A 54,062-nucleotide genomic window follows, 5' to 3' on the forward strand; every position below is an offset into this window, starting at 1 on the left:
ATCCAGGCAAATCGTCGAGGCCCATGGCGGCACGCTCACCGCCGAGAACATCCCCGGCACCAAACCCGGCGAGATCAAGGGCGCACGCTTTGTGGTGACATTGCCGGCCGAAGGCTGAGAGCATGAATCCCAACCACGCCTGGTCCAGCCGTGCAGCCTGAAAACATTCACGCGACAATGGTTTTGATCGGCGAGCGCGGCATTCTCGTCACCGGAGCCTCCGGTTCGGGCAAGACGACGCTGGCGCTGGCGCTCATCGACCATTGTCGCCATCGCGGCCTGTTCTCGCGGCTCGTCGGCGACGATCAGCTCTTCGTCGAGGCGCATGCCGGGCGGCTGCTGTGCCGCGCTCCCGCCGCCATAGAAGGCCTCGCCGAGGTGCCGGGGCTCGGGCCGCGAGCGGTGCCGTTCGAGCCCGCCGCCATCGTCGATTTGCATGTCCGCCTGACGCCGGCCGGTGAAACGGCACGCTTTCAGGAGGATGCCGACACCAGCATCGCCGGCTGTCGGGTGCCGCGTATCGATGCGGTCGAACGCAACGTCGCTGCCGCCTTGCCGGTCGTGATGGCGCGGCTGTCGATCGCGCCTTTTCTATGATCCGTTCCGGGTTTTTTGCTGCAATGCGTCAAAATGGCATGTGCCTGCGCAATTTTGGGCTTGTCAACGGGCCGTGCGTCGACAAGATAGCGCTCCCGCCGCCTGGATTGGCTGGCGAGCATAAAATGCGCCTGTGAAGCGGCGATGACGGGAGCCACCAAAGAATGATCGGACTCGTGCTTGTAACGCACGGTCAACTGGCCACCGAGTTCCGACATGCCGTCGAACATGTCGTCGGGCCACAAGACAATTTCGAAACCGTGGCGATCGGTGCCGACGACGATATGGAACAGCGTCGCCGCGACATCGTCGACGCTGTTGCCCGTGTCGACACCGGAGCGGGCGTCATCGTGCTGACCGACATGTTCGGCGGCACGCCCTCCAATCTTGCCATCTCGGTGATGGAATCCGGCCGCACCGAGGTGATCGCCGGCATGAACCTGCCGATGCTGATCAAGCTCTCCTCGATACGCAAGGGCGACAATATGGCCGCCGCGCTCGATGAGGCTCAGGCCGCCGGCCGCAAATACATCAATGTCGCCAGCCAGCTCCTGAGCAGCAAATGACCGCGCTGTCCCCGGAAAAAGACCAAATTGTCCGGGATTTTCCCATCATCAACCAACGTGGCCTTCATGCGCGCGCTTCGGCGAAGTTCGTCCAGCTGGCCAGCGGCTTCGATGCCTCGGTGCATGTCGAGAAGGATGGCGTCAAGGTCGGCGGCACCTCGATCATGGGCCTGATGATGCTGGCGGCAAGCCCCGGCTATTCGATCCGCGTCACCGCCAGCGGACCGGAAGCCCGGCAGGTCATCGACGCCCTGGAGCAGCTGGTGGCGTCCCGCTTTGGCGAGGAATGCTGATCAGGTAGAGCGCCGATGCGTGTCTGAGAGACATGCAGGGATAAAGATTTCTTTATATCCCATTGTCGTCCTTGCTCCGATCTGCTAGTCAGGCCGGCAATTCGCGCCCTTCGACGCGCCGACCGGCGCGGGCGTGTCCGCAACAAATTCGCAAGCACAACATTCGCATCGGAGTACTGCCATGACGGGTAGCAAGGACTATGTGGTCGCCGACATCTCGCTTGCCGGCTGGGGCCGCAAGGAACTCGAGATCGCCGAAACCGAAATGCCGGGCCTGATGGCCTGCCGTGAGGAATTCGGTCCCAAGCAGCCGCTCAAGGGCGCGCGCATCACCGGCTCGCTGCACATGACGATCCAGACGGCGGTGCTGATCGAGACGCTGAAGGAGCTGGGCGCCGATATCCGCTGGGCCTCCTGCAACATCTTCTCGACCCAGGACCATGCGGCCGCGGCCATCGCCGAAGCCGGCATCCCGGTGTTCGCCGTCAAGGGCGAGTCGCTCGAGGAGTATTGGGACTACACCGACAAGATCTTCCAGTGGGCCGACGGCGGCCTCTCCAACATGATCCTCGATGATGGCGGCGATGCCACCATGTACATCCTGATCGGCGCCCGCGCCGAGGCCGGCGAGGACGTGCTGTCCAACCCGCAGAGCGAGGAAGAGGAATACTTCTATGCCCAGGTCAAGAAGCGCCTGAAGGCTTCGCCCGGCTTCTTCACCAAGCAGAAGGCGGCGATCCGCGGCGTCACCGAAGAGACGACCACCGGCGTCAACCGGCTCTATCAGCTGCAGAAGAAGGGCCTGCTGCCTTTCCCCGCCATCAACGTCAACGACTCGGTTACCAAGTCGAAGTTCGACAACAAATATGGCTGCAAGGAATCGCTGGTCGACGGCATCCGCCGCGGCACCGACACGATGATGGCCGGCAAGGTCGCTGTCGTGTGCGGTTATGGCGACGTCGGCAAGGGCTCGTCGGCCTCGCTCAAGGGCGCCGGCGCCCGCGTCAAGGTCACCGAGGTCGATCCGATTTGCGCGCTGCAGGCGGCGATGGACGGATTTGAAGTCGTCACGCTGGAAGATGCGGCCCCCACCGCCGACATCGTCATCACCACCACCGGCAACAAGGATGTCGTCACCCTCGACCATATGCGCTCGATGAAGGACATGGTCATCGTCGGCAACATCGGCCATTTCGACAATGAGATCCAGGTCGCCGCGCTGCGCAATTTGAAATGGACCAACGTCAAGCCGCAGGTCGACATGATCACCTTCGCGGACGGCAAGCGGATGATCCTTTTGTCGGAAGGGCGGCTGCTCAATCTCGGCAACGCCACAGGCCACCCGAGCTTCGTCATGTCGGCATCCTTCACCAACCAGGTGCTGGCGCAGATCGAGCTCTACACCAAGCCCGGCCAGTACGAGAACCAGGTCTATGTCCTGCCCAAGCATCTCGACGAAAAGGTCGCGCGCCTGCATCTCGACAAGCTCGGCGCCCGTCTGACCGAACTGTCCGGTGAACAAGCCGCCTATATCGGCGTCACGCCGCAGGGTCCGTTCAAGCCGGAACACTACCGCTATTAACCAAAGCTAAAATTGCTACCAGATATTGAGGCCGGGCGATTGACTTTTCGCCCGGCCTTATTTTTGCGCGCCATCAGCCTTCACGGCGATTCGGCGAGGGGTTATTGTCAGGTGATTCGGCGATGCTTCCAGCCCGAGAGGGTCAAGAGAGGCACGCATCAGGGCGGTCTTGCATTCAGGCGGCGGAGAGGACCAAGACATGCCGGGGCAACACCCGCACAGAGCGGGACGGGCCGTTTCCGGCGGCCATGACGATTCGGGGATTGCTGGCTCCGCCCTGGAAGGCGGGAGCCTGTCCTGGCGCGCCCGTGCGGCGACATTCCTTGCCACCTCCGCGCTCGCGGGCCCCTTGGCTGGCGCCGTCGCGCATGCCGAAACCGCTGCTGCCAGCGTCGCGGGACTGTCGGTGAGCGCCATCGAGGTCATGCAGCTTGCCGTGTTCGTCGGCGTGACGGGTGCCGCACTGATATCGGCCATCGTTCTCATCCGCGAAAGGGCCCGCACCTCGGCGGAGAATGTCGAACTCAGGAGCCGCCTCGCCGACATCAACGCGGCGCTCCGCCGCTCCGAGGCGCTGCTCAATCTGCGCGACCAGCGCGTGGTCGTCTGGGCCGCGGAAAACAAGAAGCCCGAGCTTATCGGCACATTGCCCGTCGAAAGCGGCGCTCCCGAGGATAGGGCCGCTTTTCTCGCTTTCGGCCGCTGGCTGATGCCGCGTTCGGCGGCGGCACTCGAACATGCCGTCGCGGGATTGCGCGAGAAGGCCAAACCCTTCGACCTCGTCATCGAATCGCAGGCCGGCGCGCCGCTCGAAGTGCATGGCCGCAAGAGTGCCGCGCATGTGCTCGTGCGTTTCGTCTCGCTCTCGGAGACGCAGCGCAGCCAGGCCAGGCTGAAGATCGAGAACCAGCGGCTGGCCGCCGACCACGACACGATGATCGGCCTGCTCGACGCGCTGAACATGCCGGCATGGCTCCGCGGCGAGGATGGCGGGCTGAAGTGGGTCAACCGCGCCTATGCCGATGCCGTCGAAGCCGAAAATGCCGAAGCCGCGGTCCGGGAGAAAAAAGAGTTCCTCGGCGGCCAGGCGCGCGATGCGATTGCCGCCCAGCACAAGACGCATCCGGTTTTCGAGCAGTCGCTGTCCACCGTGATCGAAGGTGACCGCCGTGTGTTCGCGGTCACCGATTTCGCCGGCAGCGATGGCTCGGCCGGCCTTGCCTGTGACACCAGTGCCATTGAGGCCGTTCGCGGCGAATATGAGCGCACGGTGCGAAGTCACGCCGACACGCTCGACCAGCTCAACACGGCAGTCGCCATTTTCGATACCGACGAGAAGCTGCGGTTCTTCAACCAGGCCTTCCAGAAGCTTTGGGGGCTGGACGCCGGCTTCCTGCACAGCGCACCCGACAATGCCTTGCTGCTCGACCGGCTGCGCAGCGGGGGCAAGATCGCCGAACAGCCTGAATGGCGCCGCTGGAAGGAAGGCCTGCTCGGCGCCTATCGCGCCGTCGAATCCCAGGAACATTGGTGGCATCTGCCGGACGGCAAGACCATTCGCGTCGTCGCCAATCCGCAGCCCAAGGGCGGCGTGACCTGGGTGTTCGAGAACCTGACCGAGAAGATGGACCTCGAAAGCCGCTACCAGACAGCCGTGCGGGTCCAGGGCGAGACGCTCGACAATCTTGCCGAAGGCGTGGCGGTGTTCGGACCCGACGGCAGGCTCCGGCTGTCGAATCCTGCCTTTGCCACTCTCTGGGGATTGAGCGGTGAAGCGGCCAAGCCCAGTGTCCACGTGTCGACGATACGTGACCTTTGTGACCGGCAGGCCGCGGACAGCCCCTGGCCCAGCTTCGTTGCCGCCATCACCGGCTTTGACGACGAGCGCCGCGACCGCCACGGACAGACCGAGCTCAACAACGGCAATGTGCTGAGTTACGCCATGATCCCGCTGCCCAACGGGCAGGTGATGATGACCTTCGTCGACGTCACCGACAGCGTCCATGTCGAGCGGGCGCTGAAGGACAAGAACGAGGCGCTGCAAAAATCCGACCAGCTCAAGAACGAATTCGTCCAGCACGTCTCCTATGAACTGCGCTCGCCGCTGACCAACATTATCGGCTTCACCGAACTCCTGTCGCAGCCCACGACCGGTCCGCTGACGCAGAAGCAGCGCGAATATGTCGAGCATGTCAGCTCGTCCTCCGCGGTCCTGCTCACCATCGTCAACGATATCCTCGACCTGGCGACGGTGGACGCCGGCATCATGCAGCTCGACATCTCCGAAGTGCAGGTCGATCGCACTATCGCCGCTGCGGCCGAACTGGTGGCCGACCGGCTGGAAGAGCATTCGATCAGTCTCCAGGTGGACGCCATCGCGGCGCCGAAGACGTTTCACGGCGATGAGGTCCGCGTCCGCCAGATCCTCTACAATCTGCTCAGCAACGCCGCCAACTACGCCCCGGAAGCCAGCATCATCCGGCTCACTTGCCGCCATCTGGCGGATGGGGTGGAATTCTCGGTTCATGACGATGGTCCCGGCATGCCGCCGGATGTGCTCGATTCGGTGTTCCGCCGTTTCGAGCCGCGCGCCAATGGCGGCCGCCGGCGCGGCGCCGGCCTCGGCCTGTCGATCGTCAAGAGCTTCGTCGAGCTGCATGGCGGCAGCGTTCGCATCGAAACCGGCAAGGACAAGGGCACGACCGTCATCTGCACCTTTCCAGACATGCCGGGCATCCGCGCCGCGGCCGAGTAGCGCGTTCGATGACCGGACTGGTGCTGGAGCGATTACTCGCCGACGAGACCCAGACAGCGCGGCTGGGCGAAGATCTGGCGCTGTCGCTGCGCCCGGGTGACGTGCTTGCCCTCAAGGGCGATCTCGGCGCCGGCAAGTCGACGCTGGCGCGGGCCTTGATCAGGACCCTGGCCGACGATGCCGGTCTCGATGTTCCGAGTCCGACCTTCACATTGGTGCAGAGCTACGACACCCGCATTCCGGTCCATCATTTCGATCTCTACCGCCTGTCCTCGGCGGACGAGATCGATGAGTTGGGGTTCGACGAAGCCCTGGCGCAGGGTGCTGCTTTGGTCGAATGGCCGGAGCGGGCGGAAGCCCATCTGCCGAAAACCACGATCCTGATCGAACTCGTCCAGCATGGCGATGGCCGGTTGGCGAGATTGTCGGGGCAGGGCGCTGCCTTCGATCGGGCGGCACGGTCACTGGCCATGCGCGACTTTCTCGTGAACGCAGGCTGGGGGGAAGCGCAGCGCCGCCATTTCATCGGCGATGCTTCAGCCCGCTCCTATGAGATCGTTTCGCTGCCGGACCAGAAGCCGCAAGTGCTGATGAACTCGCCACGGCTGGTGCTCGGTCCGCCGGTTCGCGACGGCAAGCCCTATGCCGAGATCGCGCACACCGCCCAGTCGGTCTCCGCTTTCGTCGCCATCGACCGCGCCTTGAAGGCAGGCGGCGTCAGCGTTCCGGAGATCCATGCCGAGGATCAGGAGCAAGGCTTCCTTTTGCTCGAACATCTTGGTTCGGAAGGGTTTCTCGACATTGATGGCCAGCCGCTGCCCGAGCGCTGTGCGGTGGCGGCCGAGCTGCTGGCCATGATGCACGGCAGGGCCTGGCCGCAGCGCCTGGAAACAGGGCACGGCGGCTTCCACGAGGTGCCGCCTTTCGACCGCGACGCCATGATGATCGAAGCCGATCTGCTGGTCGACTGGTACGTGCCGGCAATCACTGGCGCTCCGGCAAGCGAGAGCTTGCGCGCCGGTTACCACAAGCAATGGAATGCGCTGCTCGACCGGCTGCAAGGCCGCGAGGTCACGCTGATGCTGCGCGACTTCCATTCGCCCAACATCATCTGGCGCGGCGACCGTTCAGGGCATGATCGGCTGGGCATCGTCGATTTCCAGGATGCGCTGATCGGCCCTTGCGCCTATGACGTCGCCTCGCTCGCCATGGACGCGCGTGTTACGATGTCGCCCGAGATCGAGAAACAGACGCTGGATGCCTATGTCGCGGCGCGCCACACAGCCGGGGCTTTCGACGAGGCAAGCTTCCTGGAATCCTACGCCATCATGGCGGCGCAGCGAAATTCCAAGATCCTCGGCATCTTCGTCCGCCTCGAAAAACGCGACGGCAAGCCCTATTATCTGAAGCACCTGCCGCGCATTCGCGACTATCTGCGCCGGGCATTGTCTCATCCGGCGCTGGCAAGCCTGCGCGAGTTCTATGACGCAAATGGACTGCTGGAGGAACGGTGACTTGGAAGTAATCGATCTGGGTCTGAAGAAACTGGATGGGCGGCTGGTGCCAACGACGGCCATGGTGCTCGCGGCCGGCCTTGGCAAGCGCATGCGGCCAATCACCGACACGATCCCCAAGCCTTTGGTCAAAATCGCCGGCAAAACCTTGCTCGACCGAGGCCTGGACAGCCTGGCCGAGGCCGGCGTCAAGAAAGCCGTCGTCAACGTCCATCATCTGTCGCAACAGATTGTAGCTCACGTCGCCGAACGCAACACCCCAAGAATTGTCATTTCCGATGAAGGCAGTGGCTTACTTGATTCCGCCGGTGGCATCGTCAAGGCGCTACCAAACCTAGGGGTACGTTTCTACGTACTCAACGCCGATACATTCTGGATAGAGAGCGGCGTATCTAACCTTCTCCGTCTTGCCCATGCATGGAATGGCGCAAAGATGGATATCTTACTGATGCTGGCCAACCTCCATCAAGCAACCGGACACTGCGGCAGCACCGATTTCCTGATGGCGCCGGGTGGCGGCTTGCGGCGTTCGAAAGGCGATCCGGCGGGGCTGATCTATGCCGGTGCCGCGATCGTCCACCGACGTCTGTTCAAGGGCGCACCGGCCGGGCCGCATTCGCTCAACGCCTATTTCGATTCCGCCATCGCCGCAGGGCGCCTGTTCGGCATGCCCATGCATGGCCACTGGATCACTGTCGGCACGCCCGATGCCGTACCGCTCGCGGAAGCGGCGGTCGCCGGTGCGCTCATCGAGTCGCAATGAGCGGCTCCAGCCGCGTTTTCTCGATCCCGCCCGGAGCGCCGTTTCTGCCGACGCTTGCCGAGGCGCTGCTTGCCGGTCGCCTCGTGCCGGGGTTCCGATTTGACGGCGACCCGCTCGCCTTGGCCGATGTCACCATCTATGTGCCGACACGCCGTGCCGCGCGCGCTCTGCGGGGTGTCTTCGTCGACAGCCTGGCGGCGCGCGGCGGCGGCGGCTCGGCGATCCTGCCGGTCATCCGGCCGCTCGGCGAGTTCGACGAGGACGAGGCCGCGTTCGAGACCGAGGCATCGGCGGCCATCGATCTCGCGCCGCCGATCGCTGCGATCGAACGCCTGTTGCTGCTGACGCCGCTGGTGCGCGCCTGGAAACGCCGGCTGCCGGCACATGTCGCCGCCCTCTTTGCCGAGGAGATCGTCATCCCGGCTTCCACCGCCGACGCGATCTGGCTGGCGCGCGATCTCGCCCGGCTGATGGACGAGATCGAGACGGAAGGAACGGACTGGGCCAAGCTCACCGATCTGGTGACCGGCAACCTTGCCGGCTGGTGGCAGGTGACCCTCGAATTCCTCGGCATCGTCACCGAAGCCTGGCCGAAATTCCTCGCGGAAAGCGACCGTTCCAATCCGGCCGCGCATCGCAGCGCGCTGATCCGCGCCGAGGCGGCGCGGCTGCAGCGCAATCCGCCCGCTGGCCCGGTCATCGCCGCCGGGTCGACCGGCTCGATCCCCGCCACGGCTGAACTGCTTGCCGCCATCGCGCGCCTGCCCGGCGGCGCCATTGTGCTGCCGGGTCTCGACCGAACGCTGGACGAAGCGTCATTCCAGGCGATTGCCGCGCCCGGCGCGCGTCCAGCTGTGCTCGGCCACCCGCAACATGGCCTGGCCAGGCTGATAGGCAAGATCGGCGTATTGCGCGGCGACGTCGAGGAGATTGGCGTGGCCGAACCGCGACTTGCGCTTCGCGCCGCTCTTGTCGGCGAAGCGCTGCGGCCGGCCGAAACCACCGAACTCTGGGCCGAGACACGTGCGGGCTTCCCGGCGTCCCACATTGCCGGCGCCTTCGCCGAGGTGACCTTGCTCGAAGCTGCCAGCGAACGTGATGAAGCTGTCGCCATCGCCGTCGCGCTCAAGCGCGCGGTCGAACAGCCCGGCCAAAGGGCGGCTCTCGTCACCGGCGATCGCGCATTGGCACGGCGCGTCTCGATCGAGCTCCAGCGCTTCGGCGTCGTCGCCGACGATTCCGGTGGCACGCCGCTCGCCAACACCCCGGCGGCCAGCCTGCTCAGGCTGGCGCTCGAGGCATTGTTCAGGCCAGGCGATCCGGTCGGCCTGTTGTCGCTGCTCAAGCATCCGCTGCTTGGCCTCGGCCTCGAACGGGCCGATGTGCGCCACGCGGCGGAACTGGTCGAGCTGGTGGCGCTGCGCGGCGGCACCGGCCGCCCAGACATCGTTTCGCTGCCGGAACTGTTCGAGGCCCGCCTCACCGGTCTGGGCGGCGGCAGCCGGCCGCCCTTCTGGTTTTCCCGGCTGACCGTGCGCTCCATCGAAACTGCCCGGAATTTGCTTGAACGTCTCAAGCAAGTGCTGGCGCCGCTCGCAGCCTTCCGCGGCCGGGATGACGCCAACCTTGCCGCGCTTGTCAGGGCCAGTGTCGTCTCACTCGAAAATCTCGGCCGCACCGCCGACGGTGGTCTTGGCGAGCTCTATGCCGGTGACGCCGGTGAAAAGCTTGCCGAACTGCTGCGCGGGCTGGTCTCGGCTTCGGCTTCACTGTCCTTCGCGGCGACCGAGTGGCCCGATATCATGGCGGCGCTGATCGCGCCTGAAACGGTCAAGCCGGCACAAGGCACCGACCGGAACATCGCCATCTGGGGTGCGCTGGAAGCCCGATTGCAGACCGTCGACACGCTGGTCATCGGCGGGCTCAACGAGGGCGTATGGCCGCGCAAGCCCGAGAGCGACCGCTTCATGTCGCGGCTGATGAAGACCGGTATCGACCTCGAACCGCCCGAGCGGCGCATCGGCCTTGCCGCGCATGACTTCCAGATGGCCATGGGGGCTGGGAAGGTGGTGCTGTCCCGCTCGGCGCGTGCCGGCGACGCACCCGCCGTGCCGTCGCGCTGGCTGCAGCGGCTGCTGACCTTTATCGGCAACAATCAGGCAGCGGAGCTGCGCCGGCGTGGCGACGAACTGCTCGCCTGGGCGCGCGCGCTGGATACAGGCCCAAGGCAGGATTTCGCGCCACGCCCCCAGCCGAAGCCGCCGCTGTCGGTGCGCCCGACGCATTTCTCGGTCACCGAGATCGAGACCCTGCGCCGGGATCCCTACGCTGTCTATGCCAGACGCATCCTTGGACTGATGCCGCTCGATCAGGTCATCCGCGACCCCGGTGCGGCCGAGCGCGGCACGCTGTTTCACGCCATCCTGCACCTGTTCTCAGGCAGCGTCGCCGATCCGCGCACCCCCGATGCGCTTGCCGGCCTTATCGCCGCCGGCCGCGCCTGTTTCGCCGAAGCGGCCCTTCCGGCCGATGTCGAGGCGGTGTGGTGGCCACGCTTCGAGAAACTCGCCGCCAACATCATCGAATGGGAGCGCACGCGCGCCGATGCGGTGACAAGGCGTCATGCCGAGGAGCGCGCCGGCAAGACTGTCGTCGGCCAATCCGGCGTGACTCTGTCCGGCTACGCCGACCGGGTCGATCTGCTGGCCGGCGGCATGGCCGACATACTGGATTACAAGACCGGTTCCTCGCCGTCCAAGGCGCAGGCGCACACACTGCTTGCGCCGCAACTGGCGTTGGAGGGCGCGCTGCTCAGGCGCGGCGCCTTCAAGGATCTGGGCGCGCGCGAGCCCTCTCAACTGGCCTTCATCAGGCTGAAGCCGAATGGCGAGGTGTTCGAGGAATCCATCCTCGAACACAATCGCCAGCCGCGGACCGCGACCGATCTTGCCGAAGAGGCCTGGGCGCGGCTGGAAAAGCTGTTGATCCACTATGCCGATCCTGCGACGGGTTATCTGTCGCGCGCGCTGCCGTTCCGCGAAGGCGAGACTGATGGCGACTACGACCATCTTGCCCGCGTGCTCGAATGGTCGGCAGGCGGCGATGCCGGTGACGAGGGAGGGGAGGCATGAAAAAGGCCTATCCGATCCCCAGCGACACCGCGACCAGCCAGGCCCGCGCCGCCGATCCCGGCAATTCCGCCTGGGTGTCGGCGAATGCCGGATCCGGCAAGACCCATGTGCTGGCCCAGCGCGTTATCCGGCTGCTGCTGCGCGGCACCGATCCGTCGAAGATACTGTGCCTGACCTATACGCGCGCCGCCGCCGCTAACATGTCCAACCGGGTCTTCTCGACACTGTCGGAATGGACCACGCTCGGTGACGCCGACCTTGCGGCAAAGGTCGAGGCTCTGGAAGGCCGCCGGCCGGATCTCGAGACCATGCGCCGGGCGCGGCGCCTGTTCGCCGAGGCGCTGGAAACGCCCGGCGGGCTGAAGATCCAGACCATTCATGCCTTCTGCGAATCGGTGCTGCACCAGTTTCCGCTGGAGGCCAACATCCCGGCCCATTTCGAGATGCTCGACGGCCAGATGGAAGCCTCGCTGTTTGTCGCGGCGCGCCGCGACATGATCTCCGGCACATCCGCCGGCGACAGGGATCTGGCCGAGGCTTTTGCCGCCATTCTCGATCGGGGCGGCGAAGCCGGGCTCGACGCCTTGCTGGGTGAGATCGTGCGCAAGCGTGACGGCCTGCGCAATTTCATCGACGCCGTCGGGCGTGACGGCACGCGCTTCCAGGTCCTGTTCGACGAATTCCATTTCCATCCAGGCCAGACGGCCGAGGGCATAGCCGCTTCGGTATGGCCGTTGCCGGGTTTCCTGCCCGACTATTTTGCCGGCTTCGCCCACGCAGCCGAGGCCACCGATGCCAGATCGGTGCTGAACAACATCCTGCCCTATGCGCGGCAGGCTTTCGCCGAGGGCGATCCCATTCGGCGCCTGCAACTGCTCGCGCGCGCCTTCCTCAAGACCGATGGCGACACCTACGACCCGGCAAAGGCCTTCAAGAAGGCCCTGGTCGACCGGCTGCCGGATCTGGCGGAGCGCTATCTCTCGGCCGCCAATGCCATCGTCGAAACCACCGACCGGCTGGCCCTGTTCCGGATGCTGGAGGGTACAAGAGCGGCGCTGACCATCGCCGACTGGCTGATCGCCCGCTACGAAATGCTGAAGCGCAGCCGCGGCTTTCTCGATTTCAACGACCTGATCACCCGCACCGTCAACCTGCTGGCGCGGCCAGACGCCGGCCCATGGGTGCAATACAAGCTTGATCAGGGCATCGACCATATCCTGCTCGACGAGGCGCAGGACACCAGTCCGGACCAATGGGAAGTGGTGAAACGGCTGGCGGAAGAATTCTTTGCCGGCTTTGGCGCGCGCGACAGGGTCCATCGCACGGTCTTCGCCGTCGGCGACGAGAAGCAGTCGATCTATTCGTTCCAGGGTGCCGCCCCGGACTCCTTCGCCGACAGCCGGCTGTTGTTCGCCGGACGGGTGCGCGACGCCGAGGCGTCCTTTGCCGACCTCAAGCTGACCTGGTCGTTCCGCTCGACCGACGATGTTCTGACCGCAGTCGACCGCGTCTTTGCCGACGCGAGCGTGCGGCGCGGCATCAGCCATGATCCCGATCCGCTGCGCCATCAGGCGATCCGCACCGACGCACCGGGCTATGTCGAGGTGTGGCCGTCAGTAGGCGCCGATGTGGTCGACGAGCCCGACGACTGGACGCAAGCCATCGATCATGCGCATGCGCCGGCGGTGCGCGTGGCCGAGAACGTCGCCGCCACCATCGCCGGCTGGATCGGCAGTGGCGAAATCGTCGAAGGCCGCGGCAAGCGGCTGCGGCCGGGCGACGTGCTGGTGCTGGTGCGCAAGCGCGATCGCTTCGTCCACGCGCTGACCCGTGCCTTGAAACGGCGCGACATTCCGGTTGCCGGCGCCGACCGGCTGAGCCTGCCCGGGCACATCGCGGTCAAGGACCTGATTGCGCTCGGTCACCTCCTCATCCAGCCGCAGGACGATCTGTCGCTCGCCGCCGTGCTGCGCAGCCCGATCTTCGATCTGTCGGAAGAGACGCTTTTCACGCTCGCCGCGCAGAGGCCGTCCGGCTTGTCTCTGATCGCGTCGCTGCGACAGCACGCCGGCGACAGCGAGAGACTGGCGAAGATCGTCGCCCAGGTCGACATCTGGACGAACGAGGCCGCCTTCAAACCGGTGTTCGAGTTCTACGCCGGGCTGCTGGCGCGTGATGGCGTGCGCCGCAAGATGATCGCGCGGCTCGGGCCCGAAGCCGGCGACATCCTCGACGAGTTCCTCAGCTTCTGCCTGGCCGAGGAACGGACCGGTCTGCCGGGGCTTGAAGCCTTCCTGTCGACGCTGGAAAACGCCGGTCCCGAGATCAAGCGCGAGATGGACCAGACCCGCGACGAGGTCCGGGTCATGACCGTGCATGCCGCCAAGGGGCTGGAAGCGCCGGTCGTGTTCCTGATCGATGGCGGTTCCGCCCCGTTCAGTGACCAGCATCTGCCGCGCCTGATGCCCTTCGATGGCTCCGGCGCGAATTGGGACGGTAAGGGCTATCTCTGGCGCTCTGCCAGCGACGTCGCCAACGGCTTTTCCAAAGCAGCGGCGGCGCGGGCACGGGAACTCGCCGACGACGAATACCGCCGGCTGCTCTATGTCGGCATGACCCGTGCCGAGGACCGGCTGATCGTCTGCGGCTATCACGGCAAGCGGGCGCCGAACGCCGGCACCTGGCATTCGATCGTCAGCCGCGCGTTGATCGGTGCGCCGGAAAGCGAGCAGCGTGCGCATCCCGCCGGCGGCGAGCCGGTGCATCGTTTCCATGTCACCAAGCTGCCGCCGGTCGCACTGGCTTCCGGCGAGCAGGCGCGGCCGACGGATGCTTTCGGACCTCTGCCGGCGACCTTGTTCCGGCCCTTGCCCCCCTTCGAGGATCTGCCGCGTCCGCTGTCGCCATCCGGTGCTGCGGCGCTGATAGACGAAGGCAAGGAAGCTGTGGTCGACAAGGCGTCGCCGGTGCTCGACGCCGATGCCGAGCCGGGCTTTGCGGTGCTGCGCGGGCTTGCCCTTCACAAACTGCTGCAGATGCTGCCGGGCATTGCCGAGCCCGAACGCCAGCGCGCGGCGGAGCGCTATCTCTTGCGAACGGGTGCGGACTGGCCTCCGTCAGAGCGTGAGAAGGCCCTGGCGTCGGTCACATCAATCCTTGCGGATCCCGGCCTCGGTCAGCTGTTTGCGCCGTCGTCGCGTGCCGAGGTCGCGATCATGGGCAGCCTGGAAGTAAAGGGCAAAAAGCGCTCGATTTCCGGCAAGATCGACCGGTTGGCGGTGACGTCGGACACGGTCTCGATCTTCGACTACAAGACCAACCGGCCGGCGCCCTCCACTCTGGCCGAGGTGCCGCCGGCCTACCTGCTCCAGCTCGCGCTCTATCGCGCCCTGTTGCAGCCGCTCTATCCCGGCCGCACGGTCAAGGCGGCCCTGCTGTTCACCGAGGCGCCGCGGCTGATCGAGCTGCCGGCCGGTGCCATGGACCACGCCCTTGCCCGACTCACGGGAGCGTGACACAACACCTGCTTGAAGAAGGGCGCGATCACCACCACATTTGGTGGGATAAAAACTTTCAAAAGGATTTTCCATATGGCAACCGTGAAGGTCGACAAGAGCAACTTCCAGGCCGACGTGCTTGACGCCAACGTACCGGTCGTCGTCGATTTCTGGGCGGAATGGTGCGGTCCCTGCAAGATGATCGCGCCGGCGCTCGAAGACATTGCCACCGAACTCGGCGCCAAGGTGAAGATCGCCAAGCTCAACATCGACGAGAATCCGGAGCTTGCCGCCCAGTTCGGCGTGCGCTCGATCCCGACGCTGATGATCTTCAAGGGCGGCGAAATGGCCGACAAGAAGGTCGGTGCGGCGCCCAAGACGGCGCTGTCGCACTGGATCAACGGCAATCTCGCCTGATCCATCTGAAATTCATATGACCATCAAGCCCGGCCTCGCGCCGGGCTTTTTGTTGGCGTCATCGGTGCGTGGCTCTGGCTCTCGCATCCGGCCACTCCATGTCATCTGCTTGAGCCAGACAGGAGAACCCCATGACCGGATCCGCCAAGGCCACCGTCTTCATCGACAATGAGCGCGTCATCGTCACCGAATACCGCTTCGCGCCGGGCGAAAACACCGGCTGGCATCGCCATGGCCACGACTATGTCGTGGTGCCGTTGATGGACGGCAAGGTGAAGCTGTTGACCAAGGACGGCGAGACCTTCGCCGAAATGAAGAAGGGCGCGCCCTATTTCCGCAAGGAGGGCGTCGAGCACGACGTCATCAACGCCAATGAAGGCGAATACGCCTTTATCGAGATCGAGCTGAAGTAAGCCGTCAGGGCCGGCAGGCGCTTTTCACCAGTCGGCTATGCGGTCGCCGCCGGCGAATTGTGCACTTTTTTCGGTATACTCGAACAGTTCGATCTTCACGTCGTTTGGATCGCGGATCCAGGCCTGAAATGTGTCATCGCAGGCCAGTTTCTTTGAGGTGACGTCGACACCTTTCGACCTGATGTGGGCGGTCGCGGCATCAATGTTCTCCACTTCTAGGCAGAAGTGGTTGATCTGGTTCAGGTCGCCATAGCGGGCCTCGTTTTTCCCGAACACCTCGACATGGCTGCCGCCGCCGCAATCGAGGTAGAACCCGAAAATCTTGCCGTCACGCAGGAAATTGAAGCGGGTGTCCATGCCCAGCACGTCGCGATAGAAGCTTCGTGTCGCTTCAAGGTCGTTGGCGAAGATGCAGACGTGAGCGAGCTGCTTGACCTTGATCATGACAGGTTCCTCGCAGAAAAATCCGCCTTCAGGTCGGCGGGGTGCCGTTCTCGGCCAGCACCGCGCCGGTCAGATACAACGAACCGCTGATCAGGATGCGTGGCGCCGGGCCGTCCCAGGTGTCGCGCAACAGCATCAGCGCGCTGGCGACGGAACTCACCGGCTCGGCGGTCAGCCCGGCTTCCGTCGCGCGGACCGCCAGTTCGTCGTTTGGCACGCCGGCCTCGCTAAGGCTCACCGGCACCGTGTAGACATGCCGGGCGAGGCCCTTGAAGGCACGGAAATAGCCGCTCTGGTCCTTGGTGTTGATCATGCCCGAGATGAGGAACAGCGGACGCGGGTTCTTCTCTTCCTGCTCGGCCAACGCTTCGGCAACCACCACGCCGGCCCCCGGATTGTGGCCACCGTCGAGCCAGATATCGGCGCCCTTGGGTGCCAGTTCGGCCAGCCGGCCTTGCATCAGCTTCTGCATACGCCCGGGCCAGGCGACATTGATCATCGCCTTTTCGGCGGCGCGATGGCTGATCTCGAAACCGGCCGCCTTGACCGCGGCAATCGCCGCCGCCGCATTGGCGAACTGGTGGCGGCCGGGCAGCTTGGGCGGCGGCAGATCCATCAAGCCGTCTTCGTCCTGGTAGACCATGCGGCCGTTTTCCTCGAAGGCAAGGAAATCCTGGCCGTAGACGAAGGTGGGGCATTCAAGCCGCTCGGCGGTTTCGATCAGCACCTGCAGCGCCGTTTCGCTCTCCTGCGCGCCGATGACCACCGGACAGCCGGGCTTTATAATACCGGCCTTTTCGGCCGCGATCAGTTCGACTCGGTCCCCGAGATAGGCCTCGTGGTCGAGCGACACCGGCATGATCACCGACACGGCCGGCTCCTTGACGACATTGGTCGCGTCGAAGCGGCCGCCGAGCCCGACCTCGATGATGGCGGCGTCGGCCTGGTGTTCGGAAAACAAGAGGAAGGTGACTGCGGTGAGAATCTCGAAGACGGTGATCTTCTCGCCCTCATTGGCCCTGGCGGCACGGGCAATAGCGTCGGCGAAAACCCTGTCTTCGACCAGCCTGCCGCCGCCATCGGCGGCCAGCCGGTAACGCTCATACCAGTTGACCAGATGCGGCGAGGTGTGAACATGGACGCGGTAGTCCGCGGCCTCGAGCAGGGCGCGCGAAAAGGCCGCGCACGAGCCTTTGCCGTTGGTGCCGGCGATGTGGATGACCGGTGGCAGCCGATCCTGCGGATTGTCAAGCCGCTCCAGCAGCCGCGAAATGCGGTCGAGCGAAAGGTCGAAGCCTTTCGGATGAAGCGCCATCAGGGCTTCGATTTCGCGGTCGGCGGCAAGCGTCGTCATGGCAGAATCCTAGCGCATGAGCCGTGAAAACCAGAATCGGTTTCGGATGGCCATGGCAATCAAAAGCTACAGCGCGCCGAAGCCCTGGTGCAATCGCGGTCGCGGCGCTTCGTGTCGCTTCAGGCTTGCGGCCGAGCTTCCGTGGCGACCACCGCCGGCGGCAGGATTTCCGGCTCCAGCGGCTTTTCCTCTTCCGGCAGCTTGAGCAGCATCTTGAGCAGCCGCGATATGGTTTCGCGCAGCTCCAGCCGCGACACCACCATGTCGACCATGCCGTGCTCCATCAGATATTCGGAGCGCTGGAAGCCGTCGGGCAGTTTCTCGCGGATCGTCTGTTCGATGACGCGCGGTCCGGCAAAGCCGATCAGCGCGCCGGGCTCGGCGATGTGCACGTCGCCCAGCATGGCATAGGAGGCGGTCACGCCGCCCGTGGTCGGGTTGGTCAAAACGACGATGTAGGGCAGGCCGGCTTCCTTCAGCCGGTCGACACCAACCGTTGTCCGCGGCAATTGCATCAGGGACAAAATACCTTCCTGCATGCGCGCGCCGCCGGAAGCGGCGAACAGGATCAGCGGCCGCTTGCGCTGCAGGGCCACTTCGAAGCCATGCACGATGGCGTCGCCGGCGGCCATTCCGAGCGAGCCGCCCATGAAGGCGAAGTCCTGCACCGTGACCACCACCGGCAGACCCTCGACGGTGCCCAGCGCATTGATGATCGCGTCCTCAAGGCCGGTCTTGGCCTTGGCGTCCTTCAACCGGTCGACATAGCGCTTCTCGTCGCGGAATTTCAGCGGATCCTGCATCACCTTGGGGTTGTCCAGGGTCTCGTATTTGCCGCCATCGAAGAAGAATTTCAGCCGCTCCTTGGCCGAAATCTTCATATGATGGCCGGACGAGGGAATGACGAACTGGTTGGATTCCAGGTCCTTGTGGAACACCATCTCGCCGGTCTCCGGATCCTTGATCCAGAGGTTCTCGGGCATGTCGGTGCGCCGGCCGAGCATCGAATTGATCTTCGGGCGAACGTAATTGGTGATCCAGTTCATCGCTTCGGCTCCTGTCCTGACGAGGATTGGGAAGAGGTAGGAGAACTATTCGGCAGCAGCAAGGCGGGCCGAGCGCACGCCTTGCGCAAGGCCGCTGACCAGCGTGGCGACGGCTTCGGCCGGGTCGGCGGTCTTCTCGCCCTTCGGTCCCAGCACATTGGCCACCGCATTGACGATCGCGGTGCCGACGACGACGCCGTCGGCATTGGCGCCGATCACCCGGGCCTGCTCGGCGGTCTTGACGCCGAAGCCGACGCAGACCGGCAGGTCGGTGTGGCCCTTGATGCGCTTGACCGCCGCCGCCACCTTGCCGGTGTCGGCCAGCGCCGAGCCGGTGATGCCGGTCATCGACACGTAGTAGACGAAGCCCGACGTGTTCTGCAGCACCTTGGGCAGGCGCTTGTCGTCGGTGGTCGGCGTCGCCAGCCGGATGAAGTTGATGCCGGCTTTCAGCGCCGGAATGCACAGTTCCTCGTCCATCTCCGGCGGCAGGTCGACGACGATCAGCCCGTCAATGCCGCTGGCGATCGCGTCCTTGAGGAAGCGGTCGACGCCATAGATGTAGATCGGATTGTAGTAGCCCATCAGCACGATCGGCGTTTCATTGTCGCCGGCGCGGAAGTCGGACGCCATCTTCAGCGTCTTGACCAGCGTCTGGCCGCCCTTCAGCGCGCGCAGGCCCGCTGCCTGGATCGCCGGGCCGTCGGCCATCGGATCGGAGAACGGCATGCCGAGCTCGATGATGTCGGAGCCTGCGCCGGGCAGTGCCTTCATGATCGACAAGGAGGTGTCGTAGTCAGGGTCGCCGCCCATGAAATAGGTGACGAGCGCCGGGCGGCCTTCGGCTTTCAGTTTTGCCATGCGGCGGTCGATGCGGGTCACCATGTCTGGCCCTTTGGACGAATTTTGCTCATAATCAACTCCCAAATCGAAACTGTCCAAAGGGGCCTAGATCTCCATACCCAGCATCGAGGCCACCGTATGCACGTCCTTGTCGCCACGGCCGGACAGGTTGACGATGACGATCTGGTCCTTGTCCATGGCGGGCACGATCTTCACCGCATGCGCGATGGCATGCGCCGATTCCAGCGCGGGGATAATGCCTTCGACGCGCGTCGTCAGCTTGAAGGCCTCCAACGCCTCGTCGTCGAGGATCGGCACATATTCGACGCGGCCTGAATCGCGCAGCCACGAGTGCTCCGGCCCGACGCCGGGATAATCGAGGCCGGCCGAGATCGAATGGCCGTCCATGATCTGGCCGTCGGCGTTCTGCAGGAGATAGGTGCGGTTGCCGTGCAGCACGCCGGGCGCGCCGGCATTCATCGAGGCGCAATGCTCGATGCCGTCAAGGCCGCGTCCGCCGGCCTCGATGCCGATGATGCGGACCTCTTTGTCGTCGAGGAAGGGATGGAACAGGCCGATGGCGTTCGAACCACCGCCGACAGCGGCGATGATGGTGTCCGGCAGTCGGCCTTCCTGCTCTAGGATCTGCGCCCGCGCTTCGGTGCCGATTACCGACTGGAAGTCGCGCACCAGCTCCGGATAGGGATGCGGGCCGGCGGCGGTGCCGATCAGGTAATAGGTGTCCTCGACATTGGTCACCCAGTCGCGCAACGCCTCGTTCATGGCGTCCTTCAGCGTGCCGTGGCCAGCGGTCACCGGCCGCACTTCGGCGCCCAGCAGCTTCATGCGGAAGACATTGGGGCTTTGCCTGGCGACGTCGGTGGCGCCCATATAGACGACGCAGGGAAAGCCGAAGCGGGCCGCGACCGTGGCCGATGCCACGCCATGCTGGCCGGCGCCGGTCTCGGCGATGATGCGCTTCTTGCCCATGCGCTTGGCCAGCAGGATCTGGCCGAGGCAGTTGTTGATCTTGTGCGAACCGGTGTGGTTCAAATCCTCGCGCTTGAAATAGACCTTTGCGCCGCCGAGATGCTTCGTGAGGCCTTCGGCGAAATAGAGCTTCGAGGGTCGCCCGGCATAATGGGTCGACAGGTCAGTCAGCTCGGCCCTGAAATCCGCATCGTTCTTGACCTCGTTCCAGTGCCGCTCCAGATCGAGGATCAGCGGCATCAGCGTTTCGGCAACGAAACGACCGCCGAAAATGCCGAACATGCCCTGTTCATCGGGTCCGGTGCGGAAGGAATTGGGTGTCGCCGGCTTGTTCATCGCCGATCTCCTGGCATCTTGACTTATGAAGCATGTCCTTGTCGGAAAACCGGTTCCCACTTTTCCGGGACATGCTCTGGTTTAAGGCACTACTAGGCTGCGCGGGTGTTCCGCGCGGTCCTGACGGCCCGGAAAAACTGTTCGATCAGCGCCGGATCCTTGACGCCCGGTGCGCTTTCCACGCCTGAGGAAATGTCTATTCCGGGCGGGTCGGCAAGCCGAAGGGCATCGCCGATATTGGCGGCGTTGAGCCCACCGGAAAGCATGTAATCGACGCTGCCGTCAAGGCCGGCGAGGATGTGCCAGTCGAAGGCCACACCATTGCCGCCCGGCAGCTCTGAGCCTTTCGGCGGCTTGGCGTCGAACAGGAACCGGTCTGATATGCCGATGAACGGCTTTATCCGTTCGAGATCGGCAGCCTCGCTGAGCGGCAGCGCCTTCATCACCGGCAAACCATAACGGGCTTTGACCTCGGCGACGCGCTCGGGCGTTTCCGCGCCATGCAGTTGCAGCATGTCGGGCTGCATTTGGGCAAGGATTTCATCCAGGAAAGCGTCGCTGGCATCGACGGTGACGGCAACCGCCGTCGCTTTGCCGCGCGCCGCCTCGCGCAGACGGCCAGCCTCGGCGGGTTCGACATAGCGTGGGCTTTTGGCGAAGAAGATAAACCCGACATGGCTGGCGCCGCCGGCCAGCGCCGCGGCCATTGCCGCGTCGGTCTTCAAGCCGCAGATCTTGATGTCGAGTGCCATGGCGCGGGAATTGGCATGAAAAGCGATAAGAGTCGAGAAAAAGCATGCCGTTTGCCGGCGCGGCCAAAGGCGCTACCTATGGATGAATAGGACACATGGCGGGAGCACGATCATGACCGACAGGACAATTGCCGAACTCAGGCAGAAGATCGCGCAGGCGCGCGAGGTCATCGCGCACCTGATCGACAAGGCCGCCTTCAACGGCGCCGAGGCGCACCGCGCACTCGACTATTTCGGCGGCGATGAATTCGACGGCAATTTCCTGCCGTGGCCGCATCATGGCGATGAGGGGCTACGGCCTGAGGACTTGAACGCCGCCAACGACGACTGAGCGATCTACTCGAACATGATCGCCTGCAGCGCACCGCCATTGCGCTTCAGCCAGTCCTTGCAGCGATCGGTGTCGGGGCAGAGCTTTTCGCACAATTTCCAGAATTTCGGACCGTGGTTCATCTCCTTGAGATGCGCCACTTCATGCGCGACGAGGTAGTTGATGACCGGCGACGGCGCCATCATGATGCGCCAGGAAAAGGACAGATTGCCTTCGGAGGTGCATGACCCCCAGCGGCTTGATGTGTCCTTGAAGCGGATAGCCTTGGCGCGCTTGCCGAGCGCCTCGGTGTGTTTGGCCACCAGCTTCTCGATTTCCTTCTTGGCCTCGCGCTTGAGGAAATCGGCGAGGCGACGCGGCAGATGTATGCGGTCGCCATGCACGATCAAGAGCGGGCCACGTTCGTCGCGCGACACGGTGACGGTGCCGCGCTTTGATGGTTCATGGACGATGCGGTGCGGCACGCCGCGCACCGGGATCCTGATGCCGGGCCGCACCTGCGGCCGCGTCGGCACCTTGGCCAGTCGCTGCTCCAGCCAGTCCTGGTGCCGCTCGAGGAACCTGTCCACTTCGCCGCGGCGCAGGCCTGGAGGCACGGTGATGCGCAGACCCTGGCCGCCTGAATCGATGCGCAGCGTCATTCGGCGCGCCCTGGCGCTCTCGACGATCTTGAGCGGCAGCGTGCGGCCGGCGACGCAATATTCGCGCTCCACGACAGGCGTGGGCTTGGGCTTTGTCAGATTGCGAAAGAAGCCGAGAGTCATGGCGGGACGATACGCGATTCGAGAAAAACGACTAGAACAAAAAAGAAACGGCGCCGCTCGCGCGACGCCGTTTTTCACGATGTGGCCAGTCGCTTGGCCTCAGTCGTCAAGCAGGTTCGAGCCCTTGCCACGCTTGGTGGTCGTCGTTCCGGTGCTTGGATCGGTCTTCGTCGGAGCCGTCGACTTGTTGCGGTTGGCCATGAACCGGTCGAACTCGTCCTGGTCCTTGGCGCGGCGCAATTCGCGGGCATACTCGTCGAACTGGGTCAGCATCTCGTCGAGCTTGCGGCGCTCTTCGTTCAGCCGCTCAAGTTCCTTTTCGCGCCAGTCGTCGAAAGCGACGTTGCCGGTGCGGGCGGAGCCATTGCCCCAGCGCGCGGCCTTGTCGGAACCGCGGCGGCAGCCGGCGAAGATGCCGTCGGTCGCGCGGTTGACGTCACGCTTGAAGCCATCGAGGCGGTCGCCCCAGATGATGTAGGCGAGCATGGCGAAGCCGAGTGGCCAGAACACCATGAAACCTACAACCATCAACGCGATGGTTGCCGGCGTCCAGGCCGGACGGATCAATGCGGATGCGTTCATTTTCTCCCATTCCTTCGGTTGGAGACAGCCAAATCCGGGCTGCGTGGAATCGAAATGGGAAGAGAAAAACGGCGATTCAAGACAATGTCCGCCAAATCCGGACAAGCATCTGAAATGATTATCGCTTTTTGATCATATCGAGGAAAAGCACGACCAGCCCAGCAATCAGGCCCCAGAATGCGGCGCCAACGCCGAACAGCGTCAGACCCGACGCGGTGACGACAAAGGTGACGGTGGCGGCCATGCGATCCGCCTCTTCCTTCAGCGCGATAGACAGCGCGTTGGCGAGCGACGCCATCAGCGCCAGGCCTGCCACCAGCACGATCAGGCTCTGCGGCAGCACCGCGAAGATCGCCACCAGCGAAGCGCCGAAAATCGCAAAGATAAGATAGGCGAGCGCATAGAACGGCCCGGTCTTCCAGCGCTCGGCAGGATCGGGGTGGACGTCCGGTCCGGTGCAGATCGCCGCCGAGATCGCCGCCAGATTGGTCGTCGAGCCGCCGAACGGCGCCGACAGCAGCGAAAACAGGCCCGTGACGCCGATCAGCGGGCCGGGCTCCGGGTGATAGCCGGCGGCGCGCAGCACGGCGAGCCCGGACAGGTTTTGCGAGGCCATGGTGACGAGGTAGAGCGGCAGTGCCAGGCCGATCACCGCCTTGGTGGTGAAGTCAGGCGCAATCAGCGTCAGCGTCGACAGTTCTGGTGTCGGCAGGCCACCGACGCGGCCGGTGAGGAAAGCGGCGAGGCCACCGCCGATCAGAACCGCCAGCACCGACAGCGCCGGGTTGAACAGCCTGATAACGAAGAAGGCGGCGATCAGCGGCAGGATCAGCCATGGGTCGATCGGAATGGTCTTCACCGCATTGAGCGCGAAGGTGACGACGATACCGGCCAACATGCCCGAGGCGACCGAGGGCGGTATCCTCGAGATCAGCTTGGTCAGGGGCCGAAACAGCCCTGTGGCGACCAGAAGGACGCCGGTGACGATGAAGGCGGCGACGGCCTCGCTCATCGAAAAGCCGCTCGATGCCGCGATCAGCGCCAGGCCCGGCGTCGACCATGCGGTGATGACAGGCATCTTCGTGCGCCATGACAGCCACAGGCTCTCGATCGCCATGGCCAGGCAGATCGTCGTCACCCAGCTTGCCGTCTCTATCTGCGTCGCACCGACTGCGGTGGCGGCTGCGATGACGATGGCCAGCGTGCCGCCGAAGCCGACGATCGCCGCGACGAAGGCGGATATCGGGATGGACGGGCGCATCAGTTTCCCCTCTGCGCCATCGCATCGACGGCCCTAACCAGCATGTCGAGATCTTGGGGGCGCGACAGGCGATGGTCGCCGTCAGGGATCAGCGACAGTGTCACGTCGTCGGCGGGCAGCAGGCTGACCAGCTTCAGCGCATGGCTTGCCGGCACATCTGCATCGGCCAGGCCCTGCAGGATGTGCACCGGGCAATGGGTGTCGATCGGGCCTGTCATTGTCAGGTTGTCGCGCCCGTCCTCGATCAGCGCGCGGGTGTAGATGTAGGGTTCCGTGGAATAGTCCGACGGCTCTTCGAAGAACCCTTTTTTGGCGAGATCGCGCTTCTGCGCCTTGGTCAGCACCGGTTCGACCAGTTCGGCGGTGAAATCCGGGGCCGGCGCCAGCAGCACCATGCCGGCGACGTTGCTATCGCCTGCCTTGCGCAATTCCTGCACCATGCGCAGCGCGATCCAGGCGCCCATCGAGGAGCCGACCAGGATCTGGCTGCCCCGGGTGAAATGCCGGAACACGGCAAGGCTTTGTGCAAGCCATGTCGAAATCGTGCCGTCGGCGAAGGCGCCGCCGGATTCGCCATGGCCGGAATAATCGTGGCGCAGGAAGGCTCGGCCCTCGCTTGCCGCCCAGTCCGACAGCGTCTGAGCTTTCGTGCCCAGCATGTCCGACTTGTAGCCGCCGAGCCAGACGATGCCTGGCGCAGAGCCAGCAGTATGGCGCACCGCGATGCGCGATCCATCTACATCCAGAAAGATTGGGGGCGTGGCAGTCATGGCTTTTCCTCAACGCCGGTCTTGTGACACGGACGGTGGCGTGGCGAAAAGTGCTCACGATGTTGTTTGTTTGGTGCAGAGCAGCGATCAGGGTGATTTTCTGTCAATGCTGTGCTATTGACTCCGCCCGCGCGCTCACCACATTGGCGCGTCCATGCATCAACACTGACAGACCCTGAACGAAACGGCCAAGGAGACCACGACCATTCGCAGACCTTTCAAAGCAGCGGCGCCGACCAAGGATGGCCCGCGCTCCAACCGTGACATCCGGGTTCCCCGGGTCCAGCTTATCGACGCCGAAGGCCAGAACCGCGGCGATGTTTCCATCAACGACGCATTGCTGCTCGCCGAAGAGGCTGGGCTCGATCTCGTCGAGATATCGCCCAATGCGGTGCCCCCCGTCGTCAAGATACTCGATCTCGGCAAACTGAAATACGCCAACCAGAAGAAGGCGGCCGAGGCGCGCAAGAACCAGAAGGTCATCGAGATCAAGGAGATCAAGATGCGCCCGAACATCGACAGCCATGACTACGAGACCAAGATGAAGGCGGTTCGCCGCTTCTTCGAGGAAGGCGACAAGGTCAAGCTGACGCTGCGCTTCCGTGGCCGCGAGATGGCGCATATGGAACTCGGCATGCAACTTCTGAACAAGGTCCGGGAGGAAGTGGCGACGATCGCCAAGGTCGAGGCGGAACCGAAGCTCGAAGGCCGCCAGATGATGATGGTGCTGTCGCCGCGCTAGAGCGATCCCCGTCAAAAGCAAAGGCCGCTTCGGCGGCCTTTTGTTTGTTTTGTCTTCGCCATGATTTCTCCGCAAGTTGCATCGACAAGGATTCTGGTTGCCGGTCCTCGCGGCGAAAGGATTCTCCCATGACCGCTGCGGCACGTTCTACGAGTGAAATGGGCCGCTATCAGCGGCGCCGGCGCGTCCTGCTGGCGCTGCTGATCGGTGCTTTTTGCGCTTTGCTGATCTTCGGCGGCTCCCCGCACGATGAACTAACCCACGAACGCATAGAGGCGCACGGGATCGCCCTGATACTGATCGGGATCGGCGGCCGGCTCTGGTCGATCCTCTATATCGGCGGCCGCAAGTCGGCCGAAGTGGTTGCAACCGGCCCATATTCGGTGATGCGCAACCCGCTGTATTTTTTCTCCACCGTAGCAGCCGTCGGCATCGGCACCCAGACCGGCAGCGCGATCGTCGCGGTAGCGTCGGCGGTTTTGTGCGCGGCCGCGTTCCACATCGTCACGCTGCGCGAGGAACGGCATTTGACGACCGTGCTCGGGGCGCCGTACAAGGACTACGTCGCACGGGTGCCGCGCTTTTTTCCCAATCCCCGACTTTATCGCGATCAGGCCGAGGTCACCTTCACACCGCGCATCTTCAATCACACGCTGCGCGACAGCTTGATGTTTCTGGTTTCCATACCGTTTTTCGAACTCATCGAGTCCGGACAGGAAAGCGGTGTAATTCCCGTCCTCTTCTGGCTGTATTGAGCGGCGGTAGGCAGTCAAAAGAGGCGACATGCATTAAATCCGCCTGAATTATCCTGCAAGTCATCCCAACGATCGGCGGGGCCCTGTTTTCTTGGCCAGAAGCTGCGATCGCCGGCAAATTTTTCGACGATCGGATTCCGCCATGGTCAATGAAATCAAGTCTGCGCCCGTCGAGGCACACGGGCTGGGCGGCTATCAGCATATGCGCCGCATGGTGCTTGCGGTGCTGGTGGTGGTGCTGTTTCTGGCACTGCTGTTCGGCCAATCAAGTTTTCCGCCTGAAACCTGGGTGCATGAGTCGATCGAAATGTTCGGCGTGCTGCTGATTTTCCTCGGCATCGTCGGGCGCCTTTGGGCGACGCTCTACATAGGCGGGCGCAAATCTTCCGAGGTGGTGACCGGCGGGCCCTACTCGATAACCCGCAACCCGCTCTATGTGTTCTCGACCGTAGCCGCGGCCGGCGTCGGTGCGCAGATCGGCTCGTTCTCCGGCATCATTCTCTTTGCGCTGCTGTGCGCGGGTGCCTTCCACATCGTCATCCTGCGCGAAGAGAAGTTCCTCAAGGAAGCGCTCGGCGCGCCGTACCAGGCCTATCTGGAGAAGGTGCCGCGCTTCTTCCCGAAGCTGTCGCTCTACCAGGAGGGCGATACGGGCAGCTTCAAGCCCCGCCTGCTGCTGACCACGCTGCTCGACGGCCTGGTGTTTCTCATCGCCCTGCCGGCCTTCGAATTGATAGACGGAGCCCAGCTGTCAGGCATGTTGCCGGTCTGGTTCACGCTGCCCTGACCAAGGACACAGCGCCGCATCTCCACAGGTGTTGCGCGCGGGCCGTCTTTAACGTATAGGACCGCCGTTCAAGAAAACCGCCCGGCAGGGCATGCCGTGGCGGTTTCATTTGCTTTTCGGGCTTTGGTCGGCCCGAAGCGAACAAGAAGCGCGATAGTGCGCCAACAATACGGAGTAGCAAAATGCCCAAGATGAAGACCAAATCGGCCGCCAAGAAGCGGTTCAAGATCACAGGTACGGGTAAAGTCCTGTCGGCTGCTGCCGGCAAGCGTCACGGCATGATCAAGCGTTCCAACAAGTTCATTCGAAATGCCCGCGGCACGATGGTTCTGGCTGAACCGGATGGCAAGAAGGTCATCAAGAATTTTCTGCCGAACGGCCTCTAAGGCGTGATGCCAAAAAGTTGCAGACTTTTTGGATAACATCCCGCTCAAATAAGGCATTCGGTCTGGACACGCATTTGTTTTACGCAATTCCGAACGGAAAACCGCAAGGCACTTTTCCTGGAATTGCTTTTAAGGAGATCATGACATGGCACGCGTAAAAAGAGGCGTCACCTCGCACGCCAAGCACAAGAAGGTCCTGAAAGCCGCGAAAGGCTTCTACGGCCGCCGCAAGAACACCATCCGCATCGCCAAGCAGGCGGTGGAAAAGTCGCTGCAGTACGCTTACCGCGACCGCAAGAACCGCAAGCGCTCGTTCCGCGCGCTGTGGATCCAGCGCATCAACGCCGCGACGCACGAGCATGGCCTGACCTATGGCCGTTTCATCGACGGCCTCAACAAGTCGGGCATCGAGATCGATCGCAAGATCCTGTCGGACATGGCCATCCATGAGCCGCAGGCTTTCGCAGCCCTGGTCGCCAAGGCCAAGGTGGCGCTCGAATATCTGAAGAACACCACGCCGAACGCTTTTGAAAGCGCTGTCGCCTAAGACCAGCGCTTCCCAAGCATTCGCAATTCTGATTTGGGGAACCCGCGCTGGCACGGCTGGCGCGGGTTTTTCTTTTGCCTGAACTTCAACTTAAAAGTGACTTTCACTTAGAGCTGATTTCCAACGTAGCGAGTTTTGACCGTGAACGACGCAACCACTGGCCTGGATACGCTTGAAAACTCACTTCTGGCCGAAATCGCCTCGGCCGCCGATGAGCCGGCCATCGAGGCCGTGCGCATCGCTGCTTTCGGCAAGAAGGGCGCCGTGTCCGAGATGCTGAAGACACTTGGCGCGATGACCGCCGAGGAGCGTCAGGTCAAAGGCCCGGCCATCAACGGCCTCAAGAACCGCGTCACCGACGCGCTGACTGCCCGCAAGGCTGAGCTCAAAGATGTGGCGATCACCGTGCGCCTCGCCGCCGAAAAGGTCGATGTGACGCTGCCGGTGCGGCAGTCGCCGGCTGAGCGCGGCCGTATACACCCGATCAGCCAGGTCATCGACGAGATTGCGGCGATCTTCGGCGACCTCGGATTTTCCATCGCCGAAGGTCCCGATATCGAGACCGATTACTACAATTTCACCGCGCTGAATTTCCCAGAAGGCCATCCGGCGCGCGAAATGCACGACACCTTCTTCTTCCAGCCGGACGAGAAGGGCGAGCGCAAGCTTTTGCGCACCCACACTTCGCCGGTGCAGATCCGCACCATGGAGACGAAGAAGCCGCCGATCCGCATCGTCATTCCGGGCAAGACCTACCGGCAGGATTCGGATGCCACCCACTCGCCGATGTTCCATCAGGTCGAGGGGCTGGTGATCGACAAGACGGCCAACGTCGCCAACATGAAGTGGGTGCTGGAGGAGTTCTGCAAGGCCTTCTTCGAGGTGCCGCAGGTCAAGATGCGCTTCCGGCCGTCCTTCTTCCCGTTCACCGAACCGAGCCTCGAGGTCGATATCCAGTGTGACCGCTCCAGGCCCGGCGAAGTGCGCTTCGGCGAAGGCTCCGACTGGATGGAGATCCTCGGCTGCGGCATGGTGCATCCCAACGTGCTGCGCCATGGCGGGCTCGATCCGGACGAATATCAGGGCTTTGCCTGGGGGATGGGCATAGACCGTATCGCCATGCTGAAATACGGCATGCCGGACCTGCGCGCCTTCTTCGATGCCGACGTGCGCTGGCTGTCGCATTACGGGTTCAGGCCGCTCGACATGCCGACGCTGTTCGGAGGCCTGAGCGCATGACACCGCCCTATGCCGGCGGCTGCCGCTGCGGCGCCGTGCGGTTCGAGGCATCAGTCGAACCGCATCACGTCAGCTATTGCCATTGCGGCGATTGCCGGCGGGCCAGCGGCGCGCCGATGTCGGCCTTTGTCGGCTTCCTGGTCGATCAGGTCGCGTTCACCGGCAAGGCGCTGAAGATGTATGAGAACGGCCCGGTGACGCGCTCCTTCTGCGGCACCTGCGGCTCACCCATCGCCTATGTCGACGAGCGGCTGGAGGACGACATCTACTTCATGCTCGGCGCCATGGATGCGCCGGCCGATTTTGAGCCAACGCAGCATGCCTATGTCAGTGAGCAGCTCCCCTTCCTGCATATGTCCGACGACCTGCCGAGACATCTGAAAACAAGCGTCAAAAGACCAGACGGAACAGTCCCATGAAATTCACCCTCTCCTGGCTCAAGGATCATCTCGAGACCGACGCCACGCTTGACGAGATCGTCGAGCGGCTGACCTCGATCGGCCTCGAAGTCGAGCATGTCGACGACAAGTCGAGCCTGAAACCCTTCGTCATTGCCAAGGTGCTGACGGCGGTCCAGCACCCCGATGCCGACCGGCTGCGCGTGCTGACTGTCGATACGGGCAACGGCAAACCACCCGTGCAGGTCGTCTGCGGCGCGCCCAATGCGCGGGCCGGCCTGATCGGCGCCTTTGCCGCGCCCGGCACCTATGTGCCCGGCATCGACGTGACGCTGACGGTCGGCAAGATCAGGGGGGTCGAAAGCCATGGCATGATGTGTTCCGAGCGCGAGCTGGAACTGTCCGACGAGCACAACGGCATCATCGACCTGCCTGAGGATGCGCCTGTCGGCACCAGCTTCGCTGCCTATGCGCACATCGACGATCCGGTCATCGAGATCAATTTGACGCCGAACCGGCCGGATGCGACCAGCGTCTACGGCATCGCCAGGGATCTGGCGGCGAGCGGGCTTGGCCGCCTCGTCGGCGGCGCCATCATGCCGCATGTCGGCAACGGCATGTGTCCGGTCAAGGTAACGATCGAAGCGCCGGAGCTCTGTCCCGGCTTCGCGCTCAGGCTGGTCAAGGGCGTCAAGAATGGGCCGTCGCCAAAATGGCTGCAGCAGCGGCTGATCGCCATCGGGCTGAGGCCGATCAGCGCGCTGGTCGACATCACCAATTACGTCACCTTCGACCGCGGCCGCCCGCTGCATGTGTTCGACGCCAGCAAGGTTGCCGGCAATCTCGTCGTGCGCCGCGCGCGCGATGGTGAAAAGGTGCAGGCGCTCGATGGCCGCGAATACACGCTGACGCCGGAAATGTGCGTCATCGCGGATGACAACGGCGTCGAGTCCATCGCCGGCATCATGGGCGGCGAGCATTCGGGCTGCGACGAGAACACATCAGATGTGCTGATCGAATCCGCCCTTTGGGATCCGATCACCACGGCGCGCACCGGCCGCACGCTCGGCATCATCACCGACGCGCGTTACCGTTTCGAGCGCGGGGTGGACCCCGAATTCATGGTTCCCGGCGTCGAGCTGGCAACGAAACTGGTGCTCGATTTCTGCGGCGGCACGCCGACCGAAATGGAAGTCGTCGGTTATGCCGGCCACAAGTCGAAGATCGTTTCCTTCCCGCTTTCGGAAGTGAAGAGGCTGACCGGCATCGAGGTTCCCAAGGCGGAAAGCCTCGACATCCTGTCGCGCCTCGGCTTCAAGCCGGAGGGATCGGGCGATGTGGTCGATGTCGCCGTGCCGTCCTGGCGCCCCGACGTCGACGGCAAGGCAGACCTGGTCGAGGAAGTCATGCGCATCCATGGTGTCGACAACATCGCACCGCAGCCGCTCGGTGCGCATGACGCGGTCAATGCAAGGATCCTCACCACGCTGCAGGTCCGTACCCGCACCGCCAAGCGCGCGCTTGCCGTGCGCGGCATGATGGAAGCCGTCACCTGGTCGTTCATTCCGGCCAAGCACGCCGAGCTGTTCGGCGGCGGCCAGACCGCGCTGAAGCTCGCCAACCCGATCGCCGCCGACATGTCCGACATGCGGCCGTCGCTGCTGCCGGGCCTGATTGCTGCTGCCCAGCGCAATGCCGACAAGGGCATCGGCGACGTGGCGCTGTTCGAAGTCTCGGGCACCTATGAGGGCGACGGCGCCGACCAGCAGCGGCGCGTGGCCGCCGGCGTGCGCCGCGGCACCGCCAAGCTCGACGGCTCAGGCCGCAACTGGGCCGGCAATTCGGGTGCGGTCGGCGTGTTCGACGCCAAGGCCGACGCGATCGCCGCACTGGAAGCCTGCGGTGCGCCTGCCGACCGGCTGCAGATCGAGGCCGGCGGCCCGTCCTGGTATCATCCCGGCCGTTCCGGCACGATCAAGCTCGGTCCGAAAACCGTGCTCGGCACCTTCGGCGAATTCCACCCGAAGACGCTGGAAGGCCTCGATGTTTCCGGCCCGCTGTGCGGCTTCGAAGTGTTTGTCGATGCCGTGCCCGAGCCGAAGGCCAAGCCGACGAAAACCAAGCCGAAACTGGAACTGTCCCCCTTCCAGGCGGTCAAGCGCGACTTCGCTTTCGTCGTCGACAAAACGGTCGAGGCCGGCACGCTGGTGCGCGCGGCGCTCGCCGCCGACAAGAAGCTCATCACCGCCGTCTCGGTCTTCGACATCTTCGAAGGCGCTTCGCTGGGCGAGGGCAAGAAATCGATCGCCATCGAAGTGTCGATCCAGCCGGTTGAAAAGACACTGACCGACGAGGATTTCGAGGCACTGGCCAAGCGTATCGTCGAGAATGTCGGCAAGCAGGCCGGTGGCGTTCTGAGGACGTAGCGCCCAAGGCGACTGAACTGTTAGCGATGGGGCTGCTCATCCGTCCACGGGACGGATGAGCAGCCGTTGCCGCAATGGTCAGAACCCGCCGCCGACCCTCAGGCCAAAGGCATGGCTGTAGCTGTCCTGAAAGCCGATTGTGCCGCGATAATCGAGCCCGATGGATAACCCTTGGTGCAGCAGCAGATCGGCGCCCAGGCCGATCATCACCTGGTCACTCGCCAAAGGCTGCGTCTGGAAGCCATAGACAAGGCCATCCGGACTATCCGCGTAGCGGATATCGACGCCGCTCGAGCCGGAGAATTCGTGAGTGTATTCAAACCGGAAGCGTGGTGTGAAGACGCCGAGGGCCACCGGCATGTCATAGCCGCCGGCAAGGCCAAGCGTGCCGCCGAGGCTGTCGACGCTCTGCTTGCCGAAGCTCAGCGAATAGATGCCTGCTCCGGTTTCGGTAAACGCGTCGAGGCTCGAAGAGGATGCCGTCAACCTGGCGAACGGAGTGAGTCGCAGCCCGCCGACGCTATGATCGAAACCGGCAGTCAGCGAGCCGAAAATCTGGTCGCCGTCACGCTGACCGTCGGCAAAGCCGCCAACACTTGTCACGAAGCGCTTCGAATCGAAGCTGAACGAACCGTAGCCGGCCAGGGCATCGAGAAACAGGTTTTCGGCCGGGCGATAGCTTGCATAGAGCGTCGCGCTGTAGGCCTCGCCGGAACTCTCGGTGCCATTGCCGCCAATGTCGCTGTCGTCGCTGGAGTAGCCGACGGCCAGACCGGCGACGAAACGGTCGTTGAAACGGTAGTCGATGCCGGTGGTCATGTTGATCGAAACGGAGTCCCGCTCCGCGCTATCATCAGGCGAACTATGGCCGAGATCGATGTGGCCGCCGGCCCACAAGCCGAAGCCCAGCTTTGCCGCTTCGCCCCCACAATCGGATCCGTCTGGAAAGTCGACGCTGGCGGCATTGCCATCGGCGCCTTGGCCAGACAGTTCGAGCCCATTCGCAAAGGCCTTGCGGCACGCCTCGCTTCGCAAAGCGCCCATGCGATGGTTGATATTGTCTGTCTGCCCGGCGGCGAATTGCTGCACCGCTTGCGCCTGGGCATTGAGCAGCCCGGCGACCTCCGGATCGTCGGAGGGGTCCGGCCGCGTGGTGACGGTGATGGTCACCGTGGCCGGATCGGAAACGCCGCCGGGGCCGGTCAGTGTGTACGTTACGATGACGGTGCCTGAAAACACCGGCGAGGACGCGAAGGTCAGTTGGTAGTTGGGCGCGCCGGACAACGTCGCCGTGCCGCCCTCGGCGGGGGCGCTGGACATGATCGCCGCGGCGCTGAATGGTTCGCCGGTAGCACCCGGCGTCAACGGCAGCGAAGCTGACATGCCGGCAACGATCGTCATGGTCAGTGACGGCGCCGTCGGTCGGGGCGCCGCAGCGATGTCCAGCGTATACTCGCGCCTTGCCCTGTTCTCGGAGGTGTCGAACACATCGACGGCAAAGGCAAATGATCCGCTCTCGGTCGGCGTGCCGCCGAGTGTGCCATCGGTTGCGAGCGAAACGCCTTCGGGCAGATTTCCGATGATCCGCTGAAACGTGTAAGGCGCGCCCACACCGCCGGTTGCGGTCAGCATCTGGCTATAGGGCTGCCCAACCTGGCCATTGGGCAAAGCTGCCGGTGAAATTACGATGGGCGGGCCAGTGGTGATCGCAAGCGTGTAGTCGCGTTCGCCGTTGTTGCCGACATGGTCCGTCGCCCGGACCCTGAAACTGTAGACGCCGGGGGCCGCTATGACCGGCCCGGAGAGGACGCCGGCACTGCTGAAGGCGACGGGCATGGAGCCCGAAACGATCGAGAACGTAAAGGGGCCGCCAGCACCACCCGAAGCCGTCAGCGCCTGGCTATAGGGCTGGCCAATCTGCGCGCCGGGCAAGGCAGCTGGTGAAATGACGACCGGGTTGTCCGCGATCACGATGGTGTAGTCGTGTTCGCCGCTGTTGCCGACATGGTCTGTCGCCCGGACCCTGAAACTGTAGGTGCCGGGGGCAGCTATCACTGGCCCTGAGAGGACGCCGGCACTGCTGAAGGCGACGGGCATGGAGCCCGAAACGATCGAGAACGTGTAGGGACCGCCAGCGCCACCCGAAGCCGTCAGCGCCTGGTTATACGGCTGGCCAATCTGCCCGCCGGGCAACGCAGCAGGCGAAATCAAGACCGGGTTGTCCGCGATCACAATCGTGTAGTCGCGTGTGCCGGTGTTGCCGACCTGATCTGTCGCCAGGACTCTGAAATTATAGGTGCCGGGGGCGGCTATCACTGCCCCGGAGAGGACGCCGCCGCTGCTGAAGGAGACCGGCGTGACCCCCGAAGTGAGCGCGAACGTGTATGGCCCGCCAGCTCCGCCTGAAGCCATCAGCGTCCGATCATAGTGCTCACCAACTCTCCCATCCGGCAGCGTGGCCGGGGAAATCACGATCGGCTCCGCCGCAGCACTTGCATTGAGCGAGGCTGCGATCAGAACGCAGAAGGTCGCGGCAATCCAGAACCACTTCGCAGTCAATTTTGCCCTGTCGATCGGTCCTCTCGACGATGCTGCTGGCCAAACCGACGATATCTGCATGCCCAGGCTACCCCAGCCGGTGTGGAAAATTCCAATAGCAATCGTCCATGCCGGCAGATGGGCAGACGCGCATAGTCGTCAGATGACGAGGGTGGGGCTGTTTTAGGGCCAGGCCGAGCATCATGGTCCGGTCACGTTGCAATCTGGCCACATCTTTGGTGGCGCTATGGGCGAAGCATTGCGGATACTTGCCGAATCGCTCTCCAAAGGGCGATGGATCCTCTCTGCTATTCGGGCCTTCCTCTTGAAGAGCAGCGCGCGGCGTTTCTCGCCATCGTGCTTGCCGACCCGCTGTTACGCGACGCGCTGGCGCGGGCTCGCACGCTCGACCTGCCGGACTGGCTGGTGGTTTCCGGCGCGCTCTACAACAGTGTTTGGAACCATCTGACCGGCAAGCCTTCGGGGTATGGCATCAGGGATGTCGACCTGTTCTACTTCGATGACAGCGACCTCTCCTACGAGGCCGAGGACGCCGTTATTCGCCGGGCGGAGAAGCATTTCGAAGGACTGCCGCTGCCGGTCGAGGTGCGCAATCAGGCGCGGGTGCATCTTTGGTATCCGCAGAAGTTCGGCCGGCCTTGCCCGCGCTTTTCGAGCGCCAGCGAATCCGTCAGCCATTTTGCCTCGAAGACGCACGCCGTCGGGGTTCGATACGATGCTGACGGGCAGCTGGTGTTGGTGGCGCCGTTCGGGCTGGATGATGTTTTTTCGTTCCGCATCACACCGAACCGGGTGATGGACAACCAGAAGACGCATGAGGCGAAGGGCAGACGCGCCCAGGAGTATTGGCCGGAGATCACTGTCGTGCCTTGGTAGGAAATGTCGGCAGGGCAGAGGGGGGCGCTTCACGCCAGCGTCTCCCACCTTTTGCACCGCGCTGCGTACGAAAAAGGGGCGCCCGGCGCCCCTTTCGCTTACTCGCAGATTTTACCCATTCACCAGCGCCAGCAACTCCTCAGTATAGCGCTTGCCCATAACCTTGTTGGGCGACAGCGCGTCACCAATAGCCTGCACCTCGGCCGCGCTCAGCGCGATCCCGGCCGCTGCCGCATTCTGCTCGAGATGGCGAATCTTCCGCGCACCGGGGATCGGCACGATGAAATCGCCCTGATGCAGCACCCAGGCCAGCGCCAGCTGCGCCGAGGTCAGGGCCTTTTCAGCAGCCAGCTTTTCCAAGGTGGCGATGACAGCGGCGTTGGCTTCCATCGCCTCGGCCTGGAAGCGCGGCAAGGTCCGGCGCCAGTCGTCGTCGCTCAAGGCCTCGGGCTTGGCGATCGTGCCGGTCAGCAGCCCACGGCCGAGCGGGCTATAGGGAACGAAGCCGATGCCGAGCTCGCGGCAGACGGCGAGCACCTCGTCTTCCGGGTCGCGGCTCCACAGCGAATATTCGCTCTGCACGGCAGCAATTGGATGCACGGCATGCGCCCGGCGAATGGTCGCGGCACTCGCCTCGGACAGGCCAAGCGCGCGCACCTTGCCCTCGCGCACCAGTTCGGCCATGGCGCCGACCGTATCCTCGATCGGCACGTTGGGGTCGACACGGTGCTGGTAGTAGAGGTCGATCACATCGGTGCCCAGCCGCTTCAGCGAGGCCTCGGCGACCGCTTTGACGTGCTCGGGGCGGCTGTCGACGCCCGCCATGCGGTCGAGGCCTGTACCTTCCTCCAGAATCCGGAAGCCGAATTTTGTCGCGATCGTCAGATGATCGCGCACCGGCTTCAGCGCCTTGCCGAGCAGGATCTCGTTCTCGAAGGGGCCATAGACCTCCGCCGTGTCGAAGAAGTTGACGCCGATATCGACGGCGCGATGCAGCGTGGCGATCGCATCGGCTTCCGCTTGGCCGCCATAGGCGAAGCTCATGCCCATGCAGCCGAGGCCGACGGGGTAGACGTTCAATTCAGTTCCTAGCTTGCGGGTTTGCATAACGCGTCTCCTTGTTGCGATGTGGGAGAAATAGCGCCTTGCCTTGTGTTCGATAATCGGCTTCCATCCGCACGGGCTGTACTAAAAGATAGATCAATGAATCGCGCGCATCTTTCCCAATTGGCCGTGCTGGCAACGGTCGCTCAATGCGGCAGCTTTCGGGGCGCCGCCAGGGAATTGGCCATCGCGCCTTCGGCTGTCAGCCACGCGGTATCCAGCCTGGAGGCGCGGCTTGGCGTTCGGCTGCTGGCGCGCAGCACACGCAGCGTCGCGCCGACCGAAGAAGGTGCGCAGTTGCTGGAGCGGTTGCGGCCGGCGCTGTCGGAGATCGACCTGGCGCTGGAGACGGCAATCGAGACGCGCGACCGGCCGGCCGGCAATCTGCGCCTGACCGTGCCGCGCACGGCAGCGCATTTGGCGCTGACGCCACGGCTGGGCGCCTTTGCGTCGGCCTATCCCGACATCGTGCTGGAGATCGTCATCGAGGACCGCTTCACCGACGTGGTGGAAGGCGGCTTCGATGCTGGCGTCCGGCTTGGCGAGAGCCTGCAGCGCGACATGATCGCGGTGCGCATCGGGCCGGACCTTCGCGGCGCGGTGGTCGGCGCCCCGGTCTATTTCGAGGTCAACCCCAAGCCGCGCCACCCGCGCGACCTGGCCGGCCACCGCTGCATCCGCTTCCGCTTCTCCAGCGGCATCCTCTACCGCTGGGAGTTCGAGAAAGGCCGCGAGACGATCGAGATGGCGGTGGAGGGACCGCTGATCCTCGACGAGGACCATCTGATCGCCCAGGCGGCGGTCGACGGCGCCGGGCTCGCCTTCGTCTTTGAGGACTATGTCCGCGCACCGCTCGCCGACGGCAGGCTGATCCGCGTGCTGGAGGACTGGTGCCCGCCCTTCGACGGCTTCTTTGTCTATTATCCGAGCCGCCGTCAGATGCGGCCAGCGCTCAGGGCCTTTGTCGATTTCTTCAAGGTGAGTGGATAAAGCGGGCTCGCCCCCCCCTTGGTGGAAGATAACCGGCATCGCGGTCGTTCACCAACGATGCAAACATGGATCACCAACAGCACCACCCGCTATGGCTGGGGCGCGATCATTCTTCACTGGCTGATTGCGCTGATCTTCATCGGCCAGTTCGCTCTCGGCTTCGTCATGGTGCGGGTGACCAGCCAGCGCACCGCCTTCGAACTGATCCAGCTGCACAAATCCTTCGGCTTCCTGCTGCTCGGCCTGATCATCCTGCGCATCGTCTGGCGCTGCGGCAATACAACGCCGGCGCTGCCGCGCTCGGTCGGGACTTTGGAACGTCGGGCGGCACCGTTGGCCCATTTTGCGCTCTACGCGTTCCAGCTTGCCTTGCCCTTGTCCGGGTGGGCGCTCGTGTCGGTCTCGATGCTGGAGATACCCAGCCTGCCGTTCAACCTGTTCGTCATGCCGAACCTGCCGCTGGCCGAATCGGATGGTGCCGAAAGCTTCTGGGCGGCGGCGCATTGGTATCTTGCCTATGCCGGCATGGCGCTTGTGGCTCTCCACGTTGCGGCGGCACTGCGGCATCATTTCCAGCTCAGGGATGGCGTGCTCATGCGCATGATCACGCCTTCGTCAGATCCGGAATAGAGCGAGCGGTTCATTCGTTCATGGAGTGAGGGCGCAGGAATGCGCTGCCTCCAAAAAGGAACATCCCCATGTACACGCGCATCCTCGGATTTGCGGCGGTCGCCGCTTGCCTCGCCATGCCTGTTTCAGCGGCCGTCGCGCTTGGTGACGCCGCCGGCAGCTATTCGATCAGCCCGGCCAACTCCAGCATCCGCTTCTCCATCGGCAAGGTCGGCGGCGGCGGCCTGAATGGCGCCTTCGCCCGCTTCAAGGGCTCGATCCGCATCGACAACAGCGATGTCGGGCACTCGCAGGTCAATTTCACCATCTTTCCCGAAAGCGTTGGCACCGGCCAGAGCCGTATCGATGCCTTCCTGCGCTCCGACGCGGTGTTCGATGCCGCCAACAACCCGGAGATCCAGTTCCGCTCTACAAGCGTGACCCGAACCAGCGACACCACGGCCCTCGTCAGCGGCCGGCTGACGGCGCGCGGCAAGACGTTTCCGGAAAAGTTCACGGCCGAGCTTGGCGGTCTCAAGGCCGGGACGATCAAATTCCATGTCACCGGCAAGGTGCTGAGGTCGCGCTACGGCATGGATGTCGGCACGCCAATCTATTCCAACATCGTCGACTTCGACATGACGCTGACCGGCAAAAGGGGCTGACCCTCGTCATTGGCTTTTCCGGCGATTTCGGGCAAACCTCGTTGCCTGTAATTGTGATGGAGAAGCCTGATGTTCCGATGGGGTGTGTTGTCGACGGCCAAGATCGGCCGCGAGCATTTGTTGCCGGCGATGGTCGAGGCGGAGAACGGCGTGCTGTCGGCGATCGCCAGCCGTGACCTGTCGAAGGCCAAGGCGCTGGCCGAGCGCTTCGGCGCGCGCCATGCCTTCGGCTCCTATGAGGAACTGCTTGCCTCCGACGAGGTCGATGGCGTCTACATCCCGTTGCCGACCTCGCAGCATGTCGAATGGGCGGCCAAGGCCATCGAAGCCGGCAAGCACGTGCTGGTCGAAAAGCCGCTGGCGCTCGACGCCAAGGACATCCTGCCGCTGATCAAGCTGCGCGACCAGAAAAAGGTGCTGGTCTGCGAGGCCTTCATGGTCATCTACCACCCGCAATGGATCAAGGTACGCGACCTCATCGCCAGCGGCGCCATCGGCCGGCTGCGCCATGTGCAGGGTGCCTTCTCCTACTACAATGTCGACCCCAGCAACATGCGCAACCAGCTCGACCTCGGCGGCGGCGCGCTGCCCGATATCGGCGTCTACCCGACCGTGTCGACGCGCTTTTCGACCGGCAAGGAGCCGCTGCGCGTGCAGGCGACGATCGAGCGCGACAAGACATTCGGCACCGACATCTACTCCTCGATCCGCGCCGATTTCGGCGACTTCGAGCTGTCCTTCTATCTGTCGACGCAGATGGCGGCGCGCCAGGTGATGGTGTTCCACGGCGAGAAGGGTTTCATCGAGCTGTTCTCGCCTTTCAATGCCGGGCTTTACGACCACCACCGCGTCGAACTGCACAACCAGAACCACACCGAGGCGCAGGTGTTCCGCTTTCCCGGCACGCAGCAATACCGGCTGGAGGTCGAGACCTTCGCGCGTGCGGCACAGGGCGGCAAGGAGCGCGTCTTCACGCTGGAGGAATCCGTGCTCAACCAGAAAGTCATCGATGCCATCTTCCGCGCCGGCGGCAAAGAAGGCTGGGAGACGGTCTGACCCTTGCATTGAAGTAGCCGGCTAATTCTGGGAGGAAAGATGGCTGACGATGCGGACGTGATCATTGTCGGCGCCGGCCTTGCAGGGCTGGTTGCCGCCGCCGAGCTTGCCGAGGCCGGCAAGAAAATCATTATCGTCGACCAGGAACCGGAGCAGTCGCTCGGCGGCCAGGCGTTCTGGTCGTTCGGCGGCCTTTTCCTCGTCGATTCGCCCGAGCAACGGCGCATGCGCATCCGCGATTCGCATGACCTGGCGCTGGAAGACTGGCTGGGCACCGCGGCTTTCGACCGGCCCGAGGATTTCTGGCCGCGCAAATGGGCGGAAGCCTATGTCGGCTTTGCCGCCGGCGAAAAACGCTCCTGGCTGATGCAGCGCGGCCTGAAATTCTTTCCGGTGGTCGGCTGGGCCGAGCGCGGCGGCGGCAATGCCATCGGCCACGGCAATTCGGTGCCGCGCTTCCACATCACCTGGGGCACCGGCCCTGGCGTTCTCGAACCCTTCGTGCAGCGCGTGCGCGAGGCGCAAAAACGCGGATTGATCAGCTTCAAATTCCGCCACCGGGTCAATGAATTGACCCGCACGGGTGCGACTGTCGACGGGGTGCGCGGCGACATCCTGCAGTCTAGCACCGCCGAGCGCGGCCACAAGAGCTCGCGCGATGTCGCCGGCGATTTCGAGCTTCACGCGCAAGCGGTGATCGTCGCCTCCGGCGGCATCGGCGCCAACCATCAACTGGTGCGGGAGAATTGGCCCAAACGGCTGGGCGCCGCACCGAAGCGCATGATCACTGGCGTGCCCGATCATGTCGACGGCCGCATGCTGGCGATCACGGAACAGGCTGGCGGCTCGATCATCAACCGCGACCGCATGTGGCATTATGTCGAGGGCATCAAGAACTGGGCGCCGATCTGGACCGATCATGCGATCCGCATCCTGCCCGGCCCGTCATCGCTGTGGCTCGATGCGCGCGGCAAGCGCCTGCCGGTGCCGCTCTATCCCGGCTTCGACACGCTGGGCACGCTCAACCACATCATGAGCACCGGCTTCGACTACTCCTGGTTCATCCTGACCAAGAAGATCATCCAGAAGGAGTTCGCGCTGTCGGGCTCGGAGCAGAACCCCGATTTGACCGGCAAGAGCTGGCGCCAGGTGCTCGGCCGCGCCACATCTGGCATTCCGGGTCCGGTCAAGGCGTTCATGGAGAAGGGCGAGGATTTCATCGTCGAGGCCGATTTGCCGGCGCTGGTCGCGCGCATGAACGCGCTGGCCGGCGGCGAGCCGCTGCTCGACGTCGCCCAGGTCGAGCGCGAGATCCGCGCCCGCGACCGGCAGCTCGACAACCCGTTCTCCAAGGACATGCAGATCACCGCCCTGCGCGGAGCGCGCGCCTATCTCGGCGACCGCCTGATCCGCACAGCCAAGCCGCACAAGATGCTCGATCCGGCAAACGGCCCGCTGATCGCGGTGCGCCTCAACATCCTGACCCGCAAGACGCTGGGCGGCCTGCAGACCGATCTCGACAGCCGCGTGCTGGGTGCCGATGGCCAGCCGGTTGCGGGGCTTTATGCGGTCGGCGAAGCCGCCGGTTTCGGCGGCGGCGGCGTGCATGGTTACGCGGCGCTTGAGGGCACCTTCCTCGGCGGCTGCATCTTTTCCGGCCGCAGCGCCGGCCGGGCGGCGGCCGCTTCGGTAGGGTGAGCCGGCGCCGGTCGGCCCTCAGAGTCTAGCCGCGATCACCAGCGCCAATCGCCCTGTCCAAGCGCGGTCATCGCATCGACGATCCGGGTGAAGCTGGTGCGGGCGCGGCCGACCGTGTGCCGGCCTCGGAGATAACCATGCACCAGCCCCGCTTCCTCGAACCAGGTCGCGCGTCCGCTCGCCGCCACGACTAGGTCGCGATAGTTCTCACCATCCGATGACAGCGGGTCGCACTCGGCAGTGATCAGTACTGTCGGCGGCAGGTTGGAGAAGTCGATGTCGGCGAGCGGGGCCAGCGTGATGTCCCCGGTCCTATCCACGCCGCCGGTGCGGATGTGCTTGTAGAATTCGAGATCGCGCACGGTCAGCATCGGCGCTTCGGCGTGCTTGACATAGGAGCCTTTCGCGCGGTCTCCGCCGAGGCCGGGATAGATCAGCACCTGGCCAACCGGCCTTTTCGAACGGTCACGCGTGGCGTGACTGACGGCGGCGCAGAGATTGCCGCCGGCGCTGTCGCCGCACAGCACGATAGGATGATCGCGATTGGCGGCGGCCCATTCGAAGGCGCTCATCGCATCGTCGAAGGCCGCCGGATGCAGATGCTCCGGCGCCAGCCGATAATCGACTGAGACGACCTCATAGCCTGTGCGCGCGCACAGCTCTGCACAAACATCGTCATGGCTGTCCAGCCCGCCGAGGATGAAGCCGCCGCCATGGACATAGAGCACCGTCACCGCAGCTTTGTGTGTGCTTCGGTAGGTGCGGATCGGGATGTCGTGCGTGGGCGTCGCAATGGCGGAGGTTTCGACCGCCACGCCTTCGGGATAGCCGGCAAAGAATTCGCGGCACATGCGGTCATAGATTCCGCGCTGCTGCGCGATCGTGCAGTCGATCGTGTCGGGCGGATAGTAGGAATTGGTCCGCTCTATGAACGCCCAGGTCTCGGCGTCGATGAGGGTTTTGTAATCGGTCATGGGTGCTGGAAAGGCGCCCAAGGCTGAGCCAGGGCGCCCCCCTCTGTCCTGCCGGACATCTCCCCCTCAAGGGGGGAGATCGGATGTTGCGAAGACTTTCGCCAACCTTCTGCGTCGCAAGAAGAGTGCAGAGATCGAAGCTGCCAATCTCCCCCCTTGAGGGGGAGATGGCCGGCAGGCCAGAGGGGGGTAAGCGCCATCGTTCCGGCGGTATCCACTACTTCCCCTTCCAAACCGGCTCACGCTTCTCCGCAAAAGCGCGAAAACCCTCCATGCCGTCTTCGGAGCCATAGAGTGCATCGACCGTTGGCAACTGGCGCCGCGTCACCTTGTTCATCGCGTCCTGGAAGGTCAGCGCCTCGGCCACGCGCGCCGTCTCCTTGATCGCGGCGAAGACCAGCGGCGGGCCGCCTGCGAGCAGCCGGGCGATTTCCCAGACGCGATCTTCCAGCCTTTCCTTGGGCAGCACTTCGTTGACAAGGCCCCAGCGATGCGCTTCAGCGACATCCATCCAGCGGCCAGTGAGCAGCAGGTCCATGGCGACATGGTAGGGGATGCGCTTCGGCAGCTTGATCGTTGCCGCGTCGGCCAGCGTGCCGGCGCGAATCTCGGGCAGCGCGAAGGAGGAATGGTCGGAGGCGTAGATGAGGTCGCAGGAAAGCGCCAGTTCGAAGCCACCGCCCACCGCCATGCCGTTGACGCAAGCAATGACCGGCTTGTTGAGGTCGCGCAATTCCTGCAGCCCGGCAAAGCCGCCGACGCCATAGTCGCCATCGACCGCATCGCCGCCGGCGGCCGCCTTCAAATCCCAGCCGGCACAGAAGAACTTGTCGCCGGCGGTCTTGACGATGGCGACGCGCAATTCCGGATCGTCTCGGAATGCCTTGAAGGTCTCGCCCATCAGCCGAGAGGTCTTCAAGTCGATGGCGTTGGCTTTGGGCCGGTCGAGGGTGACCTCGAGGATGGTGCCCTCGCGGCGGGTCGAAATGACGTCAGACATTCTTGTTCTCTCCCAGCACCAGCAGTGCGTCGGCGATCCAGGCGCCCTTGCCCTCTGCACAGACGATCAGCGGGTTGATGTCGAGTTCCTCGATCTCACCGGCATTCGTCTGCACGAAGGCGGCAATGCCCGAAATGGCATCGATGGCAGCCGCGACATCGGCTTTCGGCCGGCCGCGATAGCCTTCGAGCAGCGGGAACAGTTTCAGGCCGCGCAGCGCCGCCTCGATATCGTCGCGGGTCGCCGGCAGCATGAGCGTAACGCTGTCGCGCAACAGCTCGACCAGCACGCCGCCGGTGCCGAGCGTCATTACCGCGCCGAACATAGGGTCGCGGGTGAAGCCGACAATGAGTTCGGCAACACCGTCGCGCACCATGCGCTCGACATAGAGCCCGGTGCCGAGTGGCAAGAGGTCATGCGCTGCGGTGCTGACGGATTCGGCATCCCTGAGATTGAGCCTGACAGCCCCAACTTCGGATTTGTGGGTGACGCCGAGCGCCTTCAGAGCGACGGGAAAGCCGAGCGCCATCGACGAGATCACCGCCTCGACGGCATTGGCGGCGCGCTCGCCCTTCGGCACCGGCAGGCCAGCCTTGATCAGCCGCGATTTTGCTTCAGCCTCGTCAGGGGTGACGTGGTCGCCGCCAGGGGCACCGGAGGCCGACGTGTCGATCGGCTGCGCCTGCGGTTCGGCCCAAGCCCAGCCGATGAAGGCCGCCGCCCCGGCGGCATCCATGGCTTCCGAAATGCCGAACAACGGCACCATGCCGCGCGCCATCAGTTCGGCGGTGTACTCCTCCGGCAGGTTTTCCGGCAGCGACGAGACGATCGCGCCATGCGCCTTGTTGGTCTTCAGCGCCGATTCGAAGGCGCGCAGCGTCGCCCACCAATCGGTGACCGAACAACGATCAGGTCGCGGAAAATCCAGCACCAGCATGTTGAGGTCGAAGCCGCCCGACACCATTGCGGTGAAGGTGGCGGTCATCGCCGGCTCGTTGTTCCAGATGAAGGTGTGATAGTCCAAGGGATTGGCGACCGCGACCAGCGGCCCGAGCGTCGATTTGACATGGGCGCGGTGGCTGTCGGTCAGCACAGGGAAATTGACCCAGCGCCCTTCGGCGCTGTCGGCCATGACAGAGGCCTCGCCGCCCGAACAGCTCATCGACGACAGCCTATAGCCGGGCAAAGGTCCGGTGATGTGCAGCAGCTTCAGCGCCTCGATAAAGGCGGGGATCGAATCGACACGCGCAATGCCGAGCCGCCGCAGGAACGCACCCGAGGCCGCGTCCGAGCCGGCCAGCGACGCGGTATGCGAGACGGTCGCCTGCCTGGCCTGTTCGGAACGGCCGACCTTCATGGCGATGATCGGTTTTTTCAGCTCGCGCGCCCGTGCCGCCAGCCTCTCGAAGCCGGCTACCGAATCGAAAGCCTCGATATGCAGGCCGAGCGACGTGACCCGCTCGTCCTCGATCAGGCCGAGCGCCATTTCGGACAGGCCGGTCTGCGCTTGGTTGCCGGCGGTCATCAGGAAGGCGATCGGCAGGCCGCGCCTCTGCATCGTCATGTTGATGGCGATGTTGGAGGACTGGGTGATGATGGCGACGCCCTTGCCGCCCTCGGCCAATCTTATGCCGCCATGCTGGTCGGGCCACAGAAGCGCGCCGTCGGCATAATTGATCAGGCCGTAGCAATTCGGCCCGATGATCGGCATCGAGCCGGCTGCCGCAACCAGCTCGGCCTGCAGCCGCTCGCCGTCGTCGTCGTAGGCCTCGGTCTCAAGGAAGCCGGCGGCAAAGCAGACGGCGCCGCCGGCGCCGCGCTCGGCCAGCGCCTTGATCACCTCGATGGTCAAATGCCGGTTGACGCCGACAAAGGCGGCGTCCGGCGCGTCAGGCAAATCGGCGACCGAACGATAGGCCTTGCGGCCCGCGACCTCGTCCTTGGTCGGATGCACCGGCCAGATCTCGCCGGCAAAGCCCATCTTGATCGATTGCGCGACGACGGCCGCGGCCTGCGCACCGCCGAAGACGGCGATCGATTTCGGCCGCAGGAGACGCTCAAGTTTATGCATATGTTATGCCCCGAACGGACGCAGCAGCGCCCTTGAAATAATGTGGCGCTGGATCTCTGACGTGCCTTCCCAGATGCGCTCGACGCGCGCGTCGCGCCAGATGCGCTCCAGTGGCAAATCGTCCATCAGTCCCATGCCGCCATGAATCTGGATCGCCTCATCGGCAACGTATGCAAGCATCTCGGTGGCCTTCAGCTTGGCCATGGCCATGTCCTGATCGGTGACAGTGCCCTGATCGTACTTCCAGCCGGCTTCGAACACCATCAGGTCGGCGGCCTTCAATTCGGTCGCCATGTCGGCAAGCTTGAACGACACGCCCTGGAACTTGCCGATCTGCTGGCCGAACTGCTGGCGCTGCGCGGCATACTCGATGGCATGGCCAAGCGCCCGCTCGGCGCGGCCGAGGCAGGTGGCGCCGACCTGCAACCGGGTGGCGCCGAGCCAGGAATTGGCGACGTCGAAACCCTTGTGGACTTCGCCCAACACTTGGGCGGCGGGAAGCCGGCAATCGTCGAATTCGAGGATGGCGTTGGTGTAGCCGCGATGCGAGACGTTGCGGTAGCCATCGCGGACGGTGAAGCCCTTCGTCCCTTTGTCGACGAAGAATGCGGTGATCTTCTTGCGCCTGCCGCGCGGCGAATCCTCTTCGCCTGAGGCCATGAAAACGATGGCAAAGTCGGCGAGGTCGGCGTGGGAGATAAAATGCTTGGTGCCGTTGAGTACCCAGTCGTCGCCGTCCTGTACCGCCGTCGCCTTCATGCCGCGCAAATCGGAGCCTGCGCCCGGCTCGGTCATCGCCAGACAGTCCCATTTCTCGCCGCGGATGCAGGGGAACAGGTACTTTTCGCGCTGCTCCGGCGTGCCGGCCAAAAGGATGTTGGAGGGCCGCGCCACGCAGGTCCAGTGCAGCGCGTAATTGGCGCGGCCAAGCTCCTTTTCGTAGAGCAGCCAGGTCACCGTATCGAGGCCAGCACCGCCGACATCGGCCGGCATGTTGGCGGCATAGAGCCCGGCTTCGATCGCCTTGACCTTGATCTCCTCGATCAGGTCGCGGCGCAGCACGCCGGTGCGCTCGACCTCGCGCTCATGCGGGTAAAGCTCGTTCTCGACGAACGCACGCGTCGTCTCGACGATGAGCCTCTGTTCCTCCGACAGCCCGAAATCCATGCTCTCAGCCTTTCTTCTTGCCGGGCTTTTTCTTCGGCTTTTCGGCTTTCTTGACCGGTTTCAAGGCTTTGGCCTTCTCGGCAGCCTTGGAGGCCGTGGGCTTCTTCGCCGCCAGCTTGGCCAGCTGCCTGGTATAGTCCTTGTGCAGGGCGCCGGCGCCCCAGCCCTTGCCTTTGTTCTGCTTCGACAGCGCATCCATGATGGCGACCAGATTGTCGTCGCGGATTTTTTCCAGTTCGCGGATCGACAGCCCATGTGCCTGGTCGTCCGACTGCGTGGCGATCAGGTCGACCAGTTCGTCGTTGAACTCCGGCACATCCATCAGCTTGGTCCATGGCCATTTCAGGCAGGGCCCGAACTGCGCCATGAAGTGGCGCATGCCGGCCTCGCCACCGGCGACGCGATAGACCTGGAACATGCCCATCTGCGCCCAGCGCAGGCCGAAGCCGTAGCGCATGATGTCGTCGAGTTCCTCGACCGTGCAGATGCCGTCCTTGATCAGCCACAGCGCCTCGCGCCATGCCGCTTCGAGCAGGCGGTCGCCGACGAAGGCCTCGATCTCCTTGCGGATGACGACCGGCTTCATGCCGATCGAGGCATACATCTCCTTGGCGACCTCGATCGCCTCGGGAAAGGTCTGCTCGCCGCCCACGATCTCGACCAGCGGCAGGAGATAGACCGGGTTGAAAGGATGGCCGACGACCAGCCGCTCCGGATGCTTCTTCATCGCCACCTGCATGTCGGTTGGCTTGATGCCGGAGGTCGAGGAACCGACAATCGCATTGGCCGGCGCGTGGGTATCGATCTCGGCGAGCACCCGGTGCTTGAGGTCGAGCCGTTCCGGCACGCTTTCCTGAATGAAATCGGCATCGGCCACTGCCTCGGCGATGGTCTTGGCAAAGGTCAGCTTGCCCTCTTTCGGCAAACCGCCGGGCACCATCTGCTTGTAGGCGCGGCGCGCGCCCTTCATCACTTCGCCGACCTTGCGCGACGCCTCGGGATCGGGATCGAAGATCGACACGTCGATGCCGTTGAGCAGCAGCCGCGCCACCCAGCCGGCGCCGATGACGCCGCCACCGATGGCGGCTGCCTTGTTGATGATACTCATGCGGAAGCTCCGGTTCTGGTCATGGCGGTTGTGGGATCTATGAGCGGCACGCGTTCGCCGGCGCGGATCACGGACGGGTCGTATGCCTTGCGGGCAAAGACTTTGAGGACGAAGGGCCGGAAGAATTCGATCGGCAGCGTGTCATAGTCGGGGTCGAAGCTCGACTGGTCCCAGCGCTCGCAAAACTGGTCGCAATCGTCGAAATAGGCGTGGCCGGCAAAGCGGTCGCGCGCATGGCGGTTACCGCCGAGGTGATGGGCATAGTAGAGCCGCTGGAAGTCGCCATGTTTCTCCACCACCCAAGTGCATTGTTCGCGCACGAAGGGTTTCAGGATCGAAGCGGCATATTCGTCGTGATTGTATGGCGCGTAGATGTCGCCGATGTCGTGCAGTAGCGCGCAGGCGATCCAGTCGGTGTCGGCGCCGTCGCGCCAGGCACGCGTCGCCGCCTGCAGCGAATGGCCGAGCCGGGTGATCTTGTAGCCCGATAGGCCCGCGTCGAGCTGCACCAGCGCATCGAGCAGCCGCTCGCCGGTCCTGGCGGCATAATCGATCTCATGCGCGGTCAGGAACTCGTAGGCGTCCCGGTCGCCATCCTTCATCGCGGTGAATTTTACGGTAGTCATGCCGACCCTCCCGACGAATAATTTATGCCGCGATCGGCGCCCGCTTGGTAAGGTTGAGCTTCTGCCGTACCTCTTCCGGCCCAAGAATCCTGGCGCCGAGATTGGTGACGATGCTGGCGGCGCGCTCGACCAACTGCGCATTGGTCGCCAGTACGCCCTTGTCGAGCCAGAGATTGTCTTCGAGACCGACGCGGACATTGCCGCCGGCCAGCACCGCCGCAGCAGCATAGGCCATCTGGTTGCGGCCGATGGCAAAGGCCGACCAGTTCCAGGTCGACGGCACATTGTTGACCATGGCCATGAAGGTGTTGAGGTCGTCCGGCGCCCCCCACGGCACGCCCATGCAGAGCTGCACCAGCGCATCGGGGTTGAGCACCTTTTCCTCGACCAGCTGCTTGGCGAACCACAAATGGCCAGTGTCGAAGGCCTCGATCTCCGGCTTGACGCCAAGCGCCGTCATCATGCCGCCCATGGCGCGCAGCATGCCTGGCGTGTTGGTCATGACATAGTCGGCCTCGGCGAAATTCATGGTGCCGCAGTCGAGCGTGCAGATTTCCGGCAGGCACTGGCGCACATGTTCCATGCGGTTGGTGGCGCCGCCCATGTCGGTGCCTTTTTCGTTGAGCGGCAGCGGCGCCTCCGGCGAACCGAACACCATGTCGCCGCCCATGCCGGCGGTCAGGTTCAGGATGACATCCACTTCTGCCGCGCGGATGCGCTCGGTCACTTCGCGGTAGAGATGCACATCGCGCCTGGGCTTGCCGGTCTCAGGGTCGCGCACATGGCAATGCACGATTGCGGCGCCAGCCTTGGCCGCGTCGATGGCCGAATCGGCGATCTGCTTTGGCGAGCGCGGCACATGAGGGCTGCGGTCCTGCGACCCGCCGGACCCGGTCACGGCACAGGTAATGAAGACCTCACGGTTCATCGCAAGCGGCATAGAACTCTCCTCCGATAGAAACACTATGCATGTCGCCCAAAAGTGGGAACCGGTTTTGGGATAACGACAGGCACAAAGACTATCAACAATGCCCGACTTGCCGGAAACTGTTTTGCGTTTTACGAAGCTTCCATGACGAAAAGCGAAAAACCAACGATCTTTCGCGCCGAGCGTCTGCCGCTCAAGGTGACGCTGCTGGTGTTTTCCGGCTCGTCCATCATGTGCGTCGCATCCGCCGTCGATCCGCTGCGCGCCGCCAACCGTATCTCCGGCGAGACCCTGTTCGATTTCAGGCTGGTCTCGGTGACCGGCGAGGCTCCGGTCACCACATGCGGCCTGCCGGTGGCGGTCAGCGGCCGTTTCGACGCGGCCGAGCCGTCCGACGTTCTGGTCGTCGTCGCTGGCTTCGGCACCCAGAACTATGCAACCTCGGCTCTGTTGTCGGGCCTGCGCCGGGCCGCACGCACGGCGCGTGCTTGCGGCGGCGTCGAGGCGGGCACCTGGCTGGTCGCACGCGCGGGCCTGCTGGAAGGGCGCAGCGCCACCACCCACTGGGAGGACATGGAGGATTTTTCCTCGTCCTTCCCCGGCGTCGATGTCCGCCCTGACCGCTATGTCATCGACGGGCCGGTGTTCACGTCGGGTGGCGCGTCACCGACCTTCGACCTGATGCTGCATCTCATCCGCACGCGGCTCGGTATGGCGGTGGCGCTCGATGTCGCCAGCGTCTTCATCTACGACCAGGCTCGCGCCGCCACCGACGCACAGCCGCTGGTCTCGCTCGGCCGGCTCGACGGCTATGACCCGCGGCTTGCGCAAGCCATCCGGCTGATGGAATCGCATGTCGACCAGCCGCTGACCATCGAAGCAGTGGCCAAGCGCGCCGGGGTGACGGCACGGACGCTGGAAAGCATCTTTCGCAAATCGATCGGCGAGACGCCGGGCGCCTATTACCTCAGGCTGCGCCTCGGCGCCGCGCGCCGGCTGGTGGTCGATACGAGGGTTGCCATGGCCGATATTGCCGGGCGGACCGGGTTCTCGTCCGCCGCGGCATTTTCGAGGGCATTTTCAAGGGCTTTCGGCGAAGCGCCGGTCAGATTGCGGAGGGGTTGATGTGCATGTCGCCCAAAAGTGTGTAGCGGTTTTGGGATAACGACATGCACAAAGTCGGAAAGCTCAGGCAGCGTTCTGACGGTCACTGCCGCCGTCGATCTGCGAGCGCATCTGTCTGGCAAGATGGGTCTCGAAACGGCTGGCAACGGCGCGGTCCCATTCGTTGGAGCGGCGCGTACCATCCTTCGGATGCGGCATCGCCATCAGCCGGTCGATGATCGATCCGGCCTCGCCAGGTGAGAGCAGGGCGTCGATTTCACGTTCGTTCTGCATATCGGTTCGCCTCCTTCTTCCTCTCCCGCCACGAGCCACTCTTATACGAGAAACGTGACGGCAGTTTGAAGGCAAGAGCGAGGTCATTGAAGGGCGTCGAAGGGCAAAACCGTGTCGCGGGACCGGGCCATGCGCAAAGCTGTTCCTGCGTCCCGGCAGGTCAGATCAAGGAGAGATCTACAGCCGCTTTTCGAACAGCACCGTGGTGAAGCCACTGTCCCATTCGTCGTCTGGATAGCGGTTTTTCTCGACATAGCCGACCGCCTTGTAGAGGGCTTGTGCCGGCAGGTTGAACGTGTCGGTTTCCAGCCGCGCCTGCGCCAACCCGGCGGTGCCGATTGCCTGTTCGGCATGGGAGAGCAGCTTGCGGCCGACACCTTGGCCTTGACGGGATGCCATGACGTGCAGGGCCTCGATGAAATCGGCGCGCCAATGGATCAGGCCGGCGACCTCGCCATCGATCTCGGCAACGGCGAACTCAGGCCAGCTCCGGTCGACATAGCGCCCGCCAATATCCGTCTCGACATAGCGCCGCGCCGCTGCTTCGGTGATGTTCGGCAGCCATGTGCCTTCGAACGTTTCCTGCAGCACCTGCTTCAACGCCGGAATATCGCTTGCCTGCGCCGGGCGCACGATGATTCGATCCTCTGCCATTTCCGTCTCCCGCCAATGCATGTCGCCCAAAAGTGCACAGCGGTTTTGGGAATGACGACATGCATAAAAATAAAGGCTGCCGCACGGGCCTTCTTTCGGCGACATGCGTGGCATCTTGATCTCACGCTGGCTGCCGAAGATCTGTGCGATCCTCGGCAGCCTCTCGCGAAGTGGGCTGACTAGCAGATAGCGATGGCGGCGGCTTTCAGCCAGTGGTGCCGGATGTCGGTCCAGAGATGGAGCGGCGCGCGCCTTACACGTAGCGGTTGACGATATTTTCCAGCAGTTCCTGGCGGCCGGACCTCGGCTGCGGCTCGATCTTCTTCTTGACGACACGCTCGGCGATATCCTCAAGCGTGCGCTTGCCGGCGAGCATCGCCTTGCCCTCGGCCGTGTTCCAGCCGGCATAACGTTCGGCCAGCGGCGCCGATAGCGCCTTGTCCTCAACCATGCGGGCCGCGGCTTTCAGGCCACGTGCGCAAGAGTCCATGCCGCCGATATGGCCGATCAGCAGGTCCTGCGGATCGAGCGACTGGCGGCGCAGCTTGGCGTCGAAATTGGTGCCGCCGGTCTTGAAGCCGCCGGCCTGCAGGACCTGGTAGTAGGCCAGTGCCATTTCCGGCACGTTGTTGGGGAACTGGTCGGTGTCCCATCCCGACTGATAGTCGTTGCGGTTCATGTCGATCGAACCGAAAATACCGAGCGCATTGGCCAGAGCCAGTTCGTGCTCGAAGGAATGGCCGGCCAGGATGGCGTGGCCCTGCTCGATATTGACCTTGACCTCCTTCTCCAGCCCGAAGCGCTTGAGGAAGCCGTAGACCGTGGCGACATCGTAATCGTACTGATGCTTGGTCGGCTCCTGCGGCTTCGGCTCGATCAGGATCGCGCCCTTGAAGCCGATCTTGTGCTTGTAGTCGACGACCATGCTGAGGAACCGGCCGGCCTGTTCCTGCTCGCGCGCGAGGTCGGTGTTGAGCAGCGTCTCATAGCCTTCGCGCCCGCCCCACAGCACGTAGTTTTCGCCCTTCAGCCGCTTGGTGACGTCGATGCAGCTTTTTACCGTCGCCGCCGCGTAGGCAAAGACATCCGGATCGGGATTGGTGGCCGCCCCCGACATGAAGCGGCGATTGGAGAACAGATTGGCGGTGCCCCAAAGCAGCTTGACGCCGGTCTGCTTCATCTTCCCCGCGAAGTAATCGGCGATCTCGTCGAGGCGCGCGGCACTTTCGGAAAAATCCTTGCCTTCCGGCCGCACATCGGCGTCGTGGAAGCAGAAATAGGGCGCGCCGAGCAGCGAGAACATCTCGAAGGCGACGTCCGCTTTCAGCTTTGCCAGTTCCATCGTGTCGGTGCCACCTGCCTTGGGGAACCACGGCCGGTCGAAGGTCTGGCCGCCGAACGGATCGCCGCCCGGCCAGGCAAAGGAGTGCCAGTAGGCGACGGCGAAGCGCAGATGGTCTTCCAGCCGTTTGCCGGCGACGAGCTCGTCGGGATTGTAGAACCTATAGGCCAGCGGATTGGTCGAATCCGGCCCTTCATATTTGATTTTCTTGATGTCGCCGAAAAATCCGCTGCTCATGATTTCTGTCCTCTCACAAAGTTCTGCCGCCATTACCTCAGGCGTAATTGGTTTCAGGCCAGCGCCGGTTGAAAAGGGTCATGTCAAAACCGTCAAATGAAGGAGACAGACCATGACCGACCTCACCAAGATCGCTGAAAACTACATCACCGCCTGGAACGAAAGCGATGCCGTCCGCCGGACCGAATTGCTCAAGGTGACCTTCACGGAAGACGTCAGCTATCGTGATCCGCTCATGCAGGGCGACGGCCATGAAGGCGTCGCGGCTCTGATCGACGGCGTGCAGCAGCGCTTTGCCGGCTTCCGGTTCTCGCTGAAGGGCACGCCGGACGGTTTTGCCGACAAGATCCGCTTCTCGTGGAATCTCGGGCCTGAGGGGACGCCATCGGTGATCGAAGGTACCGACATCGGAATCATTGAGAACGGCCGCCTCAAGAGCGTCACCGGCTTTCTCGACAAGGTGCCTGCGCAGTGAGGACTTCTGGGCGAGGCGGGTGCGAAGCGCCCCCCTCTGGCCTGCCGGCCATCTCCCCCTCAAGGGGGGAGATTGGCTGTCTTTCCCGCCTTCGCTAATTATCAACCTTGCAAGACGAGTAAAGCCGTCAACGCTGCCGGGCATCTCCCCCCTAGAGGGGGAGATGCCCGGCAGGGCAGAGGGGGGTACTGTCCCGTGAGCCATTCCAGCCCTCGGCGTAGAGCACTCCCTTACCAAGGGAGTG

The 54,062-nt window shown here is 63.8% G+C and carries 51 protein-coding genes (1 of these 51 cut by a window edge); 29 read left to right on the plus strand and 22 right to left on the minus strand.

Features of this window, described 5'->3' with window-relative positions:
* From AC0L3E_RS30285 to AC0L3E_RS30340, 12 genes are all read left to right on the plus strand, one after another.
* Positions 1–118, plus strand: partial view of a sensor histidine kinase gene (locus AC0L3E_RS30285; RefSeq protein ID WP_013528336.1) — the end only. It extends 1,667 nt beyond the left edge of the window; the window shows 118 of its 1,785 coding nt (coding positions 1,668–1,785); its start codon lies off the left edge, out of view; the stop codon is at positions 116–118.
* A gap of 32 nt (positions 119–150) precedes the next feature.
* On the plus strand, positions 151–597 hold the full coding sequence (locus AC0L3E_RS30290; RefSeq protein ID WP_164898416.1) for an HPr kinase/phosphorylase: 447 nt from the start codon (positions 151–153) through the stop codon (positions 595–597).
* Between the two features lie 164 nt (positions 598–761).
* On the plus strand, positions 762–1,163 hold the full coding sequence (locus AC0L3E_RS30295; RefSeq protein WP_010912939.1) for a PTS sugar transporter subunit IIA: 402 nt from the start codon (positions 762–764) through the stop codon (positions 1,161–1,163).
* Positions 1,160–1,456: an HPr family phosphocarrier protein gene (locus AC0L3E_RS30300; RefSeq protein WP_027039963.1), complete on the plus strand. Its 297-nt coding sequence runs from the start codon at positions 1,160–1,162 to the stop codon at positions 1,454–1,456. The genes AC0L3E_RS30295 and AC0L3E_RS30300 overlap by 4 nt, the downstream gene beginning before the upstream one ends.
* 181 nt (positions 1,457–1,637) lie before the next feature.
* Complete coding sequence (gene ahcY, locus AC0L3E_RS30305; protein WP_023810629.1) at positions 1,638–3,038, plus strand: adenosylhomocysteinase; 1,401 nt, start codon at positions 1,638–1,640, stop codon at positions 3,036–3,038.
* 199 nt (positions 3,039–3,237) lie between these two features.
* On the plus strand, positions 3,238–5,793 hold the full coding sequence (locus AC0L3E_RS30310) for a sensor histidine kinase (protein WP_128306803.1): 2,556 nt from the start codon (positions 3,238–3,240) through the stop codon (positions 5,791–5,793).
* A gap of 8 nt (positions 5,794–5,801) precedes the next feature.
* Entirely contained in the window at positions 5,802–7,307 is a 1,506-nt protein-coding gene (gene tsaE / locus AC0L3E_RS30315) for a tRNA (adenosine(37)-N6)-threonylcarbamoyltransferase complex ATPase subunit type 1 TsaE (RefSeq protein ID WP_128306804.1), read from the plus strand.
* 61 nt (positions 7,308–7,368) lie between these two features.
* Positions 7,369–8,070 carry a nucleotidyltransferase family protein gene (locus AC0L3E_RS30320; RefSeq protein WP_473606397.1) on the plus strand — a complete coding sequence of 234 codons (702 nt, stop codon included), beginning with the start codon at positions 7,369–7,371 and terminating at the stop codon, positions 8,068–8,070.
* The gene (gene addB, locus AC0L3E_RS30325) at positions 8,067–11,201 is read left to right on the plus strand and encodes a double-strand break repair protein AddB (RefSeq protein WP_473606376.1); all 3,135 of its coding nucleotides are present in this window, start codon (positions 8,067–8,069) and stop codon (positions 11,199–11,201) included. The genes AC0L3E_RS30320 and addB overlap by 4 nt, the downstream gene beginning before the upstream one ends.
* The gene (gene addA / locus AC0L3E_RS30330) at positions 11,198–14,716 is read left to right on the plus strand and encodes a double-strand break repair helicase AddA (protein WP_473606377.1); all 3,519 of its coding nucleotides are present in this window, start codon (positions 11,198–11,200) and stop codon (positions 14,714–14,716) included. The genes addB and addA overlap by 4 nt, the downstream gene beginning before the upstream one ends.
* A gap of 75 nt (positions 14,717–14,791) precedes the next feature.
* Positions 14,792–15,115: a thioredoxin gene (gene trxA / locus AC0L3E_RS30335; RefSeq protein ID WP_127268389.1), complete on the plus strand. Its 324-nt coding sequence runs from the start codon at positions 14,792–14,794 to the stop codon at positions 15,113–15,115.
* A 131-nt stretch (positions 15,116–15,246) separates the two neighbouring features.
* Entirely contained in the window at positions 15,247–15,528 is a 282-nt protein-coding gene (locus tag AC0L3E_RS30340; RefSeq protein WP_127323193.1) for a cupin domain-containing protein, read from the plus strand.
* Between the two features lie 24 nt (positions 15,529–15,552).
* Here AC0L3E_RS30340 and AC0L3E_RS30345 read toward each other — a convergent pair whose 3' ends face one another.
* The 6 genes from AC0L3E_RS30345 to AC0L3E_RS30370 all read right to left on the minus strand — a co-directional run bounded on the left by AC0L3E_RS30345 (position 15,553) and on the right by AC0L3E_RS30370 (position 21,293).
* Positions 15,553–15,972 (minus strand): VOC family protein, encoded by a 420-nt coding sequence (locus tag AC0L3E_RS30345; RefSeq protein WP_473606378.1) that lies wholly within the window; start codon positions 15,970–15,972, stop codon positions 15,553–15,555.
* A gap of 28 nt (positions 15,973–16,000) precedes the next feature.
* Positions 16,001–17,326 carry a bifunctional folylpolyglutamate synthase/dihydrofolate synthase gene (locus tag AC0L3E_RS30350; protein ID WP_473606379.1) on the minus strand — a complete coding sequence of 442 codons (1,326 nt, stop codon included), beginning with the start codon at positions 17,324–17,326 and terminating at the stop codon, positions 16,001–16,003.
* Between the two features lie 119 nt (positions 17,327–17,445).
* A complete protein-coding gene (accD, locus tag AC0L3E_RS30355) occupies positions 17,446–18,372 on the minus strand; it encodes an acetyl-CoA carboxylase, carboxyltransferase subunit beta (protein WP_128306808.1) in 927 nt (308 codons plus the stop codon).
* A gap of 45 nt (positions 18,373–18,417) precedes the next feature.
* Positions 18,418–19,257 carry a tryptophan synthase subunit alpha gene (trpA, locus tag AC0L3E_RS30360; protein ID WP_128306809.1) on the minus strand — a complete coding sequence of 280 codons (840 nt, stop codon included), beginning with the start codon at positions 19,255–19,257 and terminating at the stop codon, positions 18,418–18,420.
* A gap of 63 nt (positions 19,258–19,320) precedes the next feature.
* Positions 19,321–20,541, minus strand: a complete 1,221-nt coding sequence (trpB, locus tag AC0L3E_RS30365) for a tryptophan synthase subunit beta (RefSeq protein ID WP_127380276.1) — start codon at positions 20,539–20,541, stop codon at positions 19,321–19,323.
* Between the two features lie 92 nt (positions 20,542–20,633).
* Positions 20,634–21,293 (minus strand): phosphoribosylanthranilate isomerase, encoded by a 660-nt coding sequence (locus AC0L3E_RS30370; protein WP_473606380.1) that lies wholly within the window; start codon positions 21,291–21,293, stop codon positions 20,634–20,636.
* Between the two features lie 112 nt (positions 21,294–21,405).
* On the opposite strand from AC0L3E_RS30370, the gene AC0L3E_RS30375 reads away from it, so the two are divergent.
* Positions 21,406–21,624 (plus strand): hypothetical protein, encoded by a 219-nt coding sequence (locus AC0L3E_RS30375; protein WP_127289588.1) that lies wholly within the window; start codon positions 21,406–21,408, stop codon positions 21,622–21,624.
* Between the two features lie 5 nt (positions 21,625–21,629).
* Here the strand turns inward: AC0L3E_RS30375 and AC0L3E_RS30380 are convergent, their stop codons facing one another.
* The 4 genes from AC0L3E_RS30380 to AC0L3E_RS30395 form a co-directional block, all read right to left on the minus strand.
* The gene (locus tag AC0L3E_RS30380; RefSeq protein ID WP_013528316.1) at positions 21,630–22,388 is read right to left on the minus strand and encodes a M48 family metallopeptidase; all 759 of its coding nucleotides are present in this window, start codon (positions 22,386–22,388) and stop codon (positions 21,630–21,632) included.
* Between the two features lie 99 nt (positions 22,389–22,487).
* Complete coding sequence (locus AC0L3E_RS30385) at positions 22,488–22,970, minus strand: DUF2852 domain-containing protein (RefSeq protein WP_127266800.1); 483 nt, start codon at positions 22,968–22,970, stop codon at positions 22,488–22,490.
* Between the two features lie 118 nt (positions 22,971–23,088).
* Complete coding sequence (locus AC0L3E_RS30390) at positions 23,089–24,231, minus strand: benzoate/H(+) symporter BenE family transporter (RefSeq protein ID WP_473606381.1); 1,143 nt, start codon at positions 24,229–24,231, stop codon at positions 23,089–23,091.
* Positions 24,231–25,001, minus strand: coding sequence for an alpha/beta hydrolase (locus AC0L3E_RS30395; RefSeq protein WP_473606382.1), 771 nt, complete (start codon positions 24,999–25,001; stop codon positions 24,231–24,233). Before AC0L3E_RS30395 ends, AC0L3E_RS30390 begins: the two co-directional genes overlap by 1 nt.
* 205 nt (positions 25,002–25,206) lie before the next feature.
* Between AC0L3E_RS30395 and infC the strand changes: the two genes are divergently transcribed.
* The 8 genes from infC (at position 25,207) to pheT (ending at position 32,281) form a co-directional block, all read left to right on the plus strand.
* On the plus strand, positions 25,207–25,743 hold the full coding sequence (gene infC, locus AC0L3E_RS30400; protein ID WP_013528312.1) for a translation initiation factor IF-3: 537 nt from the start codon (positions 25,207–25,209) through the stop codon (positions 25,741–25,743).
* 128 nt (positions 25,744–25,871) lie between these two features.
* Positions 25,872–26,498 (plus strand): methyltransferase family protein, encoded by a 627-nt coding sequence (locus AC0L3E_RS30405; RefSeq protein WP_127266803.1) that lies wholly within the window; start codon positions 25,872–25,874, stop codon positions 26,496–26,498.
* A 142-nt stretch (positions 26,499–26,640) separates the two neighbouring features.
* Positions 26,641–27,285 carry a methyltransferase family protein gene (locus tag AC0L3E_RS30410; protein WP_127266804.1) on the plus strand — a complete coding sequence of 215 codons (645 nt, stop codon included), beginning with the start codon at positions 26,641–26,643 and terminating at the stop codon, positions 27,283–27,285.
* Positions 27,286–27,467: 182 nt separating this feature from the next.
* Positions 27,468–27,671 carry a 50S ribosomal protein L35 gene (gene rpmI / locus AC0L3E_RS30415; protein WP_006201248.1) on the plus strand — a complete coding sequence of 68 codons (204 nt, stop codon included), beginning with the start codon at positions 27,468–27,470 and terminating at the stop codon, positions 27,669–27,671.
* A gap of 145 nt (positions 27,672–27,816) precedes the next feature.
* A complete protein-coding gene (gene rplT, locus AC0L3E_RS30420; RefSeq protein WP_013528310.1) occupies positions 27,817–28,218 on the plus strand; it encodes a 50S ribosomal protein L20 in 402 nt (133 codons plus the stop codon).
* 141 nt (positions 28,219–28,359) lie between these two features.
* A complete protein-coding gene (pheS, locus tag AC0L3E_RS30425; RefSeq protein WP_127266805.1) occupies positions 28,360–29,457 on the plus strand; it encodes a phenylalanine--tRNA ligase subunit alpha in 1,098 nt (365 codons plus the stop codon).
* On the plus strand, positions 29,454–29,876 hold the full coding sequence (locus AC0L3E_RS30430; protein ID WP_473606383.1) for a GFA family protein: 423 nt from the start codon (positions 29,454–29,456) through the stop codon (positions 29,874–29,876). The genes pheS and AC0L3E_RS30430 overlap by 4 nt, the downstream gene beginning before the upstream one ends.
* Positions 29,873–32,281 carry a phenylalanine--tRNA ligase subunit beta gene (gene pheT / locus AC0L3E_RS30435; RefSeq protein ID WP_473606384.1) on the plus strand — a complete coding sequence of 803 codons (2,409 nt, stop codon included), beginning with the start codon at positions 29,873–29,875 and terminating at the stop codon, positions 32,279–32,281. Before AC0L3E_RS30430 ends, pheT begins: the two co-directional genes overlap by 4 nt.
* 78 nt (positions 32,282–32,359) lie before the next feature.
* Here the strand turns inward: pheT and AC0L3E_RS30440 are convergent, their stop codons facing one another.
* Positions 32,360–34,840, minus strand: coding sequence for an autotransporter domain-containing protein (locus tag AC0L3E_RS30440; RefSeq protein WP_473606386.1), 2,481 nt, complete (start codon positions 34,838–34,840; stop codon positions 32,360–32,362).
* 273 nt (positions 34,841–35,113) lie between these two features.
* On the opposite strand from AC0L3E_RS30440, the gene AC0L3E_RS30445 reads away from it, so the two are divergent.
* Positions 35,114–35,716, plus strand: coding sequence for a nucleotidyltransferase family protein (locus AC0L3E_RS30445; protein ID WP_128306819.1), 603 nt, complete (start codon positions 35,114–35,116; stop codon positions 35,714–35,716).
* A 111-nt stretch (positions 35,717–35,827) separates the two neighbouring features.
* Here AC0L3E_RS30445 and AC0L3E_RS30450 read toward each other — a convergent pair whose 3' ends face one another.
* On the minus strand, positions 35,828–36,823 hold the full coding sequence (locus AC0L3E_RS30450; RefSeq protein ID WP_473606387.1) for an aldo/keto reductase: 996 nt from the start codon (positions 36,821–36,823) through the stop codon (positions 35,828–35,830).
* Between the two features lie 96 nt (positions 36,824–36,919).
* On the opposite strand from AC0L3E_RS30450, the gene AC0L3E_RS30455 reads away from it, so the two are divergent.
* The 5 genes from AC0L3E_RS30455 (at position 36,920) to AC0L3E_RS30475 (ending at position 41,838) form a co-directional block, all read left to right on the plus strand.
* Positions 36,920–37,810 carry a LysR family transcriptional regulator gene (locus tag AC0L3E_RS30455; RefSeq protein ID WP_127266811.1) on the plus strand — a complete coding sequence of 297 codons (891 nt, stop codon included), beginning with the start codon at positions 36,920–36,922 and terminating at the stop codon, positions 37,808–37,810.
* A 57-nt stretch (positions 37,811–37,867) separates the two neighbouring features.
* The gene (locus AC0L3E_RS30460) at positions 37,868–38,440 is read left to right on the plus strand and encodes a cytochrome b (RefSeq protein WP_473606388.1); all 573 of its coding nucleotides are present in this window, start codon (positions 37,868–37,870) and stop codon (positions 38,438–38,440) included.
* 68 nt (positions 38,441–38,508) lie between these two features.
* Complete coding sequence (locus AC0L3E_RS30465) at positions 38,509–39,084, plus strand: YceI family protein (RefSeq protein ID WP_127808252.1); 576 nt, start codon at positions 38,509–38,511, stop codon at positions 39,082–39,084.
* Positions 39,085–39,153: 69 nt separating this feature from the next.
* Positions 39,154–40,140, plus strand: a complete 987-nt coding sequence (locus tag AC0L3E_RS30470) for a Gfo/Idh/MocA family protein (RefSeq protein ID WP_127321839.1) — start codon at positions 39,154–39,156, stop codon at positions 40,138–40,140.
* A 39-nt stretch (positions 40,141–40,179) separates the two neighbouring features.
* Positions 40,180–41,838, plus strand: a complete 1,659-nt coding sequence (locus AC0L3E_RS30475; protein ID WP_473606389.1) for an FAD-binding dehydrogenase — start codon at positions 40,180–40,182, stop codon at positions 41,836–41,838.
* A gap of 35 nt (positions 41,839–41,873) precedes the next feature.
* On the opposite strand, the gene AC0L3E_RS30480 is transcribed toward AC0L3E_RS30475, so the two are convergent.
* The 7 genes from AC0L3E_RS30480 to bcoG all read right to left on the minus strand — a co-directional run bounded on the left by AC0L3E_RS30480 (position 41,874) and on the right by bcoG (position 49,724).
* Positions 41,874–42,812, minus strand: coding sequence for an alpha/beta hydrolase (locus AC0L3E_RS30480; RefSeq protein ID WP_473606390.1), 939 nt, complete (start codon positions 42,810–42,812; stop codon positions 41,874–41,876).
* A gap of 217 nt (positions 42,813–43,029) precedes the next feature.
* Entirely contained in the window at positions 43,030–43,812 is a 783-nt protein-coding gene (locus AC0L3E_RS30485; protein ID WP_473606391.1) for a carnitinyl-CoA dehydratase, read from the minus strand.
* Complete coding sequence (locus AC0L3E_RS30490; RefSeq protein ID WP_473606392.1) at positions 43,805–45,883, minus strand: acetate--CoA ligase family protein; 2,079 nt, start codon at positions 45,881–45,883, stop codon at positions 43,805–43,807. The genes AC0L3E_RS30485 and AC0L3E_RS30490 overlap by 8 nt, the downstream gene beginning before the upstream one ends.
* A gap of 3 nt (positions 45,884–45,886) precedes the next feature.
* Positions 45,887–47,050: an acyl-CoA dehydrogenase family protein gene (locus tag AC0L3E_RS30495; protein ID WP_127398681.1), complete on the minus strand. Its 1,164-nt coding sequence runs from the start codon at positions 47,048–47,050 to the stop codon at positions 45,887–45,889.
* A 4-nt stretch (positions 47,051–47,054) separates the two neighbouring features.
* A complete protein-coding gene (locus AC0L3E_RS30500) occupies positions 47,055–48,158 on the minus strand; it encodes a carnitine 3-dehydrogenase (RefSeq protein WP_127269385.1) in 1,104 nt (367 codons plus the stop codon).
* The gene (locus AC0L3E_RS30505; protein WP_473606393.1) at positions 48,155–48,784 is read right to left on the minus strand and encodes an HD domain-containing protein; all 630 of its coding nucleotides are present in this window, start codon (positions 48,782–48,784) and stop codon (positions 48,155–48,157) included. Before AC0L3E_RS30505 ends, AC0L3E_RS30500 begins: the two co-directional genes overlap by 4 nt.
* A gap of 22 nt (positions 48,785–48,806) precedes the next feature.
* Positions 48,807–49,724, minus strand: coding sequence for a 3-dehydrocarnitine:acetyl-CoA trimethylamine transferase BcoG (gene bcoG / locus AC0L3E_RS30510; RefSeq protein WP_023810589.1), 918 nt, complete (start codon positions 49,722–49,724; stop codon positions 48,807–48,809).
* A gap of 132 nt (positions 49,725–49,856) precedes the next feature.
* On the opposite strand from bcoG, the gene AC0L3E_RS30515 reads away from it, so the two are divergent.
* Positions 49,857–50,837 (plus strand): GlxA family transcriptional regulator, encoded by a 981-nt coding sequence (locus AC0L3E_RS30515; protein ID WP_127380253.1) that lies wholly within the window; start codon positions 49,857–49,859, stop codon positions 50,835–50,837.
* 63 nt (positions 50,838–50,900) lie between these two features.
* Here AC0L3E_RS30515 and AC0L3E_RS30520 read toward each other — a convergent pair whose 3' ends face one another.
* The 3 genes from AC0L3E_RS30520 to xylA form a co-directional block, all read right to left on the minus strand.
* Positions 50,901–51,110: a hypothetical protein gene (locus AC0L3E_RS30520; protein ID WP_127270186.1), complete on the minus strand. Its 210-nt coding sequence runs from the start codon at positions 51,108–51,110 to the stop codon at positions 50,901–50,903.
* A gap of 177 nt (positions 51,111–51,287) precedes the next feature.
* On the minus strand, positions 51,288–51,764 hold the full coding sequence (locus AC0L3E_RS30525; RefSeq protein ID WP_127322172.1) for a GNAT family N-acetyltransferase: 477 nt from the start codon (positions 51,762–51,764) through the stop codon (positions 51,288–51,290).
* Between the two features lie 253 nt (positions 51,765–52,017).
* On the minus strand, positions 52,018–53,343 hold the full coding sequence (xylA, locus tag AC0L3E_RS30530) for a xylose isomerase (RefSeq protein WP_127328551.1): 1,326 nt from the start codon (positions 53,341–53,343) through the stop codon (positions 52,018–52,020).
* A gap of 112 nt (positions 53,344–53,455) precedes the next feature.
* Between xylA and AC0L3E_RS30535 the strand changes: the two genes are divergently transcribed.
* Entirely contained in the window at positions 53,456–53,818 is a 363-nt protein-coding gene (locus tag AC0L3E_RS30535) for a nuclear transport factor 2 family protein (protein ID WP_128306830.1), read from the plus strand.
* Positions 53,819–54,062: the final 244 nt, after the last annotated feature.

This window comes from Mesorhizobium sp. WSM4822, from assembly GCF_055811155.1.

Coding starts and splice junctions, on each gene's coding strand:
- tsaE (WP_128306804.1), top strand. CDS start 5,802: ATGACCGGACTGGTGCTGGAGCGATTACTCGCCGACGAGACCCAGACA.
- ahcY (WP_023810629.1), top strand. CDS start 1,638: ATGACGGGTAGCAAGGACTATGTGGTCGCCGACATCTCGCTTGCCGGC.
- AC0L3E_RS30515 (WP_127380253.1), top strand. CDS start 49,857: ATGACGAAAAGCGAAAAACCAACGATCTTTCGCGCCGAGCGTCTGCCG.
- AC0L3E_RS30445 (WP_128306819.1), top strand. CDS start 35,114: ATGGATCCTCTCTGCTATTCGGGCCTTCCTCTTGAAGAGCAGCGCGCG.
- AC0L3E_RS30430 (WP_473606383.1), top strand. CDS start 29,454: ATGACACCGCCCTATGCCGGCGGCTGCCGCTGCGGCGCCGTGCGGTTC.
- rplT (WP_013528310.1), top strand. CDS start 27,817: ATGGCACGCGTAAAAAGAGGCGTCACCTCGCACGCCAAGCACAAGAAG.
- AC0L3E_RS30350 (WP_473606379.1), bottom strand. CDS start 17,326: ATGACGACGCTTGCCGCCGACCGCGAAATCGAAGCCCTGATGGCGCTT.
- addB (WP_473606376.1), top strand. CDS start 8,067: ATGAGCGGCTCCAGCCGCGTTTTCTCGATCCCGCCCGGAGCGCCGTTT.
- AC0L3E_RS30500 (WP_127269385.1), bottom strand. CDS start 48,158: ATGAGTATCATCAACAAGGCAGCCGCCATCGGTGGCGGCGTCATCGGC.
- AC0L3E_RS30475 (WP_473606389.1), top strand. CDS start 40,180: ATGGCTGACGATGCGGACGTGATCATTGTCGGCGCCGGCCTTGCAGGG.
- AC0L3E_RS30490 (WP_473606392.1), bottom strand. CDS start 45,883: ATGCATAAACTTGAGCGTCTCCTGCGGCCGAAATCGATCGCCGTCTTC.
- AC0L3E_RS30385 (WP_127266800.1), bottom strand. CDS start 22,970: ATGAACGCATCCGCATTGATCCGTCCGGCCTGGACGCCGGCAACCATC.
- AC0L3E_RS30390 (WP_473606381.1), bottom strand. CDS start 24,231: ATGCGCCCGTCCATCCCGATATCCGCCTTCGTCGCGGCGATCGTCGGC.
- AC0L3E_RS30525 (WP_127322172.1), bottom strand. CDS start 51,764: ATGGCAGAGGATCGAATCATCGTGCGCCCGGCGCAGGCAAGCGATATT.
- AC0L3E_RS30380 (WP_013528316.1), bottom strand. CDS start 22,388: ATGACTCTCGGCTTCTTTCGCAATCTGACAAAGCCCAAGCCCACGCCT.
- AC0L3E_RS30295 (WP_010912939.1), top strand. CDS start 762: ATGATCGGACTCGTGCTTGTAACGCACGGTCAACTGGCCACCGAGTTC.
- AC0L3E_RS30520 (WP_127270186.1), bottom strand. CDS start 51,110: ATGCAGAACGAACGTGAAATCGACGCCCTGCTCTCACCTGGCGAGGCC.
- trpA (WP_128306809.1), bottom strand. CDS start 19,257: ATGGTGACCCGCATCGACCGCCGCATGGCAAAACTGAAAGCCGAAGGC.
- AC0L3E_RS30460 (WP_473606388.1), top strand. CDS start 37,868: ATGCAAACATGGATCACCAACAGCACCACCCGCTATGGCTGGGGCGCG.
- AC0L3E_RS30340 (WP_127323193.1), top strand. CDS start 15,247: ATGACCGGATCCGCCAAGGCCACCGTCTTCATCGACAATGAGCGCGTC.
- trxA (WP_127268389.1), top strand. CDS start 14,792: ATGGCAACCGTGAAGGTCGACAAGAGCAACTTCCAGGCCGACGTGCTT.
- AC0L3E_RS30345 (WP_473606378.1), bottom strand. CDS start 15,972: ATGATCAAGGTCAAGCAGCTCGCTCACGTCTGCATCTTCGCCAACGAC.
- xylA (WP_127328551.1), bottom strand. CDS start 53,343: ATGAGCAGCGGATTTTTCGGCGACATCAAGAAAATCAAATATGAAGGG.
- AC0L3E_RS30535 (WP_128306830.1), top strand. CDS start 53,456: ATGACCGACCTCACCAAGATCGCTGAAAACTACATCACCGCCTGGAAC.
- AC0L3E_RS30470 (WP_127321839.1), top strand. CDS start 39,154: ATGTTCCGATGGGGTGTGTTGTCGACGGCCAAGATCGGCCGCGAGCAT.
- rpmI (WP_006201248.1), top strand. CDS start 27,468: ATGCCCAAGATGAAGACCAAATCGGCCGCCAAGAAGCGGTTCAAGATC.
- AC0L3E_RS30300 (WP_027039963.1), top strand. CDS start 1,160: ATGACCGCGCTGTCCCCGGAAAAAGACCAAATTGTCCGGGATTTTCCC.
- AC0L3E_RS30480 (WP_473606390.1), bottom strand. CDS start 42,812: ATGACCGATTACAAAACCCTCATCGACGCCGAGACCTGGGCGTTCATA.
- AC0L3E_RS30505 (WP_473606393.1), bottom strand. CDS start 48,784: ATGACTACCGTAAAATTCACCGCGATGAAGGATGGCGACCGGGACGCC.
- bcoG (WP_023810589.1), bottom strand. CDS start 49,724: ATGCCGCTTGCGATGAACCGTGAGGTCTTCATTACCTGTGCCGTGACC.
- AC0L3E_RS30405 (WP_127266803.1), top strand. CDS start 25,872: ATGACCGCTGCGGCACGTTCTACGAGTGAAATGGGCCGCTATCAGCGG.
- AC0L3E_RS30370 (WP_473606380.1), bottom strand. CDS start 21,293: ATGGCACTCGACATCAAGATCTGCGGCTTGAAGACCGACGCGGCAATG.
- AC0L3E_RS30375 (WP_127289588.1), top strand. CDS start 21,406: ATGACCGACAGGACAATTGCCGAACTCAGGCAGAAGATCGCGCAGGCG.
- AC0L3E_RS30310 (WP_128306803.1), top strand. CDS start 3,238: ATGCCGGGGCAACACCCGCACAGAGCGGGACGGGCCGTTTCCGGCGGC.
- addA (WP_473606377.1), top strand. CDS start 11,198: ATGAAAAAGGCCTATCCGATCCCCAGCGACACCGCGACCAGCCAGGCC.
- AC0L3E_RS30395 (WP_473606382.1), bottom strand. CDS start 25,001: ATGACTGCCACGCCCCCAATCTTTCTGGATGTAGATGGATCGCGCATC.
- AC0L3E_RS30465 (WP_127808252.1), top strand. CDS start 38,509: ATGTACACGCGCATCCTCGGATTTGCGGCGGTCGCCGCTTGCCTCGCC.
- AC0L3E_RS30485 (WP_473606391.1), bottom strand. CDS start 43,812: ATGTCTGACGTCATTTCGACCCGCCGCGAGGGCACCATCCTCGAGGTC.
- AC0L3E_RS30455 (WP_127266811.1), top strand. CDS start 36,920: ATGAATCGCGCGCATCTTTCCCAATTGGCCGTGCTGGCAACGGTCGCT.
- AC0L3E_RS30450 (WP_473606387.1), bottom strand. CDS start 36,823: ATGCAAACCCGCAAGCTAGGAACTGAATTGAACGTCTACCCCGTCGGC.
- accD (WP_128306808.1), bottom strand. CDS start 18,372: ATGAACTGGATCACCAATTACGTTCGCCCGAAGATCAATTCGATGCTC.
- pheT (WP_473606384.1), top strand. CDS start 29,873: ATGAAATTCACCCTCTCCTGGCTCAAGGATCATCTCGAGACCGACGCC.
- trpB (WP_127380276.1), bottom strand. CDS start 20,541: ATGAACAAGCCGGCGACACCCAATTCCTTCCGCACCGGACCCGATGAA.
- AC0L3E_RS30410 (WP_127266804.1), top strand. CDS start 26,641: ATGGTCAATGAAATCAAGTCTGCGCCCGTCGAGGCACACGGGCTGGGC.
- AC0L3E_RS30495 (WP_127398681.1), bottom strand. CDS start 47,050: ATGGATTTCGGGCTGTCGGAGGAACAGAGGCTCATCGTCGAGACGACG.
- AC0L3E_RS30320 (WP_473606397.1), top strand. CDS start 7,369: ATGGTGCTCGCGGCCGGCCTTGGCAAGCGCATGCGGCCAATCACCGAC.